The organism is Pseudomonas sp. CP-1, assembly GCF_021213715.1.
Taxonomy (GTDB): domain Bacteria; phylum Pseudomonadota; class Gammaproteobacteria; order Pseudomonadales; family Pseudomonadaceae; genus Pseudomonas; species Pseudomonas aeruginosa.
The window spans coordinates 726,874-782,101 of record NZ_JAJQKY010000001.1; the positions used below are offsets into that span (position 1 = coordinate 726,874).

57 protein-coding genes (2 of these 57 running past the window's edge) are annotated in these 55,228 nt (G+C 67.2%); 47 read left to right on the forward strand and 10 right to left on the reverse strand.

The features are described from left to right. On the forward strand, positions 1-1,853 hold the 3' portion of the coding sequence (locus LT948_RS03455; protein ID WP_025324824.1) for a cation-transporting P-type ATPase. 856 nt of this gene lie to the left of the window's left edge; the window shows 1,853 of its 2,709 coding nt (coding positions 857-2,709); its start codon lies beyond the left edge, outside the window; it ends in the stop codon at positions 1,851-1,853. A gap of 450 nt (positions 1,854-2,303) precedes the next feature. Then, positions 2,304-3,023: a transcriptional regulator LasR gene (gene lasR, locus LT948_RS03460; protein ID WP_003082999.1), complete on the forward strand. Its 720-nt coding sequence runs from the start codon at positions 2,304-2,306 to the stop codon at positions 3,021-3,023. On the opposite strand, the gene rsaL is transcribed toward lasR, so the two are convergent. Further along, positions 3,013-3,255: a quorum-sensing transcriptional regulator RsaL gene (gene rsaL, locus LT948_RS03465; RefSeq protein ID WP_003083010.1), complete on the reverse strand. Its 243-nt coding sequence runs from the start codon at positions 3,253-3,255 to the stop codon at positions 3,013-3,015. The two genes, lasR and rsaL, sit on opposite strands and share 11 nt — an antisense overlap. Before the next feature lie 131 nt (positions 3,256-3,386). On the opposite strand from rsaL, the gene lasI reads away from it, so the two are divergent. Beyond that, on the forward strand, positions 3,387-3,992 hold the full coding sequence (gene lasI / locus LT948_RS03470; protein ID WP_003083017.1) for an acyl-homoserine-lactone synthase LasI: 606 nt from the start codon (positions 3,387-3,389) through the stop codon (positions 3,990-3,992). Positions 3,993-4,098: 106 nt separating this feature from the next. Here the strand turns inward: lasI and lapD are convergent, their stop codons facing one another. Further along, positions 4,099-6,051: a cyclic di-GMP receptor LapD gene (gene lapD, locus LT948_RS03475; RefSeq protein ID WP_023099775.1), complete on the reverse strand. Its 1,953-nt coding sequence runs from the start codon at positions 6,049-6,051 to the stop codon at positions 4,099-4,101. Next, positions 6,052-6,765: a cysteine protease LapG gene (gene lapG / locus LT948_RS03480; RefSeq protein ID WP_016263702.1), complete on the reverse strand. Its 714-nt coding sequence runs from the start codon at positions 6,763-6,765 to the stop codon at positions 6,052-6,054. A 180-nt stretch (positions 6,766-6,945) separates the two neighbouring features. Between lapG and mexM the strand changes: the two genes are divergently transcribed. The 4 genes from mexM to LT948_RS03500 all read left to right on the forward strand — a co-directional run bounded on the left by mexM (position 6,946) and on the right by LT948_RS03500 (position 13,426). Continuing rightward, positions 6,946-8,103, forward strand: a complete 1,158-nt coding sequence (mexM, locus tag LT948_RS03485; RefSeq protein ID WP_003140285.1) for a multidrug efflux RND transporter periplasmic adaptor subunit MexM — start codon at positions 6,946-6,948, stop codon at positions 8,101-8,103. Continuing rightward, positions 8,100-11,210 (forward strand): multidrug efflux RND transporter permease subunit MexN, encoded by a 3,111-nt coding sequence (mexN, locus tag LT948_RS03490; RefSeq protein ID WP_003140284.1) that lies wholly within the window; start codon positions 8,100-8,102, stop codon positions 11,208-11,210. The genes mexM and mexN overlap by 4 nt, the downstream gene beginning before the upstream one ends. 103 nt (positions 11,211-11,313) lie before the next feature. Then, on the forward strand, positions 11,314-12,003 hold the full coding sequence (locus tag LT948_RS03495) for a heavy metal response regulator transcription factor (protein ID WP_003083028.1): 690 nt from the start codon (positions 11,314-11,316) through the stop codon (positions 12,001-12,003). Then, a complete protein-coding gene (locus tag LT948_RS03500) occupies positions 11,981-13,426 on the forward strand; it encodes a sensor histidine kinase (RefSeq protein WP_003083034.1) in 1,446 nt (481 codons plus the stop codon). The genes LT948_RS03495 and LT948_RS03500 overlap by 23 nt, the downstream gene beginning before the upstream one ends. Before the next feature lie 8 nt (positions 13,427-13,434). Here LT948_RS03500 and LT948_RS03505 read toward each other — a convergent pair whose 3' ends face one another. Together LT948_RS03505 and LT948_RS03510 are read right to left on the reverse strand one after the other, a co-directional pair. After that, positions 13,435-13,842: a YbaN family protein gene (locus LT948_RS03505; RefSeq protein ID WP_003087079.1), complete on the reverse strand. Its 408-nt coding sequence runs from the start codon at positions 13,840-13,842 to the stop codon at positions 13,435-13,437. A gap of 11 nt (positions 13,843-13,853) precedes the next feature. Then, positions 13,854-14,441, reverse strand: coding sequence for a UPF0149 family protein (locus LT948_RS03510; RefSeq protein WP_003083037.1), 588 nt, complete (start codon positions 14,439-14,441; stop codon positions 13,854-13,856). Between the two features lie 187 nt (positions 14,442-14,628). On the opposite strand from LT948_RS03510, the gene LT948_RS03515 reads away from it, so the two are divergent. From LT948_RS03515 to LT948_RS03635, 25 genes are all read left to right on the forward strand, one after another. After that, positions 14,629-15,912 carry a flagellar hook-length control protein FliK gene (locus LT948_RS03515; protein ID WP_033939376.1) on the forward strand — a complete coding sequence of 428 codons (1,284 nt, stop codon included), beginning with the start codon at positions 14,629-14,631 and terminating at the stop codon, positions 15,910-15,912. Positions 15,913-16,155: 243 nt separating this feature from the next. Beyond that, a complete protein-coding gene (fliL, locus tag LT948_RS03520) occupies positions 16,156-16,677 on the forward strand; it encodes a flagellar basal body-associated protein FliL (protein ID WP_003083042.1) in 522 nt (173 codons plus the stop codon). 7 nt (positions 16,678-16,684) lie between these two features. Then, positions 16,685-17,656, forward strand: a complete 972-nt coding sequence (gene fliM / locus LT948_RS03525) for a flagellar motor switch protein FliM (RefSeq protein ID WP_003083045.1) — start codon at positions 16,685-16,687, stop codon at positions 17,654-17,656. Between the two features lie 27 nt (positions 17,657-17,683). Beyond that, a complete protein-coding gene (gene fliN / locus LT948_RS03530; protein ID WP_003083049.1) occupies positions 17,684-18,157 on the forward strand; it encodes a flagellar motor switch protein FliN in 474 nt (157 codons plus the stop codon). 1 nt (position 18,158) lies between these two features. After that, entirely contained in the window at positions 18,159-18,611 is a 453-nt protein-coding gene (gene fliO, locus LT948_RS03535) for a flagellar biosynthetic protein FliO (RefSeq protein WP_003083051.1), read from the forward strand. Beyond that, positions 18,608-19,375: a flagellar type III secretion system pore protein FliP gene (gene fliP, locus LT948_RS03540; RefSeq protein ID WP_003083052.1), complete on the forward strand. Its 768-nt coding sequence runs from the start codon at positions 18,608-18,610 to the stop codon at positions 19,373-19,375. The genes fliO and fliP overlap by 4 nt, the downstream gene beginning before the upstream one ends. Positions 19,376-19,419: 44 nt before the next feature. Beyond that, a complete protein-coding gene (gene fliQ, locus LT948_RS03545) occupies positions 19,420-19,689 on the forward strand; it encodes a flagellar biosynthesis protein FliQ (protein WP_003083053.1) in 270 nt (89 codons plus the stop codon). Then, a complete protein-coding gene (gene fliR, locus LT948_RS03550; RefSeq protein WP_003133221.1) occupies positions 19,689-20,465 on the forward strand; it encodes a flagellar biosynthetic protein FliR in 777 nt (258 codons plus the stop codon). The genes fliQ and fliR overlap by 1 nt, the downstream gene beginning before the upstream one ends. A 2-nt stretch (positions 20,466-20,467) precedes the next feature. After that, complete coding sequence (flhB, locus tag LT948_RS03555) at positions 20,468-21,604, forward strand: flagellar biosynthesis protein FlhB (RefSeq protein WP_003083056.1); 1,137 nt, start codon at positions 20,468-20,470, stop codon at positions 21,602-21,604. 72 nt (positions 21,605-21,676) lie between these two features. Then, positions 21,677-22,939, forward strand: coding sequence for a TPM domain-containing protein (locus LT948_RS03560; protein WP_024947708.1), 1,263 nt, complete (start codon positions 21,677-21,679; stop codon positions 22,937-22,939). A gap of 32 nt (positions 22,940-22,971) precedes the next feature. Further along, positions 22,972-24,321 (forward strand): TPM domain-containing protein, encoded by a 1,350-nt coding sequence (locus tag LT948_RS03565; RefSeq protein ID WP_103119338.1) that lies wholly within the window; start codon positions 22,972-22,974, stop codon positions 24,319-24,321. Positions 24,322-24,460: 139 nt separating this feature from the next. Next, a complete protein-coding gene (flhA, locus tag LT948_RS03570) occupies positions 24,461-26,584 on the forward strand; it encodes a flagellar biosynthesis protein FlhA (RefSeq protein ID WP_058133112.1) in 2,124 nt (707 codons plus the stop codon). Between the two features lie 83 nt (positions 26,585-26,667). Further along, the gene (gene flhF / locus LT948_RS03575; protein ID WP_003087102.1) at positions 26,668-27,957 is read left to right on the forward strand and encodes a flagellar biosynthesis protein FlhF; all 1,290 of its coding nucleotides are present in this window, start codon (positions 26,668-26,670) and stop codon (positions 27,955-27,957) included. A 138-nt stretch (positions 27,958-28,095) separates the two neighbouring features. Then, positions 28,096-28,938 carry a flagellar synthesis regulator FleN gene (gene fleN, locus LT948_RS03580; protein WP_003083064.1) on the forward strand — a complete coding sequence of 281 codons (843 nt, stop codon included), beginning with the start codon at positions 28,096-28,098 and terminating at the stop codon, positions 28,936-28,938. After that, complete coding sequence (fliA, locus tag LT948_RS03585; protein ID WP_003083070.1) at positions 28,935-29,678, forward strand: RNA polymerase sigma factor FliA; 744 nt, start codon at positions 28,935-28,937, stop codon at positions 29,676-29,678. The genes fleN and fliA overlap by 4 nt, the downstream gene beginning before the upstream one ends. A gap of 101 nt (positions 29,679-29,779) precedes the next feature. Beyond that, positions 29,780-30,154, forward strand: a complete 375-nt coding sequence (locus LT948_RS03590; RefSeq protein WP_003083073.1) for a chemotaxis response regulator CheY — start codon at positions 29,780-29,782, stop codon at positions 30,152-30,154. A 19-nt stretch (positions 30,155-30,173) separates the two neighbouring features. Further along, positions 30,174-30,962, forward strand: coding sequence for a protein phosphatase CheZ (locus LT948_RS03595; RefSeq protein WP_003083075.1), 789 nt, complete (start codon positions 30,174-30,176; stop codon positions 30,960-30,962). Between the two features lie 200 nt (positions 30,963-31,162). Beyond that, the gene (locus LT948_RS03600) at positions 31,163-33,424 is read left to right on the forward strand and encodes a chemotaxis protein CheA (RefSeq protein ID WP_023081840.1); all 2,262 of its coding nucleotides are present in this window, start codon (positions 31,163-31,165) and stop codon (positions 33,422-33,424) included. A gap of 53 nt (positions 33,425-33,477) precedes the next feature. After that, complete coding sequence (locus tag LT948_RS03605; RefSeq protein WP_003087115.1) at positions 33,478-34,584, forward strand: protein-glutamate methylesterase/protein-glutamine glutaminase; 1,107 nt, start codon at positions 33,478-33,480, stop codon at positions 34,582-34,584. A gap of 88 nt (positions 34,585-34,672) precedes the next feature. Continuing rightward, positions 34,673-35,413 (forward strand): flagellar motor protein, encoded by a 741-nt coding sequence (locus LT948_RS03610; RefSeq protein ID WP_003083089.1) that lies wholly within the window; start codon positions 34,673-34,675, stop codon positions 35,411-35,413. Between the two features lie 12 nt (positions 35,414-35,425). Next, positions 35,426-36,316 (forward strand): flagellar motor protein MotD, encoded by an 891-nt coding sequence (motD, locus tag LT948_RS03615; protein ID WP_003083090.1) that lies wholly within the window; start codon positions 35,426-35,428, stop codon positions 36,314-36,316. Between the two features lie 94 nt (positions 36,317-36,410). Continuing rightward, on the forward strand, positions 36,411-37,199 hold the full coding sequence (locus LT948_RS03620) for a ParA family protein (RefSeq protein WP_003083092.1): 789 nt from the start codon (positions 36,411-36,413) through the stop codon (positions 37,197-37,199). Positions 37,200-37,290: 91 nt separating this feature from the next. Then, entirely contained in the window at positions 37,291-38,181 is an 891-nt protein-coding gene (locus tag LT948_RS03625; protein WP_073657138.1) for a CheW domain-containing protein, read from the forward strand. 45 nt (positions 38,182-38,226) lie between these two features. Continuing rightward, the gene (locus tag LT948_RS03630) at positions 38,227-38,706 is read left to right on the forward strand and encodes a chemotaxis protein CheW (protein WP_003083098.1); all 480 of its coding nucleotides are present in this window, start codon (positions 38,227-38,229) and stop codon (positions 38,704-38,706) included. Between the two features lie 30 nt (positions 38,707-38,736). Next, on the forward strand, positions 38,737-39,144 hold the full coding sequence (locus LT948_RS03635; protein WP_034084340.1) for a DUF2802 domain-containing protein: 408 nt from the start codon (positions 38,737-38,739) through the stop codon (positions 39,142-39,144). A gap of 27 nt (positions 39,145-39,171) precedes the next feature. On the opposite strand, the gene LT948_RS03640 is transcribed toward LT948_RS03635, so the two are convergent. Continuing rightward, a complete protein-coding gene (locus tag LT948_RS03640; RefSeq protein WP_003133197.1) occupies positions 39,172-39,858 on the reverse strand; it encodes a glutathione S-transferase family protein in 687 nt (228 codons plus the stop codon). A 108-nt stretch (positions 39,859-39,966) separates the two neighbouring features. Between LT948_RS03640 and LT948_RS03645 the strand changes: the two genes are divergently transcribed. The 4 genes from LT948_RS03645 (at position 39,967) to LT948_RS03660 (ending at position 43,098) form a co-directional block, all read left to right on the forward strand. Beyond that, positions 39,967-40,938 (forward strand): helix-turn-helix transcriptional regulator, encoded by a 972-nt coding sequence (locus LT948_RS03645; protein ID WP_023095873.1) that lies wholly within the window; start codon positions 39,967-39,969, stop codon positions 40,936-40,938. A 90-nt stretch (positions 40,939-41,028) separates the two neighbouring features. Further along, positions 41,029-41,445, forward strand: a complete 417-nt coding sequence (locus tag LT948_RS03650) for a hypothetical protein (protein WP_003083108.1) — start codon at positions 41,029-41,031, stop codon at positions 41,443-41,445. A gap of 59 nt (positions 41,446-41,504) precedes the next feature. Then, positions 41,505-42,227, forward strand: coding sequence for a polyphenol oxidase family protein (locus LT948_RS03655; RefSeq protein ID WP_003087130.1), 723 nt, complete (start codon positions 41,505-41,507; stop codon positions 42,225-42,227). Between the two features lie 133 nt (positions 42,228-42,360). Then, entirely contained in the window at positions 42,361-43,098 is a 738-nt protein-coding gene (locus LT948_RS03660; protein ID WP_003114285.1) for an SDR family oxidoreductase, read from the forward strand. 40 nt (positions 43,099-43,138) lie between these two features. Here LT948_RS03660 and LT948_RS03665 read toward each other — a convergent pair whose 3' ends face one another. The 3 genes from LT948_RS03665 to fliK form a co-directional block, all read right to left on the reverse strand. Then, entirely contained in the window at positions 43,139-43,528 is a 390-nt protein-coding gene (locus LT948_RS03665; protein ID WP_073657137.1) for a hypothetical protein, read from the reverse strand. Positions 43,529-43,620: 92 nt separating this feature from the next. Beyond that, complete coding sequence (locus tag LT948_RS03670; RefSeq protein WP_003133180.1) at positions 43,621-43,956, reverse strand: EscU/YscU/HrcU family type III secretion system export apparatus switch protein; 336 nt, start codon at positions 43,954-43,956, stop codon at positions 43,621-43,623. Beyond that, the gene (fliK, locus tag LT948_RS03675) at positions 43,953-45,431 is read right to left on the reverse strand and encodes a flagellar hook-length control protein FliK (protein WP_021264539.1); all 1,479 of its coding nucleotides are present in this window, start codon (positions 45,429-45,431) and stop codon (positions 43,953-43,955) included. The genes LT948_RS03670 and fliK overlap by 4 nt, the downstream gene beginning before the upstream one ends. Before the next feature lie 285 nt (positions 45,432-45,716). Here fliK and ccmA point away from each other — a divergent pair, with 285 nt between their 5' ends. The 10 genes from ccmA to LT948_RS03725 all read left to right on the forward strand — a co-directional run bounded on the left by ccmA (position 45,717) and on the right by LT948_RS03725 (position 53,274). Beyond that, positions 45,717-46,418 (forward strand): cytochrome c biogenesis heme-transporting ATPase CcmA, encoded by a 702-nt coding sequence (ccmA, locus tag LT948_RS03680; protein WP_003140265.1) that lies wholly within the window; start codon positions 45,717-45,719, stop codon positions 46,416-46,418. After that, positions 46,415-47,086, forward strand: a complete 672-nt coding sequence (ccmB, locus tag LT948_RS03685; RefSeq protein WP_003083130.1) for a heme exporter protein CcmB — start codon at positions 46,415-46,417, stop codon at positions 47,084-47,086. The genes ccmA and ccmB overlap by 4 nt, the downstream gene beginning before the upstream one ends. A 122-nt stretch (positions 47,087-47,208) precedes the next feature. Beyond that, complete coding sequence (locus LT948_RS03690) at positions 47,209-47,967, forward strand: heme ABC transporter permease (RefSeq protein ID WP_003083135.1); 759 nt, start codon at positions 47,209-47,211, stop codon at positions 47,965-47,967. Further along, positions 47,964-48,140: a heme exporter protein CcmD gene (gene ccmD / locus LT948_RS03695; RefSeq protein ID WP_003083136.1), complete on the forward strand. Its 177-nt coding sequence runs from the start codon at positions 47,964-47,966 to the stop codon at positions 48,138-48,140. The genes LT948_RS03690 and ccmD overlap by 4 nt, the downstream gene beginning before the upstream one ends. Further along, positions 48,137-48,625 carry a cytochrome c maturation protein CcmE gene (gene ccmE, locus LT948_RS03700; RefSeq protein WP_003083137.1) on the forward strand — a complete coding sequence of 163 codons (489 nt, stop codon included), beginning with the start codon at positions 48,137-48,139 and terminating at the stop codon, positions 48,623-48,625. Before ccmD ends, ccmE begins: the two co-directional genes overlap by 4 nt. Next, entirely contained in the window at positions 48,626-50,599 is a 1,974-nt protein-coding gene (locus LT948_RS03705) for a heme lyase CcmF/NrfE family subunit (protein WP_003107324.1), read from the forward strand. It begins immediately after the preceding gene. Positions 50,600-50,602: 3 nt separating this feature from the next. Continuing rightward, complete coding sequence (gene dsbE, locus LT948_RS03710) at positions 50,603-51,145, forward strand: thiol:disulfide interchange protein DsbE (protein ID WP_003083138.1); 543 nt, start codon at positions 50,603-50,605, stop codon at positions 51,143-51,145. Next, positions 51,142-51,609 carry a cytochrome c maturation protein CcmH gene (gene ccmH, locus LT948_RS03715; protein WP_003133169.1) on the forward strand — a complete coding sequence of 156 codons (468 nt, stop codon included), beginning with the start codon at positions 51,142-51,144 and terminating at the stop codon, positions 51,607-51,609. Before dsbE ends, ccmH begins: the two co-directional genes overlap by 4 nt. Beyond that, the gene (ccmI, locus tag LT948_RS03720) at positions 51,606-52,829 is read left to right on the forward strand and encodes a c-type cytochrome biogenesis protein CcmI (protein WP_003083145.1); all 1,224 of its coding nucleotides are present in this window, start codon (positions 51,606-51,608) and stop codon (positions 52,827-52,829) included. Before ccmH ends, ccmI begins: the two co-directional genes overlap by 4 nt. 28 nt (positions 52,830-52,857) lie before the next feature. Beyond that, positions 52,858-53,274, forward strand: coding sequence for a hypothetical protein (locus LT948_RS03725; protein ID WP_003087156.1), 417 nt, complete (start codon positions 52,858-52,860; stop codon positions 53,272-53,274). A 3-nt stretch (positions 53,275-53,277) separates the two neighbouring features. Here the strand turns inward: LT948_RS03725 and LT948_RS03730 are convergent, their stop codons facing one another. Beyond that, entirely contained in the window at positions 53,278-54,084 is an 807-nt protein-coding gene (locus tag LT948_RS03730; protein WP_031685980.1) for a helix-turn-helix transcriptional regulator, read from the reverse strand. 200 nt (positions 54,085-54,284) lie between these two features. On the opposite strand from LT948_RS03730, the gene LT948_RS03735 reads away from it, so the two are divergent. Next, positions 54,285-55,228, forward strand: partial view of an APC family permease gene (locus LT948_RS03735; protein WP_031685979.1) — the 5' portion only. Its footprint extends 424 nt past the window's final position; 944 of the gene's 1,368 nt are visible here — the first part of the coding sequence; its start codon is at positions 54,285-54,287; its stop codon lies beyond the right edge, outside the window.

Genomic DNA, 55,228 nt, shown 5'->3' on the forward strand with positions numbered 1-55,228 from the left:
CCGCCTCGGCGATTCCCGAGGGGCTGCCGGCGATCATGACGGTGATCCTCGCCCTCGGCGTACAGCGCATGGCCCGGCGCAACGCCATCGTCAGCCGCCTGCCGGCGGTGGAGACGCTGGGTTCGGTGACGGTGATCTGCTCGGACAAGACCGGCACCCTGACCCGCAACGAGATGACCGTGCAGCGTATCGTCACCGCCGACCAGGTGATCGAGGTCAGCGGCGCCGGCTACGCTCCGCTGGGTGGTTTCAGCCACAACGGCGAAGGCCTCGATCCCGCCGGACGCGACGATCTGCAGGAGATCGGTCGCGCGGCGCTGTTGTGCAACGAGGCGCGCCTGCACCAGCAGGGCGAGGCATGGCAACTGGAGGGCGACCCCACCGAAGGCGCGCTGCTCAGCCTCGGCCTCAAGCTGGGCCTCGATCCGCAGGCGCTGGCGGCGGAACGGCCACGCAGCGATGCGATTCCGTTCGAGTCCGAGCATCGCTTCATGGCCACCCTGCACCACGACCACGCGGGCCAGGCGATGGTCTACCTGAAGGGCGCGCCGGAGCGCATCCTCGACATGTGCGAGGCTGAACGGGTGGGCGACTCGGTGCGGTCGCTCGACCCGGATTACTGGCGGCGCCTGGCCACCGACACCGCCGCTCGCGGCCTGCGCCTGCTGGCCATCGCCCGACGGGCGATGCCGGCGGAGCAGCGCACGCTGGATTTCGCCGACGTGGAACATGGCTTCACCCTGCTGGCCCTGGTGGGCATCATCGATCCGCCGCGCGAGGAGGCCGTGGCCGCGGTCGCCGAATGCCAGGCGGCGGGTATCGCGGTGAAGATGATCACTGGTGACCACGTCGACACCGCGCGGGCGATCGGAGCCATGCTCGGGATCGGCATCGACCGGCCGGCGCTGACCGGCGCGGAGATCGAACTGCTCGACGACCAGCGCCTGCGCGAAGTGCTGCCGGGCGTCGATGTGTTCGCCCGCGCCAGCCCCGAGCACAAGCTGCGCCTGGTGCAGGCCCTGCAGGCCAGCGGCGAGGTGGTGGCGATGACCGGCGACGGGGTCAACGATGCGCCGGCGCTGAAGCGCGCCGACGTCGGCGTAGCGATGGGCAACAAGGGCACCGAGGCGGCCAAGGAGGCGGCCGAGGTGGTCCTCGCCGACGACAATTTCGCCACCATCGCCAATGCCGTGCGCGAGGGAAGGGCGGTCTACGACAACCTGAAGAAATTCATCCTCTTCATGCTGCCGACCAACGGTGGCGAGGCGCTGATCGTGATCGCCGCGATCCTGTTCCAGTTGACCCTGCCGATGACGCCGGCGCAGATCCTCTGGATCAACATGGTCACCTCCAGCACCCTGGGCCTGGCGCTGGCCTTCGATCCGGCCGAGCGCGGCCTGATGCAGCGTCCGCCGCGCCCGCCGGCGGAGCCCCTGTTGTCGCTGTTCTTCGTCTGGCGGGTGCTGCTGGTCTCGCTGCTGATGATGGCGGGCGCCCTGGGCCTGTTCCTCTGGGAGCTGGAGCATGGCACCGGGCTGGAGCGCGCGCGGACCATGGCGGTGAACAGCGTGGTGGTGTGCGAGATGTTCTACCTGCTCAACAGCCGGCATATCTACGATTCGGTGCTCAGCCGCGAGGGCCTGTTCGGCAATCGCCAGGTCTTGCTGGCGATCGCCGCCTGCGTGGTGCTGCAACTGCTCTATACCTACGCGCCGCCGTTGCAGGCGCTGTTCGGCTCGGTCGGCCTGGCCCCGGGCGAGTGGGCGCGGGTGCTGCTGGCCGGGCTTGGCCTGTTCTGCGTCGCCGAACTGGAAAAGTGGCTATGTCGCCGGGTTCGTGCCCGGCAGGCCTGATGCCGCGAGGTCGCCCCCTTGGCCACGGCGCTGTGCCTTTGCCCGTGCGCCGCGCACCGACGACTGCGCCTCGGATCGCCCGGCCGAGAGCGGTCGCACGCGTGGCGATGGGCCGACAGTGAACCCGGGGACCAGGCGTGACTGGGTATTCAGTTCGCATAAAATGTGATCTAGATCACATTTAAACGTTTGCTTACCCTCTAGGACGGGTATCGTACTAGGTGCATCAAACGCCGCGGTCTATTGTTAAGTGGGACTGAAATGTGCCTTTCCGGCACAACGCCAACTCTATAGAGTGGGCTGACTGGACATCTTCAGGGGTTGTCGGGCACGGGCGCATGCGCCTCGGCAGGAAGCCGGGATTCTCGGACTGCCGTACAACGTGCCGGATATCGGGTGCCGAATCCATATTTGGCTGATTGGTTAATAGTTTAAGAAGAACGTAGCGCTATGGCCTTGGTTGACGGTTTTCTTGAGCTGGAACGCTCAAGTGGAAAATTGGAGTGGAGCGCCATCCTGCAGAAGATGGCGAGCGACCTTGGATTCTCGAAGATCCTCTTCGGCCTGTTGCCTAAGGACAGCCAGGACTACGAGAACGCCTTCATCGTCGGCAACTACCCGGCCGCCTGGCGCGAGCATTACGACCGGGCTGGCTACGCGCGGGTCGACCCAACGGTCAGTCACTGTACCCAGAGCGTACTGCCGATTTTCTGGGAACCGTCCATCTACCAGACGCGAAAGCAGCACGAGTTCTTCGAGGAAGCCTCGGCGGCCGGCCTGGTGTATGGGCTGACCATGCCGCTGCATGGTGCGCGCGGCGAACTCGGCGCGCTGAGCCTCAGCGTGGAAGCGGAAAACCGGGCCGAGGCCAACCGTTTCATGGAGTCGGTCCTGCCGACCCTGTGGATGCTCAAGGACTACGCACTGCAGAGCGGTGCCGGACTGGCCTTCGAACATCCGGTCAGCAAACCGGTGGTTCTGACCAGCCGGGAGAAGGAAGTGTTGCAGTGGTGCGCCATCGGCAAGACCAGTTGGGAGATATCGGTTATCTGCAACTGCTCGGAAGCCAATGTGAACTTCCATATGGGAAATATTCGGCGGAAGTTCGGTGTGACCTCCCGCCGCGTAGCGGCCATTATGGCCGTTAATTTGGGTCTTATTACTCTCTGATCTTGCCTCTCAGGTCGGCGAGCTGGCGATCGGTAATTTGCCCTTCTATATAGAAATGCAAAAGCAGGTATATGGGGAAGGGCAGGTTCTCGCCATTCTCGAAACGACTGCCGCAGGATTGGCTTATCCCGAAGCGGCTCCAGAAAGTTTCCTGGCTTTCCCGTCGGGCGGTGCGGGTGGCCTTTGCCCGGAAGGCCATGTTTTGGGGCTGTGTTCTCTCGTGTGAAGCCATTGCTCTGATCTTTTCGGACGTTTCTTCGAGCCTAGCAAGGGTCCGGGTTCACCGAAATCTATCTCATTTGCTAGTTATAAAATTATGAAATTTGCATAAATTCTTCAGCTTCCTATTTGGAGGAAGTGAAGATGATCGTACAAATTGGTCGGCGCGAAGAGTTCGATAAAAAACTGCTGGGCGAGATGCACAAGTTGCGTGCTCAAGTGTTCAAGGAGCGCAAAGGCTGGGACGTTAGTGTCATCGACGAGATGGAAATCGATGGTTATGACGCACTCAGTCCTTATTACATGTTGATCCAGGAAGATACTCCTGAAGCCCAGGTTTTCGGTTGCTGGCGAATTCTCGATACCACTGGCCCCTACATGCTGAAGAACACCTTCCCGGAGCTTCTGCACGGCAAGGAAGCGCCTTGCTCGCCGCACATCTGGGAACTCAGCCGTTTCGCCATCAACTCTGGACAGAAAGGCTCGCTGGGCTTTTCCGACTGTACGCTGGAGGCGATGCGCGCGCTGGCCCGCTACAGCCTGCAGAACGACATCCAGACGCTGGTGACGGTAACCACCGTAGGGGTGGAGAAGATGATGATCCGTGCCGGCCTGGACGTATCGCGCTTCGGTCCGCACCTGAAGATCGGCATCGAGCGCGCGGTGGCCTTGCGCATCGAACTCAATGCCAAGACCCAGATCGCGCTTTACGGGGGAGTGCTGGTGGAACAGCGACTGGCGGTTTCATGACGGGGACCTGTCGGCTCGCGCCGGCGCGTTCTCTGTCGGAGAGGGAGCGCCTGGCGTCGATGCCGAATCCGCTGTAAAGCGAGTCCGACCCGCTCCGGACTCGCTATCAGGCATCCCCGGACCAGGGCGCCGGGCTGCCGAACAGGCGTCCCATGGCGCCACGCAAGCCCATTTCCCGCAGTACTTCGAGTTCACCGAGGGTTTCCACCTGTTCCGCGATCAACGGTAGATCGATGCTGTGGGTGGTGCGATAGACCGCTTCGATGAACAACCGCTTGTCGCCTTCCCGGTCGACGGCGTGCAGGTAGCAGCCGTCCAGCTTGAGGTAGGCCAGCCCCAGATGGGTAAGGTTGCCGATCAGGCTGAAGCGGCCGCCGAAATGCTGCAGGCCGAGACCGCAGCCCAGTTCGCGCAGGACCTGGCTGAGGCGCTCCAGTTCGGCCGCGGCTGGCAGGTGCCGCTCGTCCAGTTCCAGGGTCAGCTGGCGCGCCTCCTGCGGATGCGCCTTGAGCAGGGCCAGTAGCGGGGCGAACGCCTGCGCATTGCGGACGCTGGCGGCCGACAGGCTCAGCGCCAGCGGCCGTGGATGGCGCCGCAGGTGCTCCAGGCTCTGTTCGAGCATCGCCAGGTCGAGACGCGCGGCCCAGCCGAAACGTTCTATCCAGGGCAGGAAGCGCCCGGCGGCGATGGCCGTGGCCTGCGGGTCGAGCAGGCGCGCGAGGACCTTGTGGTGGAGGACGCGCTGGGTGTCCAGGCAGTCCACCACCGGCTGGAAATAGAGCAGCAGGCGGCGCTCCGTCAGGGCCTGGTCGATCCAGTCGTGCCAGTCCTGGCTGTCGTTGAGCGCCGCGAGCGCGGTGCCGTCCTGGCTCGCCCAGGGCTGGGCGGGCTGGCTTTCGGCCTGGGCCAGGGCCTGGTCGGCACGGGCCAGGAGATCCGCGGGCGAGTCGCCTTCGGCGAACGCGCTGATACCGAGATAGGCGACCGGCGTGAGATCGCTGGCACCGGTGCGGGCAAGGTTCTCCAGGCCTTCGCAGAGTTCCTCGGCCAGGCGTTCGGCCTGCTCGCGGGAGCAACCGGGAGCCAGCACGGCGAACTCGCCGCCGCGGCTGCGGGCCAGCAGCCAGTCGGCGCGCCCTTGCTGGCCGCAGGAGTCGACCAGCAAGCGGGCGACCGCCTGGATCAGTTCATCCGTGCGTTGCCCGCCGAGACGCTGGTTCAGCCCGTTCAGGTCGTTCAGGCGCAGCAGCAGGAGCTGCCCGGCATGCTCGTGCTCGCCGGCACCCAGCTGTTCGTTGAGGCGGGCGTCGAACAGGCGCCGGTTGGGCAGGCCGGTGAGACTGTCCTGGTAGGCCTGGGCGCGTAGCTTGTCGCTACGCGCAGCCTCCTCGGCGAACAGCGTGCGAAGTTTCTCCACCATCTGGTTCATCGCCTGCACCACGCGGCGCAGCTCCGGCGTGCGCGGCAGCCTGGGCAGGCTGAGGAATTCCCGCCGGCTGATGGCATGGGCCTGGCGCACCATCTGGTCGAGCGGGCGCAGTTGGCGGCGCAGCAGCCAGCCGCCAAGCAGCAGGCTCACCGCGCCGCAGGCCAGCAACCAGTAGAGGCTGCCCAGGGCGCTGTCCCACAGGCGCGCCAGGGCGAATTGCGGATGGCTGACCACCTCGACCCGCGCCGCCTGTTCCCAGCCGCGCATGATCAGCGCGTCGCCACCCTGGGGCTGGAGATCCACCAGGCGCGCGAACCAGCCTGGCACCGTGCGCTCGTCATGCGCCTGCACGCGCTCGACCAGCGGCTTGCCGCTCTTGATGTCGATCACCCGGATGCTGGCGAAGTAGCCGCTGTCGAAGATCGAGCTGACCATCAGTTGCACCATCGCCGGGTCGTCCACGTGCGGCGTCAGGGACAGGCCGAGGGCGGTGGCGGCGTCCTGGGCGTGGGAGCGCAACTGGCCGCGCAACTGCTCGCGGGAGTTCTCCACGCTGCTGACGAAGCTGCCGCTGAAGGCGACGACGAGGAACAGGCAGATGGCGAGGAACAATTGCTTGAGCAGTGACATTCAATCCTCCTTGGGGGCGTCGAGGTCGAGGCCTTCGGCGCGCATCTTGGTCAGCAGGTCCTGCCAGCGCGACAGCTTCTTGCTGTCGCCGGTCCGGCGTCCGCCGTCGGGTCCGGGCAGCCAGAGGCCCTCGGCATTGAAGGCGTACACCGGCAACAGGTCGTCGCGTTGCGAAGCGGGGCGGATCTCGCCGATCAGGTTGTCCAGCACCAGTGGGTCGGCGCCCGGGCTGGCGTACCAGGTCAGCACCATGTGCGCCTGGTTCAGGCGCAGGGCCTTGACGTAGGTGATGCGCAGCTTGTCGCTGGCGACGCCGAGGCGACGCAGGGTCACGTACTTGGCGATGGCGTAGTCCTCGCAGTCGGCGGCGCCCTTGACCAGCGCCTCGACCGGAGTCGCCCAGTAGTCTTCCTGTCGCCAGATCTCGATGTCGTCGGTGAAGCGTAGCGATTGGTTGAAGAAGTCGTTGACCGCGCGCAGCTTGGCCGCTTCGTCGAGCGTGCCGCCCTGTTCGAGCAGGCGGCCCCAGTCGCCCAGGCGCGATTTCGCCGCGCCCAGCTCGCCGTAGCGCTGCTCGGCACGGCTCAGTATCGACTCCAGGTCCCACTGCGCCAGCGCCGCGCCGACTGCCAGCAGCAATGTCGCCGCCAGCGACAGCAGCCAGGGGGCGTAGGCCCTGGGGCAGGGCCGGCGGGCGCCGGGGGGTGGGGACATCGAGCGGGCTCCGGAAGGACTCAGCGAAGTCTACGAGAGCGCCGGGCGGCCTGCCAGCGCGGGGTGTCCGGCGAAACTGACAGGATTGTCATTCAGGGGTCAGGGTGGGGTCCCGCTGCGCTGCTTATAAAGAAGAACGAAGTCGGCCGCGCGAGGCCGGCGACTGGGAAAGGTGGACAGATGCAGGCGTTGCGCAGTGGTGGGGGACGGGTCCTGGTGGGCGTGCTGGCGGCGGGCCTGGTCGCCTTCGGCGGTTGGGCATGGCTCGGCGGCGACGCCGGGGCGAAGGCGGCGCCCGCGCCGGCCAGGGTCCCGGTGAACGTGGCGCGGGTGGAGCGGCGCGACGTCGAGCAACAGGTCAGCGGCATCGGCACGGTGACTTCGTTGCACAACGTGGTGATCCGCACCCAGATCGACGGCCAGTTGACCCGCCTGCTGGTGAGCGAAGGGCAGATGGTCGAGGCGGGCGAGTTGCTGGCGACCATCGATGACCGCGCCGTCGTCGCCGCGCTGGAGCAGGCGCAGGCCTCCAGGGCGAGTAACCAGGCCCAGCTGAAATCCGCCGAGCAGGACCTGCAACGCTACCGCAGCCTGTATGCCGAGCGTGCGGTGTCACGCCAACTGCTGGACCAGCAGCAGGCGACGGTCGACCAGTTGCGCGCGACCCTGAAGGCCAACGATGCCACCATCAACGCCGAGCGGGTGCGCCTGTCCTACACCCGGATCACCTCGCCGGTATCCGGCAAGGTCGGTATCCGCAACGTCGATGTCGGCAACCTGGTGCGGGTCGGCGACAGTCTCGGCCTGTTCAGCGTGACCCAGATCGCACCGATCTCCGTAGTCTTCTCCCTGCAACAGGAACAGTTGCCCCAGTTGCAGGCGCTGCTCGGCGGCGAGGCGGCGGTGCGCGCCTACAGCCGCGACGGCGGGAGCGCGCTGGGCGAGGGCCGGTTGCTGACCATCGACAACCAGATCGACAGTTCCACCGGCACCATCCGCGTGCGCGCCTCCTTCGATAACCGCCAGGCCCGGCTCTGGCCCGGGCAGTTCGTCGCGGTGAGCCTGCACACCGGGGTCCGGCGCGACCAGTTGGTGCTGTCGAGCAAGGCGGTGCGCCGCGGCCTGGAGGGCAATTTCGTCTACCGGGTCGCCGCCGACCGGGTCGAGGCGGTGCCGGTGCGGGTGCTCCAGGACATCGACGGCCTCAGTGTGGTGGAAGGCCTGGCCAGCGGTGACCAGGTGGTGGTGGACGGCCACTCGCGGCTGATGCCCGGCGCCCTGGTCGATATCCAGGAGCCGCGCCCGAGCCTGGCCCAGGCCACGGAGCGGCGGCCGTGACGCCGCGCGCCGGGATTTCCGGCTGGTGCGTACGGCACCCGATCGCCACCGCGCTGCTGACCCTGGCCTCGCTGCTGCTGGGGCTGCTGGCGTTCCTCCGGCTCGGCGTGGCGCCGTTGCCGGAGGCGGACTTCCCGACCATCCAGATCAACGCCTTGCTGCCCGGCGGTAGCCCGGAAACCATGGCCTCGTCGGTGGCCACCCCCTTGGAAGTGCAGTTCAGCGCGATTCCCGGGATCACCGAGATGACCTCCAGCAGCGCCCTGGGCACTACCACCCTGACCCTGCAGTTCAGCCTCGACAAGAGCATCGACGTCGCCGCCCAGGAAGTCCAGGCGGCGATCAACGCCGCGGCCGGGCGGCTGCCGGTGGACATGCCGAACCTGCCGACCTGGCGCAAGGTCAACCCGGCGGACAGCCCGATCATGATCCTGCGGGTCAACTCGGAGATGATGCCGCTGATCGAACTCAGCGATTACGCCGAGACCATCCTCGCCCGCCAGCTCAGCCAGGTGAACGGCGTGGGGCAGATCTTCGTGGTCGGCCAGCAGCGCCCGGCGATCCGCATCCAGGCCCAGCCGGAAAAGCTCGCCGCCTACCAGCTGACCCTGGCCGACCTGCGCCAGTCGTTGCAGTCGGCCAGCGTCAACCTGGCCAAGGGCGCGCTCTACGGCGAGGGGCGGGTGTCGACCCTCGCGGCCAACGACCAGTTGTTCAACGCCAGCGACTATGACGACCTGGTGGTCGCCTACCGCCAGGGCGCGCCGGTGTTCCTCAAGGACGTGGCGCGGATCGTCTCGGCGCCCGAGGACGACTACGTGCAGGCCTGGCCGAACGGCGTGCCCGGGGTGGCGCTGGTGATCCTGCGCCAGCCTGGGGCGAACATCGTCGATACCGCCGACGCGATCCAGGCCGCGCTGCCACGCCTGCGCGAGATGCTCCCGGCGACCATCGAGGTAGACGTGCTCAACGACCGCACCCGGACCATCCGCTCGTCGTTGCACGAGGTCGAACTGACCCTGCTGCTGACCATTGGCCTGGTGGTGCTGGTGATGGGCCTGTTCCTCCGCCAGCTGTCGGCGACCCTGATCGTCGCCACGGTGCTGGCGGTGTCCCTGAGCGCCAGCTTCGCGGCGATGTACGTGCTCGGCTTCACCCTCAACAACCTGACCCTGGTGGCGCTGATCATCGCCGTCGGCTTCATCGTCGACGACGCCATCGTGGTCGTGGAGAACATCCACCGACACCTGGAAGCGGGCGCCTCGAAGGTCGAGGCGGCGCTCAAGGGCGCGGCGGAGATCGGCTTTACCGTGATTTCCATCAGCTTCTCGCTGATCGCCGCGTTCATTCCCCTGCTGTTCATGGGCGGGATCGTCGGCCGGCTGTTTCGCGAATTCGCGGTCAGCGTGACGGTGGCGATCCTGATCTCGGTGGTCGCTTCGCTGACCCTGGCGCCGATGCTGGCTTCGCGCTTCATGCCGGCATTGCGGCATGCCGAAGCGCCGAGAAAGGGCTTCGCCGAATGGCTGACCGGCGGCTACGAACGCGGCCTGCGCTGGGCGCTCGGGCACCAGCGGCTGATGCTGGTCGGCTTCGCCTTTACCGTGCTGGTGGCGGTGGCCGGCTACGTCGGGATTCCCAAGGGTTTCTTCCCCTTGCAGGACACCGCCTTCGTCTTCGGCACGAGCCAGGCTGCCGAGGATATCTCCTACGACGACATGGTCGCCAAGCACCGGCAACTGGCCGAGATCATCGCCAGCGACCCGGCGGTGCAGAGCTACAACCATGCGGTGGGCGTCACCGGCGGTAGCCAGAGCCTGGCCAACGGGCGTTTCTGGATCGTCCTCAAGGACCGTGGCGAGCGCGATGTCTCGGTCGGCGAGTTCATCGACCGGCTGCGCCCGCAACTGGCCAAGGTGCCGGGAATCATGCTCTACCTGCGCGCGGCGCAGGACATCAACCTCAGTTCCGGACCCTCGCGGACCCAGTACCAGTACGCCCTGCGCAGCAGCGACAGCACCCAGCTGGCGCTCTGGGCGCAACGCCTCACCGAGCGCCTGAAGCAGGTGCCGGGGCTGATGGATGTGTCCAACGACCTGCAGGTCGGCGCCAGCGTCACCGCGCTGGACATCGACCGGGTGGCCGCGGCGCGTTTCGGCCTCAGCGCCGAGGATGTCAGCCAGACCCTCTACGACGCCTTCGGCCAGCGCCAGGTCGGCGAGTACCAGACCGAGGTCAACCAGTACAAGGTGGTCCTCGAACTCGATGCGCGCCAGCGCGGCCGCGCGGAAAGCCTGGACTGGTTCTACCTGCGCTCGCCGCTGAGCGGCGAGATGGTCCCGCTGTCGGCCATCGCCAAGGTCGCGGCGCCGCGCTCCGGGCCGCTGCAGATCAACCACAACGGCATGTTCCCGGCGGTCAACCTGTCCTTCAACCTGGCTGCCGGGGTGTCCCTCGGCGAGGCGGTGCAGGCGGTGCAGCGCGCCCAGGAGGAGATCGGCATGCCCTCGACCATTATCGGCGTGTTCCAGGGCGCGGCGCAGGCCTTCCAGAGTTCGCTGGCCTCGCAACCGCTGCTGATCCTCGCCGCGCTGATTGCGGTGTACATCATCCTCGGCGTGCTCTACGAGAGTTTCGTGCATCCGCTGACGATCCTTTCGACCCTGCCCTCGGCGGGGATCGGCGCGGTGTTCCTGCTCTGGGCCTGGGGCCAGGACTTCTCGATCATGGCGCTGATCGGCATCGTGCTGCTAATCGGCATCGTCAAGAAGAACGGCATCCTCATGGTCGACTTCGCCATCGTCGCCCAGCGCGAGCAGGGCATGAGCGCGGAGCAGGCGATCTACCAGGCCTGCCTGACCCGTTTCCGGCCGATCATGATGACCACCCTGGCCGCGCTGCTGGGCGCGATACCCCTGATGATCGGCTTCGGCACCGGTTCCGAGCTGCGCCAGCCTCTGGGCATCGCGGTGGTCGGCGGGCTGCTGGTGAGCCAGGTGCTGACCCTGTTCAGCACGCCGGTGGTATACCTGGCCCTGGAGCGGCTGTTCCACCGGCGCGGGGCGACGACCTCGGACGGCGGAACCGCTGGGGCGACGGCGACATGAGGCGTAACGGACACGGCTTTCCTGGACGGCGGCGCGTGGCTAGGATGCAGGCAGGCATGCGTCCCGCCCGGGATGCGAAGGCGAACAGAGGATCGGGCGATAGATGCGGGTACTGATTGTCGAGGACGAGGCGAAGACGGCGGACTACCTGAACCGTGGCCTCAGTGAACAGGGGTTCACCGTGGACCTGGCGGACAACGGCATCGACGGTCGCCACCTGGCGCTCCATGGCGAGTACGACGTGATCGTGCTCGACGTGATGCTGCCGGGCGTCGACGGCTACGGCGTTCTGCGGGCGTTGCGCGAGCGGCGGCAGACCCCGGTGATCATGCTCACCGCGCGCGAGCGCGTGGAAGACCGGGTGCGCGGGCTGCGCGAGGGCGCCGACGACTACCTGATCAAGCCGTTCTCCTTCCTCGAACTGGTCGCCCGCCTGCAGGCCCTGACCCGGCGCGGCGGCAACCACGAAAGCCATTCGCAGATGCGCATCGCTGACCTGTCCATCGACCTGCTCAGCCGCAAGGTCTTCCGCGGCAACACTCGCCTGGAGCTGACTGCCAAGGAGTACGCGCTGCTCTGCGTGCTGGCCCAGCGCAGCGGCGAGATCCTGTCGAAGACGGCGATCGCCGAACTGGTCTGGGACATCAACTTCGATACCGACACCAATGTCGTGGAGGTGGCGATCAAGCGCCTGCGCGCCAAGCTCGACGGTCCGTTCGAGAACAAGCTGCTGCATACCATCCGGGGCATGGGCTACGTCCTGGAGAACCGTGCGCTGGCGGAGTCGGGCTGAGGTGGGCATGTCCTTGTCGACCCGCCTGGCGGGAATGTTCGCCGGCGCCGCGGTGGTGATCTTCGCCCTCATCGGCACCATGCTCTATTGCATCCTCGACCGCCAGACCGAGCGCCTGCAGCAGGGCGAGGTGGACGTGCGCTTCAACATGGTCTCGCGGATGCTCGACCATCCCGACCTGGCCGAGCGCTGGCCGCACCTGCAGGGCAAGCTGGACAACCTGAGCCAGGAGTACGAGCTGATTCGTTTCTGGATCGACAGCGACGACCCGCGCTATCACTACGGGCGCTTCAGCGAACCGGTGCAGCGGCTGATCGCCGATGGCGCCGGCCGCTACGAACTGGAGTTGCCGGAGCACCGGTACGCGCTGACCGCGCGGGTCGGCGTGTTGCCGGCGCGCGAGGGGCGGCCGCGGCTGACCTACGTCACCGCCATCGACAGCGCGGCGTTCCATGAGGCGCGGACCTCCACCCTGAAATGGCTGCTCGGCCTGTCCGCCCTCGGTGTGCTGCTGGCCTCGTTGCTGGGCCACTGGATCGCCCGCCTGGGCCTGTGGCCGGTGCATCGGCTCTCCGAGGAGGCCCGGCGGATCAGCCCGCGGCAGTTGTCGCAGCGCTTGCAGCTCTCGCCGCTGCCGGCCGAGCTGCGCGAACTGGTGGGAGCGTTCAACGGCGCCCTGGACCGCCTGGAGCAGGCCTACGTGCGCCTGGAGTCGTTCAATGCCGACGTCGCCCACGAGCTGCGCACGCCATTGACCAACCTGATCGGCCAGACCCAAGTGGCGTTGTCCCGCGAACGCAGCGGCGAACATTACGAAGAGGTCCTGCAATCCAACCTGGAGGAGCTGGAGCGGCTGCGGGCGATCGTCAACGACATGTTGTTCCTCGCCCGCGCCGACCAGGGACGCTTGGCCTGCGAGCGCGAGGAAACCTCGCTGGCCGGCGAGATCGCCACCACGGTAGATTTCCTCGAGGTGATCTTCGACGAGGCCGGGGTCGGTATCGAGGTGCGCGGCGAGGCCCGCGCGCTGGTCGAGCGCGCCCTGTTCCAGCGGGCGGTGACCAACCTGCTGTACAACGCTGCCCAGCACACCGCCGCCGGCGGCACGCTGCGGGTCGGCGTCGAGCGGCGTGGCGACGAAGTGCGGGTGGCGGTGAGCAACCCCGGCGTGCCGATCGCCGACGAGCACCGCAGGCACCTGTTCGAGCGCTTCTATCGGGTCGACGCGGCGCGCAGCAACAGCGAGGCCAACCACGGCCTCGGCCTGTCCATCGTCAAGGCGGTGGCGAGCATGCACGGCGGTTCGGTGTTCGTCGACAGCGCGGACGGCTGGAACACCTTCGGCTTCACCGTGCTGAGCCCCGAGCGGCGCGGGCCCGGCGACCGCTTGCCGCTGGGCGAGGGCGATCCGGCGCTGTCCTGAGCGGGCCCTCAGGCGTCGTGCGGCGGGCGGGTCTTCTGGCGGAGGATATAGATGCTGACCAGTACCGCGCTGGTCAGCATGAAGCCCTGGGCCCAGGGGCGTCGGACCAGGTAGCAGGAAAGGGCGATGCTGGCCCACATCAGGCCGATGGCGTAGACCTTGCCCTTGAGCGGGATGCCTTCGCCGTCGAGATAGTCGCGGATCCACGGGCCGAGCCGTGGATGGCCGACCAGCCAGTGGTAGAAGCGCGGCGAGCTGCGCATGAAACAGGCCGCCGCGAGGAGCAGGAAAGGCGTGGTCGGCAGCACCGGCAGGAAGATGCCGATCACGCCCAGGGCTACGCTTAGGAAACCCACGGCCTGGAGGCTATAGCGCACCCAGGCACGAGCGCTCGGGCGAATTTCCCGCTGCGCCACCGCGGCGCTCCTTAGTGCGTGCGCGGCTTGAGCAGGGCGGGCTTTTCTTCCGGCGCCTGGCAGAGCAGGAACAGGTTGGTCAGCAGGTCGGGAATCTGCGCGACCATGTCGTCCACCAGGTGGCGGTCGCGGGCGATCTCGTCGAACTCGGGCTGCTCGTCGAACAGGCCGGAGCCGACCATGATCGGCAGCAGCAACTCGCTGACTTCCTCCTCGGCCTGCTCGAACCAGACTTCCTCGCGAAGGAACACGCCTTCCATGAAGCCGATGCACCAGCCGCGCAGGTCGGAGTCGTCCGGCTCGTCGCCGAGGTCGAGGTCGCAGGGCAGCTCGAGGTCTTCGTCGCTGGCCAGCACGCGGGTGATGTGCGCCTTGAGCTGCTCGAGGGAAGTCTCGATCTCCTGGCGCTCCTCATCGCTGCGGTAGTGCGGCGGTTCGGCGAACAGGGCGTCGATCCACTCCCGCTCCGGCACCTGCTCCGGGCAGATGGAGAGGGCGGTCAGGTAGCCGTGGGTCGCCACGTAGTCCAGCGCTTCTTCGTGCAGGTCATCGGCATCGAGGAAGGCTTGCAGACGGGACAGTTTTTCGGCGAAGGACATCAGGGTACTACCTCGGGAGGGATGCGGCTCTGGATTGTAGTCCAGACGGGACCTGCGGGCAAAGCGAGCGTGCCTGCTGCGGCGCCCTGGCGAGCGTTTCACGGAGGCTCTCGGCGAAGTTGGCCCGGACCTTGCTCCATCCCTTGCGCAAGCCACGACGCAATCCCTTCGCAAATGGAGAATTCCCATGGCCGTCGCCCCTGGTGTGTTGTTGCCGCCGACGCCTGATGTAAAGCCCAAGGCCGCTGCGCCGAAGAGCCAGCAGAAAACGCCTGAGCCCAGTAACGACAAGACTTCCAGCTTCTCCGACATGTATGCCAAGGAGACCGCGAAGAAGCCCGCCGAGCGCGCCGACGGTCCCTCCAAGGGTTCGCGGGACAAGCCGCGGGACGCCGGCAAGGAGGCTGCCGAGGCGCAGCCGACGGATGCCGCCGGGCAACCGGCCGTTGCCGAAGACGGCAAGCCTTTGCCGGCCGACGGCCAGGCCAAGGCCGACGGCGAAGATAAAGTCGAAACGCCGGTCGATCCGCTGCAACTGCTCGGCCTCGGCGGCGCCGTGCCGATGCTCGACGAGAATACCCAGGCGACTTTGCTGCCGCCGGCCGTGCCGACGGCTAGCAGTGCTCCGGCCAGCCTGACCGAAGCCAGCAGCGACCCGACCCTGGTCAAGCTCAACGGCGTTCCGGCAGTGAACATGGCCTTGGAGCAGGGTGCCCAGGACGCCGCGCAGGCGGCGAAAGGCGGGCCGGCGAAGAGCGCCGATCCGCGCCAGGCGAACCTCGGCGATGCCCTTGCCAGCCTGACTTCCGACTCCTTGCCCAAGGCCGTCGACGGCAAGGCGCTCGAGGCCCAGTTGCAGCAGACCGCCGAGCCGGCCATCGCCAGCGCCGCCTCCGAGAGCCTGCTGGAGAGCAAGGCGGAGCCGCGCGGCGAGCCTTTCGCGGCCAAGCTCAACGGGCTGACCCAGGCCATGGCGCAGCAGGCCCTGACCAACCGTCCGGTGAACGGTACGGTGCCCGGCCAGCCGGTGGCGATACAGCAGAACGGCTGGAGCGAGGCGGTGGTGGACCGGGTGATGTGGATGTCCAGCCAGAACCTGAAGTCGGCGGAGATCCAGCTCGACCCGGCCGAGCTGGGACGCCTGGACGTGCGCATCCACATGACCGCCGACCAGACCCAGGTGACCTTCGCCAGCCCCAACGCCGGCGTTCGCGACGCCCTGGAAAGCCAGATGCACCGGCTGCGCGACATGTTCAGCCAGCAGGGCATGAACCAGCTCGACGTGAACGTCTCCGACCAGTCGCTGGCGCGGGGCTGGCAGGGCCAGCAGCAGGGCGAGGGCGGATCGGCGCGCGGACGCGGCTTTGCCGGCGAGGCCTCGGGCGATGAGGAAACCCTTGCCGGAGTCAGCGAGATCCGCAGCCGGCCGGGTTCCTCGGCGGCGCGCGGTCTGGTCGACTACTACGCCTGAGGCGAACGACTGCATTTCCCCTTTGGGCCTCCTGCGGGAGGCCTTTCTTTTTCCGGAGCGGGCGATTTCGCAAAAGACGGGGATGATTTCCTGTGGCCAGGCTGTAATATCCGCGCCGTCTATCATCTCGGACAGCATTCCGGGGCTGGCCCCAGGGGGCGGGGCGGCGTTGCAGAAATGGCACAACCCTTGCTCTGCCCCTGTGAAACCCTTCATTTGACGCTATAGCGACGGATTTTTGGCATGGCTAAGAAAGAGGCGACACCCGCCGACGCGGGGGCTCCGAGCGGCGGCAAGAGCAAGCTGAAGCTGATCCTGCTGATCGTGGTCGGCCTGCTGCTGGCGATCGGCCTGTCGGTGGGCGGCACCTGGTTCTTCCTCAGCAAGTCGCTGAAGGCCGAGAAGACCGAGGAAGTCGCCAGCGAGGCGGCGAAGCCGGGCAAGCAGCCGGCGCTCTACGAGATCCTGGCGCCGGCCTTCGTCGTCAACTTCAACCAGAACGGCCGGCAGCGCTACATGCAGGTCGGCGTCGCGTTGATGGGGCGCGACAAGGCGCAGATGGACGCATTGCGCGAGCACATGCCGCTGGTTCGCAATAAACTGGTGATGCTGTTCTCGAGTCAGAGTTTCGACTCGCTGGTGACGCCGGTGGGCAAGGAAATGCTCCGCCAGCAGGCGACCGCCGGATTGCAGGAACTGGCCAAGAAGGAAACCGGCCAACTGGCTATCGAACAAGTGTTGTTCACCAATTTCGTGCTGCAGTAGGTATCCCATGGCCGTGCAAGATCTGCTTTCCCAGGATGAAATCGACGCGCTGTTGCACGGCGTCGACGATGGCCTGGTGGAAACCGAAGTCGAGGCGACGCCGGGATCGGTCAAGTCCTATGACCTGACCAGCCAGGACCGCATCGTCCGGGGCCGCATGCCGACCCTGGAGATGATCAACGAGCGTTTCGCCCGCTACACCCGCATCAGCATGTTCAACCTGCTGCGCCGTTCGGCCGACGTCGCGGTCGGCGGCGTGCAGGTGATGAAGTTCGGCGAGTACGTGCACTCGCTGTACGTTCCCACCAGCCTCAACCTGGTGAAGATGAAGCCGCTGCGCGGCACCGCGCTGTTCATCCTCGACGCCAAGCTGGTGTTCAAGCTGGTGGACAACTTCTTCGGCGGCGACGGCCGCCACGCCAAGATCGAGGGCCGCGAGTTCACCCCGACCGAACTGCGGGTGGTGCGGATGGTGCTGGAGCAGGCCTTCGTCGATCTGAAGGAAGCCTGGCAGGCGGTGCTGGAGATGAACTTCGAGTACGTCAACTCGGAGGTCAACCCAGCCATGGCCAACATCGTCAGTCCCAGCGAGGTGGTGGTGGTCTCCACCTTCCACATCGAACTGGACGGCGGTGGCGGCGACCTGCACATCACCATGCCCTATTCGATGATCGAGCCGATCCGCGAGATGCTCGACGCCGGTTTCCAGTCCGACCACGACGACCAGGACGAGCGCTGGATCAAGGCCCTGCGCGAGGACGTGCTGGACGTCCAGGTACCGCTCGGCGCCACCGTGGTCCGCCGCCAGCTCAAGCTGCGCGACATCCTGCACATGCAGCCGGGCGACGTGATCCCGGTGGAGATGCCGGAACACATGGTGATGCGCGCCAACGGCGTGCCCGCCTTCAAGGTCAAGCTGGGCGCCCACAAGGGCAACCTGGCGCTACAGATTCTCGAAGCGGTCGAGCGCTCGCGCTGACCGCTTCCCCCGGAGGAAAGACGAACCATGGCAGACGAAGAAAAAGTGACCACCGAGGAACAGGCACTGGCCGACGAGTGGGCGGCGGCGCTGGCCGAGGCGGGCGACGCCAGCCAGGACGACATCGATGCGCTGATGGCCCAGGGCGGCGCGACTCCCGTGGCGGAGCCGAGTACCCCGCGGGCGCCGATGGAAGAGTTCGGCGCTTCGCCGAAGGCACCGACCATTTCCGGCCTGGAGGGGCCCAACCTGGATGTGATTCTGGACATCCCGGTGACCATTTCCATGGAGGTCGGGCATACCGACATCAGCATCCGCAACCTGCTGCAGCTCAACCAGGGGTCGGTGATCGAACTCGATCGCCTGGCCGGCGAGCCGCTGGACGTACTGGTCAACGGCACCCTGATCGCCCACGGCGAGGTGGTGGTGGTGAACGAGAAGTTCGGCATCCGCCTGACCGACGTGATCAGTCCCAGCGAACGCATCAAGAAGCTGCGCTGACATGCGTCGCTACCTGTTCGCCGGCTTCCTGCCGGCACTCGCCTCGCTGAGCGCGCCGCTGTGCGCCGCGGAGGGGACGACGGGTGCCGCCGCGCCGACGGTGGGCGCCGCTTCCGGCGCCGCCGCGCAACTGGCCCAACTGGTGCTCGGCCTGGGCCTGGTGATCGGCCTGATCTTCCTGCTCGCCTGGCTGGTGCGCCGGGTGCAACAGGCCGGTCCGCGCGGCAACCGCTTGATCCGCACCCTTGCCAGTCAGCCGCTGGGTCCGCGCGACCGGCTGGTGCTGGTGCAGGTCGGCGAGGAGCAGATCCTGCTCGGCCTGACGCCCGGCCGGATCACGCCGCTGCACGTGCTCAAGGAGCCGGTACACCTGCCGGACGGCGAGCCGGCCACGCCGGAATTCGCCCAGCGCCTGCTGGAGCTGCTGAACAAGGACCCCAAGGGTAAGCCATGACTCCGCGCATCTCCCTGGCCGGCGCGCTCGCCGCGCTCTGCCTCCTGCTGCTGGCGCCGTGGCCGGCGCTGGCCGCCGACCCGACATCGATCTCGGCGATCACCGTGACCACCAACGGCCAGGGCCAGCAGGAGTATTCGGTCAGCCTGCAGATCCTGCTGATCATGACCGCGCTGAGCTTCATCCCGGCGTTCGTCATGCTGATGACCAGCTTCACCCGGATCATCATCGTCTTCTCCATCCTGCGCCAGGCGCTGGGCCTGCAATCGACGCCGTCGAACCAGGTGCTGGTGGGGCTGGCGCTGTTCCTGACCATGTTCGTCATGGCCCCGGTGTTCGACAAGATCAACAGCCAGGCCCTGCAGCCCTACCTGAACGAGCAGATTCCCGCCCAGGAAGCCCTGCAAAAGGCCGAGGTACCGCTGAAGGCGTTCATGCTGGCGCAGACTCGCACCTCCGACCTGGAGCTGTTCGTGCGCCTGTCCAAGCGCACCGACATCGGCAGCCCGGAGGCGACGCCGCTGACCATCCTGGTCCCGGCCTTCGTCACGTCCGAGCTGAAGACCGCGTTCCAGATCGGCTTCATGATCTTCATCCCGTTCCTGATCATCGACCTGGTGGTGTCCAGCGTGCTGATGGCGATGGGCATGATGATGCTGTCGCCGCTGATCATTTCCCTGCCGTTCAAGATCATGCTGTTCGTCCTGGTGGATGGCTGGGCGCTGATCATCGGGACGCTGGCGGGCAGTTTCGGCACCGTCTAGCGGTGCCGCCGGCTTGACGCGCCGCTGGCGCGCTGGAGAGAGACATGACCCCTGAGGTGGCACTCGACCTGTTCCGCGAGGCGTTGTGGCTGACGGCGATGATCGTCGGCGTGCTGGTGGTTCCGAGCCTGCTGGTCGGTCTCGTGGTGGCGATGTTCCAGGCCGCCACCCAGATCAACGAACAGACCCTGAGCTTCCTGCCGCGCCTGATGGTGATCCTGCTCACCCTGATCGTGCTGGGCCCCTGGCTGCTGCGGCAGCTGATGGAATACACCCAGACGCTGATCGGCAACATCCCGCTGCTGATCGGCTGATGCTGGAGCTGACCAACGCACAGATCGGCGGCTGGATCGCCAGCTTCGTGCTGCCGCTGTTCCGGGTCGCGGCGCTGCTGATGACCATGCCGGTGATCGGCACCCAGCTGGTGCCGGTGCGGGTGCGCCTCTACCTGGCGCTGGGCGTCTGCGTGGTGCTGGTGCCGAACCTGCCGCCGATGCCGCAGGTGGACGCGCTGAGCATGAAGGCCATGCTGCTGATCGGCGAGCAGATCCTGGTCGGCGCCTTGCTCGGCTTTTCCCTGCAGTTGCTGTTCCACGCCTTCGTGATCGCCGGGCAGATCATCTCGATGCAGATGGGCCTGGGCTTCGCTTCCATGGTCGACCCGGCCAACGGCGTCTCGGTGCCGGTGCTCGGCCAGTTCTTCACCATGCTGGTGACGCTGCTGTTCCTGGCGATGAACGGCCACCTGGTAGTGTTCGAGGTGATCGCCGAGAGCTTCGTCACCCTGCCGGTGGGCGAGGGCCTGAGCGGCAACCATTTCTGGATCATCGCCGGCAAGCTCGGCTGGGTGATGGGCGCGGCACTGCTGCTGGCGCTGCCGGCGATCACCGCGCTGCTGGTGGTGAACCTCGCCTTCGGCGCCATGACCCGCGCGGCGCCGCAGCTGAACATCTTCTCCATCGGCTTTCCGTTGACCCTGGTGCTGGGCCTGGTGATCCTCTGGATCGGCACCGCCGACCTGCTCAGCCAGTACCAGGTGCTGGCCGGCGAGGCCCTGCAATTCCTCCGTGAACTGGTGCGGGCGAGGTAGCCATGGCCGAGAGCGAGAGCGGGCAGGACAAGACAGAGGAACCCACGGAGAAACGCCGCCGCGAGGCGCGCGAGAAAGGGCAGTTGCCGCGTTCGCGGGAGCTGAACACCCTGGCCATCCTCATGGCCGGCGCCGGCGGCCTGCTGATCTACGGCGCCGACCTGGCGGGCGCCCTGTTGCGCCTGATGCGCAGCAATTTCGAGCTGTCCCGGGAAACCGCGATGAATACCGAGAGCATGCTGCAATTGCTCGGCGCTTCGGCCTACCTGGCGGCCCAGGGGCTCTGGCCGATCCTGCTGATGCTGCTGGTGGCGGCGATCGTCGGGCCGATCGCCCTCGGCGGCTGGCTGTTCTCGATGGACGCCCTGCAACCCAAGTTCAGCCGGCTCAACCCGCTGTCGGGACTGAAACGGATGTTTTCCGCCAAGTCGCTGCTCGAACTGAGCAAGGCGCTGATCAAGTTCCTGGTGGTGCTGGCGGTGGCCCTGCTGGTGCTCTCCGCCGACCGCGACGCCCTCCTGGCGCTGGCGCACCAGCCGCTCGAGCAGGCGATCCTGCACAGCGTGCGGGTGGTCGGCTGGAGCGCCTTCTGGATGGCCTGCAGCCTGCTGCTGATCGCCGCGGTGGACGTGCCCTACCAGATCTGGGACAACCGCCAGAAGCTGCTGATGACCAAGCAGGAAGTCCGCGACGAATACAAGGACTCCGAGGGCAAGCCCGAGGTCAAGTCGAAGATCCGCCAGATGCAGCGCGAGATGGCGCAGAGACGGATGATGGCGGCGGTGCCGGAGGCCGACGTGGTGATCACCAACCCGACCCACTTCGCCGTAGCCCTGAAGTACGACCCGGCGGGCGGCGGGGCGCCGCTGCTGCTGGCCAAGGGCAACGATTTCCTGGCCCTGAAGATCCGCGAGGTGGCCCAGGAGCACAAGGTGATGGTCATGGAGTCGCCGGCGCTGGCGCGAGCGGTGTACTACTCCACCGAGCTGGACCAGGAGATTCCCGCCGGGCTCTATCTCGCCGTGGCCCAGGTACTGGCCTATGTCTACCAGCTCAAGCAGTACCAGGCCGGCAAGGGCAAGCGGCCGAGCCCGTTGAAGGACCTGCCGATCCCGCCGGACCTGCGTCGCGACGAGTGACCGGGCTGGAGCTGCGCGCCGCGCTGTGGCAGCCTTGGCCGGTACCCGCTCGGGATGAGAGCTTTGCCGTTCATGGATCGAACCCTGTCTGATCGTATTTTCCCGCCTGTCCTCCTGTTGCTCGCCCTGGCCTGGCTGCTGCCCTGGATGCCTGTGCACGCCGAAGCGCCGGCGGAATGGGTCGCCTTGCCCCTGTCGGAGCGGGTGGTGGATGCCACCCACACGCTGGACGAGGCGACGCGCCAACGCTTGGTGGAGAAGCTCGAGGCGCTGGAGCGGCGACGCGGTGCGCAGATCGCGGTGGTGATGCTGCCGACTACCGGTACCCTCGATATCGAAGCCTTCTCCGACAAGTTGTTCCAGGCCTGGAAGCTCGGCCGCAAGGCGGTCGACGACGGTCTGCTGCTGGTGGTGGCCAAGGATGACCGGCGCATGCGCATCGAGGTCGGCTACGGCCTGGAGGGTGCGGTGCCCGATGTGGTCGCCGGACGGATCATTCGCGAGCGGATGGCTCCGGCGTTCCGCGAGGGCGACTATGCCGGCGGGATCGAGGCCGCGGTGGACGAGCTGATCCGCCTGGTCGACGGCGAAACGCTGCCGGCGGCTGCGTCGTCGTCGGGTACGCCGGAGGTCTCGCTGGGGCCATTGCCGGCGGAAGCCTGGGCGCTGCTGGTCGCTTTCATCTACGGAGCGCTGGCCGGAGTGCTGTTGAGTGCCCGGGCGCTGCGCTGGCCCTGGCTGCTCGGCGGAGCGCTGCTCTGCTGGCTGCTGGGCACGCTGGCCGGCGCTTCCGGCGAGTGGATGAGCGTTCTGTTGGTGGCTCCGCTGTGCATGCTGGTCGGCGGCGCGACCTTCGGCGCGCTGTGGACGGTGCGCCCGGCCTTCTACCTGGTGATCGGCGTACTGGTCTATGTAGCCCTGCTCGGGCTGGCGGCGCATTGGTTCAGCGCGGTGTCCTTCATCTACGGCCTGCTGTGGCCGGCCGGGGTGCTGATGCTGGCGCTTCTCTGCTGGTCGAACTACCGCCTGATGCGCTCGCTATGGCGCGAGCGGCGGAAAAGTTTCCACCGCCGACTGTGGGCGTTGCTGGCGGCCTACCTGCTGCTCGGATTGCTGTCCGGTGGTCTGGACGCACCGCTGGTCTGGCTGGCCCTGCTACCGTTCCAGCTCATGCTCGGGCTGCTGGTGTTCGGCCAGGTACGCCTGAGTGGGGGTGGTGGAGGCTCGTCGGGAAGCTCCGGCGGCGGTTCCTCCTCCTCTTCCTCCTCGTCGTCCGGCGGCTTTTCCGGGGGCGGTGGTTCCAGCGGCGGAGGCGGTGCCTCGGGCAGTTGGTAATGGGTTCCCGTTCATTTCATTCGGAGACAAGGATGTCTGCAATCACGCGTTATCTCGCCATGCTTCGGCTGTTCGGCATGCTGCTCTGCGCCGCCGCGATTCCCTCCGTTGCCACCGCGACGGTGCCGGTCACCGTCGCGGTGGCAGCGTCCGATGTCGAGGAGGAGGCCGTGGAGGCATCGGCGGTCGGCGCCGAGGCCGAGGCAGCGCGCGATGCGGGCTACGAGTCCGCGGAGGTTCCAGCGCTGGCGCGGCGGGTGACCGACCTTACCGCGACCCTCGACGCCGCCGAGCGTGCCCGCCTGGAAGCTTCGCTGGCCGCGCTGGAGGCCCGGAAGGGTGCCCAGGTAGCGATCCTGATGGTGCCCAGCACCTATCCGGACAGCATCGAGGCCTATGCGACGCGGGTCTTCGAGGCGTGGAAGCTGGGGCGCAAGGGGATCGATGACGGCGTCCTGGTGCTGGTGGCGAAGGACGATCGGCGCATGCGCATCGAAGTCGGTTATGGCCTGGAAGGAACGATCACCGACATCGATGCCGGGCGGATCATCCGCGAATACATGACCCCTGCGTTCCGTCAGCAAGACTACGCCGGCGGCCTGGAAGCGGCGGCGCAGCGCCTGGTACGACTGATCGACGGCGAGGCGTTGCCGCCGCCGCGCGACCCGCTGGAGCCCGGCGCGGTACGGCAGACCCTGGCTATCGCATTCCTGCTCGGCGCTCTCGGCGGGGTGGCGCTGCTGGTACGCCCGCGCGCCTGGTACTGGACCCTGGGGGCGGTAGTGGCGCTCGCTGCGGCGTTGGCACTGGGGCGGCACTGGCCGGTAGGGGCGATGGTGGCGCTGGCGGAGATGGTGGCGGTCCTGGGCGTCGGCTTCGGCGCGTTGCTCAAGTATTCGCGCGGCGCCCGCTGGTTCTTCGCCATTCTTGTGCTCTATGCGCTGGGGCTGTTCTGGGCCTACGGCCGTTATGGCCTGCCGGTGCTTCATTACGGATTGGCCGTGCCGCTTTCGCTGGGGCTGACCCTGCTGATGCTGGCCGGTGCCTGGCAGGGGCTGCGCAGAGGACGGCGCTGGGCCTACCTGCCGGGCCTGCTCGGCCTGCTGCTGACCCTGGCCCTGGAGTGCCTGCTGTTGCTGGTGGACGACCCGCTGAACAGCATCGAGGCGTTGATCATCCTGCCCGCCGCTTGCCTGCCGCTGCTCATCGGTTGCAATTTCAGCGCCGGCGGCTCGGGGGGAGGGCGTCGGCGCGGCGGCGATTACGCTAGCTCATCGGGTTCCTCGTCTTCCTCGTCGTCGAGTTCGTCCAGTTCGTCTTCGGACTCGTTCTCCGGCGGCGGAGGCTCGAGTGGCGGTGGTGGCGCCTCCGGCAGTTGGTGATTGGCGAAAACCCTTTTTCAATCAATGAATTGAAAAGTTGGAACAGTTCCTGCAGTGACCCGCCCGACGCGCATTCCGGCGTCAAAAGTTTGTTCGGCGCCCACCTACGGGCGCCATACGCAGGGCAGGGGAGTCGAGAGTGGATCGCACGCAACTGATCAGCAATGTGCGCAGCAACCTGGCGGGACTGGGGCGCGGCAGCCTCGGCGTGCCGGTCCTGCTGCTGGCCATGCTGGCGATGATGACCCTGCCGATCCCGCCATTCCTGCTGGACGTGCTGTTCACCTTCAACATCGCCCTGTCCATCGTCGTCCTGCTGGTCTGCGTGTACGCCCTGCGGCCGCTGGACTTCGCCGTGTTCCCGACCATCCTGCTGGTGGCGACCCTGTTGCGCTTGGCGCTGAACGTTGCCTCGACCCGCGTGGTGCTGCTCCACGGCCACGACGGCCATGGCGCCGCGGGCAAGGTGATCCAGGCCTTCGGCGAAGTGGTGATCGGCGGCAACTACGTGGTCGGGGTGGTGGTGTTCGCGATCCTCATGATCATCAACTTCGTGGTGGTGACCAAGGGCGCCGGGCGGATTTCCGAAGTCAGCGCGCGCTTCACCCTGGATGCCATGCCCGGCAAGCAGATGGCCATCGACGCTGACCTCAACGCCGGCCTGATCGAGCAGGAGGAAGCCAAGAAGCGCCGCAACGAGGTGGCCCAGGAGGCCGACTTCTACGGTTCGATGGACGGTGCCAGCAAGTTCGTCCGCGGTGACGCCATCGCCGGCCTGCTGATTCTCTTCATCAACCTGATCGGCGGCGTCGCCATCGGCATGATCCAGCATTCGATGTCCTTCGGCGACGCCGGCAAGGTCTACGCCCTGCTGACCATCGGTGACGGCCTGGTGGCACAACTGCCGTCGCTGCTGCTGTCGACCGCGGCGGCGATCATGGTGACGCGGGTCTCCAGTTCCGAGGACATGGGCCAGCAGGTCAACCGGCAGATGTTCGCCTCGCCCAAGGCGCTGGCGATTTCCGCGGCGATCCTGATCGCCATGGGCGCCGTGCCGGGCATGCCGCACGTTTCCTTCATCGGCCTCGGCGCCCTGGCCGGTGCTGCCGCCTACTGGATCTGGCACCGGCAGAACAAGGCCAAGCAGGTCGCCGAGCAGGAGGTGCAGCGCCAGCAGGAGCTGCTGCCGGCGCAGCGCGCCCAGGAGGTCAAGGAACTGGGCTGGGATGATGTCACCCCGGTGGACATGGTCGGCCTGGAAGTCGGCTACCGGCTGATCCCGCTGGTCGACCGCAACCAGGGCGGGCAACTGCTGGCGCGAATCAAGGGCGTACGCAAGAAGCTGTCCCAGGAGCTGGGCTTCCTGATGCCCTCGGTGCACATCCGCGACAACCTCGACCTGCTGCCCAACGCCTACCGCCTGACCCTGATGGGGGTCAGCGTGGCCGAAGCGGAGATCTATCCCGATCGCGAGCTGGCGATCAACCCCGGCCAGGTATTCGGCAGCCTCAACGGCATCGCCGGCAAGGACCCGGCCTTCGGCCTGGAGGCGGTATGGATCGAGCCCGGCCAGCGCGACCAGGCGCAGTCGCTGGGCTACACCGTGGTGGATGCGAGCACCGTGGTCGCCACTCACCTGAACCAGGTGCTGCACAAGCACGCCCACGAGCTGCTGGGCCATGAAGAAGTGCAGCAGCTCCTGCAATTGCTCGCGCGCAGCTCGCCGAAGCTGGCGGAAGAGCTAGTGCCGGGGCTGATTTCCCTGTCCACCCTGCTCAAGGTCCTGCAGGCGCTGCTCCAGGAGCAGGTGCCGGTGCGCGACATCCGTACCATCGCCGAGGCCATCGCCAACGTCGCTCCACGGAGTCAAGATCCCGGCGCGATGGTCGCCGCGGTTCGCGTCGCGTTGTCCCGCGCAATCGTGCAAAGCATTGTCGGGCTTGAGCCGGAGCTGCCTGTGATCACGCTCGAGCCGAGGTTGGAACAGATTTTGCTGAACAGCATGCAGAAGGCCGGACAAGGCTCCGAGGACGGCATGTTGCTGGAGCCGGGGATGGCCGAGAAGCTGCAACGCTCGCTGATCGAGAGCGCGCAACGCCAGGAGATGCTCGGTAAGCCGGCGATCCTGCTGGTTGCCGGACCGATCCGCTCGATGATGTCGCGCTTCGCGCGGATGGCGGTGCCCAGCATGCATGTGCTGGCCTACCAGGAAATCCCGGACAACAAGCAAGTCACCATCGTCGCGACGGTGGGGCAGAACTGAACGAGGGCTGCGCCGGCTCCAGGGCCGGCACACCGGGCAACCTGAGGTTGCCGGCAAGACTACTGAACTGAGGGGTTCGGGCAATGCAAGTCAAACGCTTCTTCGCCGCCGATATGCGCCAGGCCATGAAACTGGTCCGCGACGAACTGGGTCCGGACGCCGCGATTCTCGGCAACCGCCGGGTCGCCGGCGGCATCGAGCTGACCGCGGCGCTGGATTACCAGGCCCCGCCGGCGCCGAGCAAGCCCAACCCGGCGCTGGAAGTGGAGCTGCGCAAGACCCAGGCGCGGATCGCCGAGGCGCGCGCCGAGTTGACGGCGCGTCCGGCGGAAAACCAGCGCAAGGACCGTCAATTGTTCGCCGAGGAGAAGCCGGCGCGTCCGTCCCTGGCCGAGTCCATGACGGCGGCGCAGGCCAAGCCCCAGGCGGGCGGCCAGACCCTCGAGGCAATGCGTTTCGAACTGAACGGCCTGCGCGAGCTGATCGAGGTACAACTGGGTTCCATCGCCTGGGGCCAGTTGCAGCACCAGCGTCCGCAGCAGGCCAATCTCTGGCGGCGCCTGCAGCGCATGGGCTTGCCGGCGGAGCTGAGCAAGCCGTTGCTGGAGCGGGTCGCCGCGGTGGGCGATACGCGCCAGGCCTGGCGCATGCTGTTGGCGCACCTGTCGCGTGCCGTGCAGACCCCCGAGCAGGACCCGCTCGACGCGGGCGGCGTACTGGCCCTGGTCGGCCCGGCAGGCGCCGGCAAGACCACCACCCTGGCGAAGATGGCCGCGCGCTACGTCCTCAAGTACGGCGCCCAGAGCCTGGCGCTGGTGAGCATGGACAGCTACCGGATCGGCGCCCAGGAGCAGATCAAGACCCTCGGTCGGATCCTCAACGTACCGGTGACCCTGGTCGATCCCGGCCAGTCGCTGATCCAGGCCCTGGCGCCGCTGGCGCGCAAACGCATGGTGCTGATCGATACCGCCGGCCTGCCGGCCAGCGACCCGGCATTGCGCATGCAGCTCGAGGCACTGGCGTCGCCGAGCCTGAACGTGAAGAATTACCTGGTGATGGCCACCACCAGCCAGAGCCAGGTGCTCAAGTCGGCCTACCAGACCTATCGGCACTGCGGGCTGGCGGGTTGCATCCTGACTAAGCTGGACGAGGCGGGCAGCCTCGGTGAATCGATGGCGCTGGCTATCGCCCAGCGTCTCCCGGTAGCCTATCTGGCGGATGGGCCGCGGATTCCGGACGACCTGCAGGTGGCGCGCAGTCACCAACTGGTCAGCCGGGCGGTGAGCCTGCAGGCACCGGAAGAGCCCAGCGAGGACGCCATGGCCGAGATGTTCGCCGGGCTCTACCAGCAACCGGCGCGGCGTGCCGGCTGAGGACGTGGGAAGAACCGCGCGTGGCGCGGGTGACGGAAGCGAAGGTGGCTTCCGCCGGGCCGGGAGCGATGGCGCATCGTTCCCGCCAATACCGGAGAGCGCTGGAAGGGGCGTTCCGGGAAGACGACAACACAAGGTATGAAGCAGATGGGTAGCATGCATCCCGTACAGGTGATCGCAGTAACTGGCGGCAAGGGCGGCGTCGGCAAGACCAATGTGTCGGTGAACCTGGCACTGGCTCTGGCCGATCTCGGCCGTCGCGTCATGCTGCTGGATGCCGACCTCGGCCTGGCCAACGTCGACGTCCTGCTGGGACTCACGCCCAAGCGCACCCTGGCCGACGTGATCGAGGGACGCTGCGAACTGCGCGATGTCCTCCTCCTCGGTCCCGGTGGCGTGCGCATCGTTCCCGCGGCCTCCGGCACGCAGAGCATGGTGCACCTCTCGCCGATGCAGCATGCGGGGCTGATCCAGGCGTTCAGCGATATCAGCGACAACCTCGATGTCCTGGTCGTCGACACTGCCGCCGGAATCGGCGATTCGGTGGTCAGTTTCGTCCGCGCCGCGCAGGAGGTGCTGCTGGTCGTCTGCGACGAGCCGACCTCGATCACCGATGCCTACGCCCTGATCAAGCTGCTCAACCGCGACCACGGCATGACCCGCTTCCGGGTCCTGGCCAACATGGCCCACAGCCCGCAGGAAGGACGCAACCTGTTCGCCAAACTGACCAAGGTCACTGACCGTTTCCTCGACGTCGCACTACAGTATGTAGGTGTCATCCCTTACGACGAGTCGGTACGCAAGGCCGTGCAGAAACAGCGAGCCGTATACGAGGCATTCCCCCGCTCGAAGGCGTCCCTGGCCTTCAAGGCGGTCGCGCAGAAGGTCGACAGCTGGCCGCTGCCGGCCAACCCGCGCGGGCACCTGGAGTTCTTCGTCGAACGACTGGTCCAACACCCCGCGACAGGTTCGGCCGTATGACAGCGGCCTCTGGAGTGCGTATGTATAGCAAGGCGCAAGCGCAGAACTCCCAGGAGCAACTGATCCAGCGTTACGCACCACTGGTCAAGCGCATCGCCTATCACCTGCTCGGCCGCCTGCCGGCCAGCGTGCAGGTGGAGGACCTGATGCAGGCCGGCATGATCGGCCTGCTCGAGGCCGCGAAGAAATACGACGCCGGCAAGGGCGCCAGCTTCGAGACCTATGCCGGCATCCGCATCCGCGGGGCCATGCTCGACGAGGTCCGCAAGGGCGACTGGGCGCCGCGTTCGGTGCACCGCAACACGCGCATGGTGACCGACGCGATCCGCGCGATCGAGGCGAGAACCGGACGCGACGCTAAAGATCACGAAGTTGCTGCCGAACTCCAATTGAGCCTCGAAGATTACTACGGCATCCTCAGCGACACGCAGGGCAGCCGCCTGTACAGCTTCGACGACCTGTTGCAGGACGGCGAACATGGATTGCCGGAAGACACCAGCCTCAGTCACAACGAACCGATCCACGGCCTGCTCGACGAACGTTTTCAGGCGGCCCTGGCGGATGCCATCGCCAAGTTGCCGGAGCGCGAGCGCCTGGTGCTGGCGTTGTATTACGACGAGGAACTCAACCTCAAGGAGATCGGCGAGGTACTGGGCGTCAGCGAATCGCGGGTCAGCCAGTTGCACAGCCAGTGCGCCGCGCGTTTGCGTGCGCGCCTGGCCGATTGGCGGTCGGCCTGAACCGGCCTCGACCGCAGCTTGTAACCGTTAACGCAAAAGAATGTGTGGCGCGTCCCCTGGGGCGCGCTCTGGTCTGTACGGAGGTTTACTTGGACAAGAACATGAAAATTCTCATCGTGGACGACTTTTCCACGATGAGACGCATCATCAAGAACCTCTTGCGGGACTTGGGCTTCACCAATACCGCCGAGGCCGACGACGGCACCACGGCGCTGCCGATGCTGCACAGCGGCAATTTCGACTTTCTCGTCACCGACTGGAACATGCCGGGCATGACCGGCATCGATCTGCTGCGCGCGGTTCGCGCCGACGAGCGCCTCAAGCACCTGCCGGTGCTGATGGTCACCGCCGAGGCCAAGCGCGACCAGATCATCGAAGCGGCCCAGGCCGGGGTCAACGGCTATGTGGTCAAACCCTTCACCGCTCAGGTCCTGAAGGAAAAGATCGAGAAGATTTTCGAGCGGGTCAACGGCTGAAGCCGGCCAAGAGGGTGTCATGGTGCTTGGTAACGATTCCACGGGCGACGAATTCGAATCGACCCTGAAAAAACACGCGCGCGAACTGGTGGACTGTCTCGAACGGGGGCACTTCCAGCAGGCGGTGCAATTGATCCAGGAGCTCAGCCAGGCCAGGGACCGTGGCCTCTACCAGGAAGTGGGCAAGCTGACCCGCGAACTGCACAACGCCATCGTCGATTTCCAGATCGACCCGCATTCCCCCCACGCGCAGGAAATGTCGCAGATCGCCGATGCCACCGATCGTCTTTCCTACGTGGTGGAAATGACCGAGAAGGCCGCCAACCGGACCATGGACCTGGTGGAGCAGAGCGCCCCGCTGGTCAACCAACTGGGCGACGATTCGCGGGAGCTGCACCAGGAGTGGCAACGCTTCATGCGCCGGGAAATCGACGCCGACGGCTTCCGCGAGCTGGCCAAGCGCATCGAACAGTTCCTCGTGCGCAGCGGCGAGAACGCCGGCCAGTTGTCCTCGCAGCTCAATGACATCCTGCTGGCGCAGGATTACCAGGACCTGACCGGCCAGGTGATCAAGCGTGTCACCAAGCTGGTCACCGAGGTCGAGAGCAACCTCGTGAAGCTGGTCTGGATGGCCGGCCAGGTGGACCGTTACGCCGGAATCGAGCACGACCACGTGAGCATGCGCCACCAGGCCGCGCTGGAGCGTTCGGCCAAGGGCGAGGGGCCGCAGGTCGCCGCGGAAAAACGAGAGGATGTGGTGTCCGGGCAGGATGACGTGGACGATCTGCTGTCCAGCCTGGGTTTCTGACCCGCCCGGCTCAAGACTGCGGCATCGCTGCCGTTAAGTAAGCATTGAACGCTGGCATCCGCGGGCTGCCGGCACAGCCTTCGTCATGCCGGTGATCCCGGCGGGCGGGCTGAAGTCGGTCCGGAAAGCCGGGCCGGTATTTCCGGCAGGACAGCGGTCCTGCCGATCCTTTCGAGTAACACGTCTCTGGGAGCAGCCGAATGAGCTTCGACGCCGATGAAGAAATCCTCCAGGACTTCCTGGTTGAGGCCGGCGAGATTCTCGAGCAATTGTCCGAGCAACTGGTCGAGCTGGAGAGCCGGCCGGACGACATGGACCTGCTCAATGCCATTTTCCGTGGGTTCCATACGGTCAAGGGCGGTGCCGGCTTCCTCCAGCTGAACGCGCTGGTGGAATGCTGCCACATTGCGGAAAACGTCTTCGATATCCTGCGCAAGGGCGAGCGGCGCGTCAGCTCCGAACTGATGGATGTGGTGCTGCAGGCGCTGGATACGGTCAACGCGATGTTCGACCAGGTGCGCGAGCAGTCCGAACCGACCCCGGCGACGCCCGAACTGCTGGCGGCCCTTGCCCGCCTGGCCGAACCCGAGGGCGCCGCGCCCGCGGAACCTGTGCAAGCGCCGCCGGCGGCCGTTCCGCCAGCCGAGCCTGCGGCGCCGCCGGAAGCGCCCGCGCAGAGTGCCTCCAGCGATATCACCGACGACGAGTTCGAGCAGTTGCTGGATGCTCTCCAGGGCGACGAAGCGCCGGCCTCCGCCGTTGCAGAAGCGCCCGCGGCTCCTGCTGGCGACGAGATCAGCGACGCCGAGTTCGAGGCGTTGCTCGACCAGTTGCACGGCAAGGGCAAGTTCGTCCCGCCGGCGGTCTCGGCCGAGCCTGCGCAAGTCCCCGCCGAGGCGGTCGAGCCGGCCGCGGCTGCCGCTGGTGACGATATCAGCGACGACGAGTTCGAGGCGCTGCTCGACGAACTGCACGGCAAGGGCAAGTTCGGCGATGTCCCGGAAGCCGCCGGCACACCCGCCACACCGGCTGCCGCGGCTCCAGCGGCTGCGCCGGCGGAGCCGGGCAAGGCGCCGGCCGCCGCGGGCGGCGATGAGATCAGCGACGACGAGTTCGAGTCGCTGCTCGACGAACTGCACGGCAAGGGCAAGTTCAACGGCGCCTCCGAAGCCGTGGCGGCCGCCGCGGCGGTAGCCAAGAACATCGCGGCGAAGAGTCCCGCGGCGAAACCGGTCGCTCCGGCCAAGGCCGCCGCCGCGCGTCCGGCGGCGCCCGACAGGCCGGCGGCGAGCGAGGCGGAGACCACCGTGCGGGTGGATACGGCGCGTCTCGACGAGATCATGAACATGGTCGGCGAGCTGGTGCTGGTGCGTAACCGCCTGGTGCGCCTGGGCCTGAACAGTGGCGACGAGGCCATGGCCAAGGCCGTGGCCAACCTCGACGTGGTCACCGGCGACCTGCAGATGTCGGTGATGAAGACCCGCATGCAGCCGATCAAGAAGGTCTTCGGCCGCTTCCCGCGCCTGGTTCGCGACCTGGCGCGGAACATGAAGAAAGAGATCAACCTGGAGCTGGTGGGCGAAGAGACCGACCTCGACAAGAACCTGGTCGAGGCCCTCGCCGATCCGCTGGTGCACCTGGTGCGCAACGCCGTCGACCACGGCATCGAGAGTCCGGAGGAGCGCGAGGCCGCCGGCAAGCCGCGGGTCGGCCAGGTGGTGCTGTCAGCGGAGCAGGAGGGTGACCACATCCTCCTGATGATCACCGACGACGGCAAGGGCATGGACGCCGAGGTGCTGCGCAACAAGGCGGTGGAGAAGGGCCTGCTGGAGCGCGATGCGGCGGACCGCCTGACCGACCTGGAGTGCTACAACCTGATCTTCGCCCCGGGTTTCTCGACCAAGACCGAGATTTCCGACGTGTCCGGCCGCGGCGTCGGCATGGACGTGGTGAAGACCAAGATTTCCCAGCTCAACGGCACGGTCAACGTGTTCTCGCAGAAGGGGTCCGGCTCGAAGATCGTCATCAAGGTGCCGCTGACCCTGGCGATCATGCCTACCCTTATGGTGATGCTGGGCAGCCAGGCGTTCGCCTTCCCGCTGGTCAACGTCAACGAAATCTTCCATCTTGACCTGTCGCGCACCAATGTCGTGGATGGCCAGGAAGTGGTGATCGTCCGCGACAAGGCCTTGCCGCTGTTCTACCTCAAGCGCTGGCTGGTGCCGAGCGCGGCCCACGAGGAGCAGGGCGAGGGGCACGTGGTGATCCTGTCGGTCGGCACCCAGCGCATCGGTTTCGTCGTCGACCAGTTGGTGGGACAAGAAGAAGTGGTGATCAAGCCACTCGGCAAGATGTTGCAGGGCACCCCCGGCATGGCGGGCGCCACCATCACCGGGGACGGGCGCATCGCCCTGATCCTCGATGTGCCGAGCATGCTCAAGCGTTACGCACGGCGCATCTGACGCCGCGTATGGGTTTCCGGCGGCGCAGGAGCGTCGCCCTCTGAGGAGTAGCTATGGCAGTCAAAGTCCTGGTGGTGGACGATTCGGGGTTCTTCCGCCGCCGTGTCTCGGAGATTCTCTCCGCCGATGGACAGATCCAGGTGGTCGGCACCGCCACCAATGGCCGCGAGGCCATCGAGCAGGCGCTGGCCCTGAGACCCGATGTGATCACCATGGATTACGAGATGCCGCTGATGGACGGCATCACCGCGGTACGCAACATCATGCAGCGTTGCCCGACCCCGGTCCTGATGTTCTCCTCGCTGACCCACGAGGGCGCGCGGGTGACCCTGGATGCGCTGGACGCCGGAGCGGTCGACTACCTGCCGAAGAATTTCGAGGACATCTCGCGCAACCCGGACAAGGTCCGCCAGTTGCTTTGCGAGAAGGTCCTGACCATCGCCCGTAGCAATCGTCGCTCGATCAGCCTGCCGCCGCTGCCTTCGGCCACCTCGTCCAGCCATGCGCCGGCGTCGTCCTCCAGCCTCGGCGCGAGCGCGCGTGCCAGTGCCGGCGCGTCGCCGGCCCCGGCGTCGACCTCGGCGGCGCCGAAGCGCAAGGCCTACCGGCTGGTCGCGATCGGTACCTCCACCGGTGGACCGGTTGCCTTGCAGCGGGTGCTGACCCAGTTGCCGGCCAACTTCCCGGCGCCGCTGGTACTGATCCAGCACATGCCGGCGGCCTTCACCAAGGCTTTCGCCGAGCGCCTCGACAAGCTGTGCCGGATCAGCGTCAAGGAAGCAGAGGACGGCGACATCCTGCGTCCCGGCCTGGCGCTGCTGGCGCCGGGCGGCAAGCAGATGATGGTCGACGGCCGCGGCACGGTGCGCATCCTCCCCGGCGACGAACGCCTGAACTACAAGCCCTGCGTCGACGTGACCTTCGGCTCGGCGGCCAAGGCCTACAACGACAAGGTCCTGGCGGTGGTCCTCACCGGCATGGGCGCCGACGGACGCGAGGGTGCGCGCCTGCTCAAGCAGGGCGGCAGCCAGGTGTGGGCGCAGGACGAGGCCAGTTGCGTGATCTACGGGATGCCGATGGCCGTGGTCAAGGCCAACCTGGCGGACGCGGTGTACGGGCTCGACGACATCGGCCGGCACCTGGTCGAGGCGTGCCAGTAAGCGTGCGTGCAGGAATGAGGAGACTGCCTTCGATGGCCACCCACGTGACGACCTGCGCGCGCCTTCGCCGAGCCGAGGGGACGCGCTGATGGATGTGCTCAGCCTGGTCGGGATCATCCTGGCGTTCGTCGCCATCGTCGGCGGCAACTTTCTCGAGGGCGGCCACGCGGGGGCCCTGCTCAACGGTCCGGCGGCGCTGATCGTGATCGGCGGCACCCTGGCCGCGGCGCTGTTGCAGACCCCGGTGAACGTGCTCAAGCGCGGCCTGGGCATGCTCGGCTGGGTGTTCTTCCCGCCGCGCGAGGATCTTTCCGGGGGAATCGACCGGATCGTCTCCTGGAGCATGACCGCGCGCAAGGAAGGCCTGCTCGGCCTGGAGAGCATCGCCGACGCGGAGCCCGATCCCTATGCGCGCAAGGGCCTGCAACTGCTGGTGGACGGCGCCGAGCCGGAAGTCATCCGCAGCATCCTCGAGGTCGACCTGTTCACCCAGGAAAGCCGCGACTTGCAGGCCGCCAAGGTGTTCGAGAGCATGGGCGGCTATGCGCCGACCATCGGCATCATCGGCGCGGTAATGGGCCTGATCCATGTGATGGGCAACCTGGCCAACCCGGCGCAGCTCGGTAGCGGCATCGCCGTGGCCTTCGTCGCCACCATCTATGGGGTCGGCTTCGCCAACCTGCTCCTGCTGCCGATCGGCAACAAGCTGAAAACCCTGGTACTGCGCCAGTCGCGCTACCGCGAGATGCTCCTGGAGGGCCTGCTGTCCATCGCCGAGGGCGAGAACCCGCGTTCCATCGAGTTGAAGCTGCAAGGCTTCATGGACTGACCGGAGCCGAGCATGCAGCGTCGCCGTCGCCACCAGGAGGAACACGAGAACCACGAACGCTGGCTGGTTTCCTATGCCGACTTCATCACCCTGTTGTTCGCCTTCTTCGTGGTGATGTATTCGATTTCCTCGATCAACGAGGGCAAGTACAAGATCCTCTCGGAGACCCTCACCGGCGTGTTCAACCAGCCCGACCGCTCGTTGAAGCCGATTCCCATCGGCGACGAGCGGCCGCGCACCACCGAGCCGGAGCGCACCAGCGTCGAGGAGCAGCCCAGCGACAACGCGGCCAGCGCCGACTCGCTGGAGCGGATCGCCGACAGTGTGCGCGATGCCTTCGGCGACTTGATCGCCTCCGACCAGTTGAGCGTGCGCGGCAACGAGCTGTGGATCGAGATCACTCTCAATTCCAGCCTGCTGTTTCCCAGCGGCGATGCGCTGCCCAACGATGCCGCCTTCGATATCGTCGAGAAGGTCGCCAAGATCCTGGCGCCCTACAAGAACCCGATCCATGTCGAGGGCTTCACCGACGACGTGCCGATCCATAGCCCGCGCTATCCCACCAACTGGGAACTGTCGGCGGCGCGGGCGGCGAGCATCGTCCGCCTGCTCGGCAACGATGGGGTCGAGCCGTCGCGGATGGCTGCGGTGGGCTATGGTGAATTTCAACCGGTGGCAGACAATGCCAGCGCCGAAGGGCGGGCGAAGAACCGCCGGGTGGTGCTGGTGATCTCGCGCAACCTGGAGGTACGGCGCAGCGTCAGCGGGGTCGGCAGCGGCAAGGCGCAGCCGGATTCGGCACTCCGCCACGCAGGCTCGGCAGCTGGCACGCAAGCTGCAGATACTGGCGGTACGCCGGCGCCCGCGCCGGCAACCGTCAATTCCCCGTCGCCTTCGCCATGAGCGCGCGAACCATGGTTTGCGTACGGGCGCCGGGGCCGAACTGGCCATTAGCGCGGCCCCAACCGGGTAGACCCATGCCAGGAAGAGTAGAGCAATGAAAGTCTGGGCAGTCGCCAATCAGAAAGGAGGGGTCGGCAAGACCACCTCGTCCATCGCCCTGGCCGGCCTGCTGGCGGATGCCGGCAAGCGCGTGGTCGTGGTCGACCTGGACCCCCACGGCTCGATGACCAGCTATTTCGGCTATGACCCGGACACCCTCGAGCACAGCGCCTTCGACCTGTTCCTGCACCAGGGCAACGTCCCCGAGGGGCTGCCGGCCTCGCTGCTGCGCAGCACCAGCAACGAACGCATCTCCCTGCTGCCGTCGAGTACCGCGCTGGCCACCCTGGAGCGCCAGTCGCCGGGCAAGAGCGGTCTCGGCCTGGTGGTCTCGAAAAGCCTGGCGCAGCTCTGGCAGGATTTCGACCATGCGATCATCGACAGCCCGCCGCTGCTCGGCGTGCTGATGGTCAATGCCCTGGCCGCCAGCCAGCACCTGGTGATTCCGGTGCAGACCGAGTTCCTCGCGGTGAAAGGGCTGGAGCGGATGGTCAACACCCTGGCGATGATCAACCGGTCGCGCAAACAGGCGTTGCCCTATACCATCGTACCTACGCTGTTCGATCGGCGGACCCAGGCTTCGCTGAGCACGCTGCGGATTCTCAACGAGAACTACCCGGACAACCTGTGGCAGGCGTTCATTCCCATCGATACCCGCCTGCGCGATGCCAGCCGGGCCGGGGTCACGCCGTCGCAACACGACGGCAAGAGTCGCGGGGTGATCGCCTACCGCGCCTTGCTCAAGCATCTGCTGGCGCAGCAGCCGGCCACCCGGGTGGCCTGATGGCGCGCCGGTCGCCGCGCCGACAGGCGCATTCAAGCCGCACCGGAGTGCGGCCGATAACCGTTGTAGACCCCTGTCGCGGAATACCCACATGAGCGCCGCCACCGCCACCCGTTCGCAACTGGCCTTGCAGTCCTACCTGGATGCGTTGCTCCAGGAGGCCACTTTCGAGGACCTGGAACCTCCCGTCGAGACGCCGCCAGCGCCTGCGCCCTCGCCGTTGAAGCCTGTCGCGCTGGCGGTCGCCGAAGTGGCGACACCGGCCCCGGCGCTGGAAACGCTGCCGGTCGACCACGGGTTCGACGAGTTCGAGGCCGCGGTGCTCGAGGAGCAGGTCCGCGATGCGCGCCTGGTTCCGCCGGCGCCGGCGGCCCTGCTCGACGAACCGACGACGTTGCGCGAGCTGCCGGTCGAGCCACGGCCCCACGAGGTCATCGAACTGCGCGTGCCGAGCGCCCCGGCGAGCGCCAGCGAGCCGGCGCTGCTCGACCTGCCGCTGCTCGACGACGGTCGTCCGGCCTGGGCGGCGGAGCCCTTCGAGTGCCTGCTGTTCGACGTCGCCGGGCTGACCCTGGCGGTGCCGCTGGTGTGCCTCGGCTCGATCTATCCGCTGGAGAACCAGGAACTGACCCCGTTGTTCGGCCAGCCCGACTGGTTCCTCGGCATCCTGCCGTCGCAGGCGGGCAACCTGAAGGTGCTGGACACCGCACGCTGGGTGATGCCCGAACGCTACCGCGACGACTATCGCGACGGCCTCAAGTACGTGATCTCGGTCCAGGGCTACGAGTGGGGGCTGGCGGTGCACCAGGTGAGCCGCTCGATCCGCCTCGACCCGGCCGAGGTGAAATGGCGCAGCCAGCGTAGCCAGCGGCCCTGGTTGGCCGGCACGGTCATCGAACACATGTGTGCGCTGCTGGATGTGGCGGCGCTCGCCGAACTGATCGCCAGCGGCGCCGTCAAGCGCCTGCACGGCGACCATTGATAGACAGCTTCCGCCGCTTGCGGCGGTTTTCGAGAGGTTAGGGGAATGAGCAAAGCCACCGCGCAAAGCGCCGAAGATCCGATCCTGCAGTGGGTCACCTTCCGCCTGGACAACGAGAGCTACGGCATCAACGTGATGCAGGTCCAGGAGGTGCTGCGCTACACCGAGATCGCCCCGGTGCCGGGCGCGCCGAGCTACGTGCTGGGCATCATCAACCTGCGCGGCAACGTGGTCACGGTGATCGACACCCGGCAGCGCTTCGGCCTGGACCCTGCGCCGGTCAGCGACAACACGCGGATCGTCATCATCGAGGCGGACAAGCAGGTGGTCGGCATCCTGGTCGACAGCGTCGCCGAGGTGGTCTACCTGAAGCAGTCGGAAATCGAGACCGCGCCGAACGTCGGTAACGAAGAATCGGCCAAGTTCATCCAGGGCGTCTGCAACAAGAACGGCGAGCTGCTGATCCTGGTCGAGCTGGACAAGATGATGACCGAGGAAGAATGGTCGGAGCTGGGCAGCATCTGATGCGTTCGACCGACACGAGGGCCTGCTGAGATGGAGGTCGTCGCGCTGGCACTGGCGCTCGCCGCCTGCCTCGGCCTGGCGGCGGCGTGCCTGTGGCTGCGCCGTGAATTGCGCCACCTGCAAGCTGCGCTGGCGCAGCAGGCGGAGGAGGGCGCCGCGCGCGAGCGCCGGCTCAAGGAGCTGAGCAAGCGCATCGAGTCCTACCAGCAGGTCAACGTGCGCATGGGCGAGGCCTTGCAGGACCTCGGCAAGCAACTCGCGCCGCTTCCCGACCGGGTCGCGCGCCTGGAGCAGCGCGATCCGACCACGCTGTCGTTCAGCCAGGCCGCACGCCTGGTCGGGCTCGGCGCCAGCGCCGAAGACCTGACCCAGGCCTGCGGTCTGTCGCAGGCCGAAGCCGAGCTGGTGGCGCGCCTGCACGAAGCCAAGGGCAAGTGACGGTCGCCGGCCCGGCGCTGGCGCTTTTCAGGCGAGCAGGCGGCTCGCCACTTCTGCCAGTGTCACCTCTCCCCTGAACTCCCCGCAGCTCTGCGCCGGCAGGCGATCCTCGATGGCATGGGCGAAGCGCACCGCCGGGTCCTGCTCCAGCTTCTCCAGGTGTCGATGCAGGCGCGGAAAGTCGTGTTGCAGGTCGAAGTAGCCCAGCTCCCGTCCCCAACGAGCGGTACCCGCGAGGTAGGCGTCGGCCACGCTCGGCCCTTCGCCGGCCAGCCACTTGCGGTCGCCGAGCAGCTTGTCGATCCGGCCATAGGCTCGCGCCGCGCGCGCCAGCGCCCTTGCCGTCGTGGTTGCGTCGGCGTCCTCCAGATAGAACAGGGCCCCCCAGGCCGAATGGCATTCGGTATGCAGGAGAGCGAGGGCGAAGTTCAGTTCGTCGAACTCGGCGCTGCCCTGCGGATAGCCGAGCTTCCTGCACAGGTCGCGCGCCGCCAGGTGCTGGAGAATAGCCAGGCTTTCGCTGAGCGCGCGGCCGTCCTCCAGGAGCAGGGTGGGCGTCTGGCGAGCCGGGTTCAGGCGCACGTAGGTGCGCTCGCCGGTCTCCAGCGGCATCTCGATCCGACACAGGCGATAGGGGCGGCCAAGCCACTCGAGGGCCACGATCGAGCCGAAGGAACAGCCGTGGGGTACGCCATAAAACAGTACAGGTTCCATTTTCCATCTCCGTTCAGGTAACGCACGTTGCGCATCGCAACTGGGCTGAACGCAGGGTAGGGGTGATATAGGCTATATTCGGTCCTGATTTTTCCGGTGGATCGAAAAATGTCCAAGCCCACGGTGCGCGTGCTCGCCCTGCTCGAACTGCTGCAGAGCCACGGCCAGCTCAGCGGTAGCGAGCTGGCCAGGCGCCTGGAGGTGGATGGACGGACGCTGCGTCGCTATATCGTCGCCCTCGAGGAGCTGGGCATTCCCATCTCGGCGGAGCGCGGACGCCATGGCGGTTACCGCCTGGTGGCCGGTTTCAAGCTCCCGCCGCTGATGTTCAGCGCGGAGGAAACCCTGGCCGTGTCCCTCGGCCTGCTGGCGGTGCGCAGTCTCGGCCTGGGCGAAAGCGAGCTGGCCCTGGAAAGTGCGCAGGCCAAGCTGAGCAGGGTGATGCCCGTTGCGCTGCGGCGGCGCCTCGTGGCGCTCCGCGAGACCGCCAGCCTGGACCTGGCCCGCGCCCGGGCGGGAACCAGTGTGGCGGCGCTGGCGACCCTCGCCGAAGCCGCCCAGGTCCGTGCGCGGGTCGAGTTCCGCTATCGCGACCCGCAGGGCGCCGAAACCCTCCGCCAACTCGATCCCTACGGCCTGGTCTATCGCAACGGCTGCTGGTACGTCAGCGGTTTCTGCCACCTGCGCCAGGCGTTGCGCTCGTTCCGTCTCGATCGCCTGGACGCGCCGCGCATGCTGGCAGAGCGCTTCGAGCGACCGGCGGATTTCGATACCCTCCGCCACCTGCGGGAGAGCTTCGCCCGGATGCCGCGCGCCTACCCGGTGGAAATCCTGATGCGGGCTGCGAGGGAGCAGGTGGTCGCGGTGCTCGGCGAGCCCCTCGGTCTGCTCGCCGAGGTCGATGGCGGTACGCTGTTGCGCGCCAGCACCGACGACCTGGACTGGTTCGCCCGGCGCCTGTGCGGCCTGCCGTTCGACTTCGAGGTCAGGCAGCCGCTGGAGTTGCGCGAGCCGTTGAGGCGCCAGGCCGAGCGTGTCCTGCGTAACCTGGGCCAGGAGGAAGCTTCGGATCACAGGTAGGCATTTAGAGGAAAAGTCCTATTAATTGCGCGGCTGCCGCTTTCTAGAATCAGTCCTGGTCAACCCGCACGTTTCCAGGAGGCCACAAGGATGCCTGCAATACCCCTGCGCGCCATGGTGCTGTGCGCCAACCCCGGCCGTCTGCTCAGGTACGGAGCGCTGTTCAACCGCTGCGGCTACTTCCACCTGAGCCTGTGCCTGGACCGACGGGAGCTGCGGCGCTCCCTGGACCAGGGTTACCCGTACGACTATTGCCTCTACGACGGATTCCGCCTGGACCAGGGCTGCAAGGGCACGCTGGCGATGCTGGGACGCAGCGGCAGCATCCGGCGCTTCCTGCTGGTGGGCGAACTCGATTGCCGCGAGAAGCGCCTGTTGTTCGAGTGGAGCAGAGGCCATGGCCTGAGCATCGGCGCGGTGTCCGACCGGCCTTTGGGCCAGGTCGCCCTGGCCGCGTTGATCAAGCGTGATCGCGGCTGCCCCGACCTCCTGCGCGGCATCGCCTGAGGCGGTTCCCGGGAAGATGAGGTAAGGTCGTTTTCCAACCTTCCATGGCGAGACAGCGCATGACCGTCCAGGCCGACATCCTCAAGGCGATCGAAGGCATCGAGCATGGCTTCCAGCAAGCCGGCCAGGCACTCTCCGAGCGGATATTCCATTGCCGGCAGGTGCATGGCGCCGAGATCGTCGACGCGCGCTCGCTGTCGGAATCGGGACGGCATGCCGCCGACGGCGTCTTCAGCGAAGGGCCGTTGGCGGTCGCGGTGGTCACCGCGGACTGCCTGCCGATTCTCATGAGCAGTCGCGACGGTCGGGTGGTGGCCGCCCTGCATGGCGGCTGGCAGGGGCTCGTCGCCGGTATCGTCGGCGCGGCGGTGGCGCGCTTCAATGCGCGCGGCGTCGCCAGCGCGGACATCCGGGTCGCCATCGGTCCCGGGATCAAAGCCTGCTGCTACGAGGTGAGTGCCGGGTTCATCGAGGCGTTGCAGGTCGGCCACGGCCGCCTCTGGGAAGGCGCGGCGCCTCCCTGGAGCCAGCGTCGTCCGCTCCCCGAGCGGCCGCCCCGGTTCGCTCCGCCCGAGCCAAGGCAGGCGGAGCAGGGCGCCTGGCTGGACCTGGTGGCCTTCTGTCGCCAGTTGTTCCAGGCCGCCGGCGTCGGGCCGGCGCAGATCGAAGCCAGCGCCGTCTGCACCTACTGTTCCGGCGATGCGTTCGCCAGTCATCGCCGACGCCAGCGCCTGGGCGAGGAGAAGCGTCAGCAGTACGCCTGGATCGCGCGCAAGCCGTGACCGCGTATCGGTATTGTCCGGAAATCCTGGATAGTCATGACGGTTGTCGGCTGTTTATCCGCCAATAGCCGGCTTCTAGACTTTTCTTGTCGATGCGTGGCTGTCGCCACGCTCATTCCAGGAGAGTCCCAGCATGCCTGACATCACCCAAGCCGCCATCGTCACCGGCGCCTCCCGCGGCATCGGTCGCGCCATTGCCCGGCGGCTGGCCGCCGACGGTTTCGCGGTCGCGGTCAACTATGCCAGCAACCAGGCCATGGCCGACGAGGTCGTGGCCGAAATCGTCGCCGCCGGCGGCGCGGCCATCGCCGTGCAGGGCGACGTGGCCAGCGCGGAGGACATGGACAAGCTGTTCGAAGCCACCAGGGGCGCCTTCGGCCGCATCGACGTGGTGGTCAACAGCGCCGGCACGATGCCCTACCTGAAGATCGCCGATGGCGACCTGGAGGGCTTCGACCGGGTGATCCGCACCAACCTGCGCGGCGCCTTCATCGTGCTCGGCCTGGCTGCCCGGCATGTCGAGCGCGGCGGACGGATCATCGCCCTGTCCACCAGCGTGATCGCCCGGGCGCTGCCCAGCTACGGTCCGTACATCGCGTCCAAGTCCGGGGTCGAGGGGCTGGTGCACGTGCTGGCCAACGAGTTGCGCGGCCAGGACATCAGGGTCAACGCGGTGGCGCCCGGCCCGGTGGCCACCGAGCTGTTCTTCAACGGCAAGAGCGCCGAGCAGATCGACCAGATCGCCAGGCTGGCGCCGCTGGAGCGTCTCGGCGAGCCGGACGAGATCGCCGCGGCGGTGTCCTTCCTCGCCGGGCCGGACGGGGCCTGGGTCAACTCCCAGGTGTTGCGGGTCAACGGCGGTTTTGCCTAAGCCGCTGTACCGGGACGACGCGTCGAAGGTTTCGGCTGCGCTATCTATCGGTTCCTTTCCCGCTGTCGGCCCGTTGCGAGTCGGCGTCGCGTCTACGCCAATAGTCGTCCTCATCGGTCTGGCGTTCGCTCAGCCGTTTCCCGCTGCGTGCGTCGAACTCCAGGATCCAGAAGGTGGCAGGCTCCTTCTGGTCGTCGCGAAGGTAGCTTCGGTAGGTGAAGCGGTCCCTATCCTGAAGCAGGACCACGCGGTCGATGGTTCCTTCGTGATGGCGTACCTTGGCTTGCCGATTGATGCGGAACTCCGGAGTCAGCCGGTGCCGATCGATGATTGCATCCTTTTCCTCGTCGCCGAGGATGGCCGGGGCGGCCTGGACATGGCTGGCGATAAGCAGCAGGGCGGCGAGGAGGAGGGGGCTTGGCGAGGGCATGGGCGGCCTGGGAAGTGGCAGGTGGACTGTGCTGGGACCGCTCTCGCGGATTCCGGTTCCGGCGCTTCGGTTTCGACGTGTGGCGGGTTCGCTCAGTCTCCGGGACCGCCGAGCAGCAGCATCTCGTCGCCATCCGCGGCGTCCGGCGCGAATCCCTCGGGACACTTGCCTTTCAGGTGCCAGGCGAAGGCGATGATCTCGGCGATGGTGCGATACAGCGCTTCCGGAATGGCGTCGCCGAGTTCCAGGCGGGCGAGCAGGCGGACCAGCTCGGCGTTCTCGTAGATCGGTACCTCGTAGTCGCGGGCGATGGCCAGGATCGCCTCGGCCAGTTCGGCGTCGCCCTTGGCGGAAAGGGTCGGCGCGGCCTGGCCGTCGTAGCTCAGGGCGATGGCCTGGCGCGGGGCGGGTGACTGCTTTCTGTTCATGCGGTTTCGTCTACCCAGCGTTGTTCGATGGTCGCTCGCGGGCCCTGGGGCGGGCGGCCGCGCTGGCAGGTGATCTCGCCAACGGTCAGGCCGGCGTCGCGCAGGCGTTGGCGCAGGTGGCCGAGTTCATGCTCGACCAGCCGCGCGGTCGCGTCGCGCTCGGCCCAAAGCTGGCTGGACAGGCTGCCGCGCAGCAGGGTCGCCTGGGCGTGCAGCGGTCCCAGCGGCTCCAGGTCGAAGGCCAGTTCGACGCGCCAGAGGCTTTCGCGGGCCTCTTCGCCGGTCTTGCGCTGTTCTTCCTGGAACTTCACCTGCAACGGTACCACCGAGTGCTGATGGCGCATGGGCACCTCCATCTGCCAGGTCGCCAGTTGGGTGCCATCCGGCAGGGTACTGGTCTGCGCCAGGCTCGACAGCTGATGGGTCTGCAGGCGGGAGATCGCCGCGGCGGCAAGGCGCAGCAGCGACTCCAGTTCCATGTCCTCGTCGAACAGTTGGAGAACCTTGCTCGGCAGGGGAAAGTTCAGTGCCTGGGTCTTGTTGGCGCTCTGTCCCAGGTTGCCCAGGGCGTTGCGGACAAAGGCCGGCAGCGCCTGGGCCAGGTTCGCCATGTTGCCGGCGAACATGCCCGGCGCCTGGGCGCCGGTCGGCGGCAGCGGCGACAGCTGGGCGAACAGGCGCAACAGGTTGGCCTTCAGGTCCTGGCCGAGATGATCGGTGGCGCCCTGCATCAGGCGCGCCTCGAGGAACAGGCCGCTCTGCTGCAGGGCCTGGCCGAGCAGCTTGGAATCGCCCATCTTCTGCGCCTCTGGCAGGCCGGCGAAGAGGCGCTCCACGGCCTGGCGCAGGCTGTCCGGCAGGTCGTTGCGGCCGTTCAGCCCCTGCAGGGCGGCGAACAGGCCTTCCAGGGAAGCCTGGCGGGCGCTCTGCCCGGCCAGTTGCTGGCCCAGCGCAAGCTGGTCGAGGCGTCCGCTGAGCGGCAGGAAGTCGATCTGCTGGCTGTTTTTCACCAGCGCCGTGAGCAGGCTGCCGACCGGCAGCGCCTGGGGCGAGTCGAGGCTCAGCTTGCTGCCGGCGAGCGGCGTGTTGAGCAGGTTCAGCAGGACCCGGTAGACCACCTGCTGGGCCTTGTCCGCCGGCAGCGCGGTGCTGGACAGGACCTTGCCCTGGAGCAGGGTGCCGGGCGGCAGTTGCTCCAGGTCGAGGCTGCTCAGCGGGCCAGCGCCGGCCATGCTGTCGAGCAGGGTGGCAACCACGCTGGCGCTGCTGGTGGCGCTGACGTTGAGCAGGTTGCCCGGCACCAGCGGCCGGTTGCTCTGCACTTCCACCAGGCTCTGCCCGCTGTTCGCCAGGGTCAGCTTGAGCAGGACCTGGAAATTGTTCGCCAGGCCCTCCTTGACCGCCAGCACCTCGGCCTTGCCCGACTCGCCTTCGCCCAGCAGGCCGGCCAGAGTCTGCACCAGCTTCAGGGTCATCTCGGCGTCGGCCTGGGCGTTGCCCTGCGATTGCGCCGGCGGCAGCGGGCGCGGGGCGGAAACCGGGGGTAGTGATGGGGAAGCGCCTATCTCGGCTGGCATGGGTAACAACCTGTCTTAAACGACCCTGCGGAGGCTGGGGAAGGGCGTGTATAATGCCGCGCCTGTCAAACAGGCTGGCCGCGTCGTCACCAGTATAGCGGCCGTGTTTATCCCGACTTTAGGGTCTGTTCCGTGAAGGCCTCCGGCGCCGCGACGAGGAGAGACGCTTGGCGATGTTGTTCGATGTCCGATCCTGCTGAAGTCCCCACAGCCAGCCCCTTGCTGGAAACCGTCGGGCTCGCCTGCGAGCGCGACTGGCGCATGCTGTTCGAGCGCCTCGACCTGCGCCTGGCCGCCGGCGAGATGTTGCAGGTGGTGGGTCCCAACGGCAGCGGCAAGACCAGCCTGCTGCGCCTGCTGTCCGGACTGATGCAGCCGACCGCCGGGGAAGTCCGCCTGAACGGCCGGCCGCTCGCCGAACAGCGCGGCGAACTGGCCCGCAGCCTGCTGTGGATCGGCCACGCCGCGGGAATCAAGGGCCTGCTCAGCGCCGAGGAGAACCTCACCTGGCTCTGCGCGCTGCACCAGCCGGCCAGCCGCGAGGCGATCTGGCAGGCCCTGGCCGACGTCGGCCTGCGTGGCTTCGAGGACGTTCCCTGCCACACCCTTTCCGCCGGCCAGCAACGCCGCGTGGCGCTGGCCCGCCTGTACCTGGACGCACCGCCCTTGTGGATCCTCGATGAACCCTTCACCGCCCTCGACAAACAGGGGGTGGCGCAACTGGAAGCGCACCTGGCCGGGCATTGCCAGCGCGGCGGGATGGTAGTGCTGACCACCCACCACAGCCTGCAGCAGGTGCCCGCCGGCTACCGCGAGCTGGACCTCGGTGCGCTCAAGGCGGCCAGCGGCGCGACGGTCGAGCCGGCGCTGGGCGATCCGGCATGAGCAACGTCTTCAGCCTGCTTCTGGCGCGCGAGGCGCGCCTGCTGTTCCGCCGACCGGCGGAGCTGGCCAACCCGCTGGTGTTCTTCGCCATCGTCATCGCCCTGTTCCCCCTGGCGGTCGGGCCGGAAAGCCAATTGCTACAAACCTTGTCGCCCGGCCTGGTCTGGGTGGCGGCGCTATTGGCCGTGCTGCTCTCGCTGGAAGGGCTGTTCCGCAGCGATTTCGAGGACGGTTCTCTGGAGCAGTGGGTCCTTTCGCCGCACCCCCTGGCTCTTCTGGTGCTGGCCAAGGTGCTGGCACACTGGCTGTTTTCCGGGCTGGCCCTGGTCCTGATGTCGCCGCTGTTCGCGCTGATGCTGGGCCTGCCGGCCCGTTGCATACCGGTGCTGCTGCTTTCCCTGTTGCTCGGTACGCCGGTGCTGAGCCTGCTCGGCGCCGTCGGCGCGGCCTTGACCGTGGGCCTCAAGCGCGGCGGCCTGTTGCTGGCGCTGCTGATCCTGCCGCTGTACATCCCGGTGCTGATTCTCGGTAGCGGGGCGCTGCAGGCTTCGTTGCAGGGACTGCCCAGCAGCGGACATTTATTGTGGCTGGCGAGCCTGACGGCGCTAGCATTGACACTCACGCCATTCGCCATCGCTGCCGGCCTGAAGATCAGCGTAGGCGAGTGAGTCCGCCCGCCGAAGGCATCGGCGGGCGTGCGGTACCGGGCGGCTGCGCCGCCCACGCTTGACCCGGGCTGGCAGCGGAAGGCCTGCCCGGTATTTCCAAAGAGCCCTGTAAACAGAGCCTGATGATGAATTGGACATGGTTTCACAAGCTTGGGTCGCCCAAGTGGTTCTACGAGATCAGCGGCCGCTGGCTGCCCTGGTTCGCCGTGGCGGCGGCGCTGCTGATCGTCACCGGCTGCGTCTGGGGGCTGGCCTTCGCGCCGCCGGACTACCAGCAGGGCAATAGCTTCCGCATCATCTATATCCATGTGCCGGCGGCCTTCCTCGCCCAGTCCTGCTACGTCATGCTGGCCGTGGCCGGTGCCGTCGGGCTGATCTGGAAGATGAAGATCGCCGACGTGGCGGTGCAGTGCGCCGCCCCCATCGGCGCCTGGATGACCTTCGTCGCGCTGCTTACCGGGGCCGTCTGGGGCAAGCCGACCTGGGGCGCCTGGTGGGTCTGGGACGCGCGCCTGACGGCGATGCTGATCCTGCTTTTCCTCTATTTCGGCATCATCGCCCTCGGCCAGGCGATCAGTAACCGCGACAGCGCGGCCAAGGCCTGTGCCGTACTGGCCATCGTCGGCGTGGTGAACATCCCGATCATCAAGTACTCGGTGGAGTGGTGGAACACCCTGCACCAGCCGGCCACCTTCACCATCACCGAGAAACCGGCGATGCCGGTGGAGATGTGGTTGCCGTTGCTGATCATGGTCCTCGGCTTCTATTGCTTCTTCGCGGCCATGCTGCTGGTGCGCATGCGCCTGGAAGTGCTCAAGCGCGAGTCCCGCACCGCCTGGGCGAAAGCCGAGGTGAAGGCCCTGGTGGAGAAGGCACGATGAGCTTCGAATCGTTCGGCGACTTCCTCGCCATGGGCCATCACGGCCCCTACGTCTGGTCGGCCTACGGCATCAGCCTGCTGGTGCTGGCGATCAATGTCGCCGAGCCGCTGCTGGCCCGGCGCCGCTACCTGCAAGAAGAGGCGCGTCGTCTGCGCCGGGAGGCCCAGCAGTGAATCCGGTCCGCAAGAAACGTCTGATCATCGTCCTCGCCATCGTGGTGGGCGTCGGCGCCGCGGTGGGCCTGGCGCTATCGGCCCTGCAACAGAACATCAACCTGTTCTACACCCCGACCCAGATCGCCAACGGCGAAGCGCCGACCGACACCCGCATACGCGCCGGCGGCCTGGTGGAAAAGGGTTCTCTGCAACGCAGCGAGGATTCGCTGAATGTGCGTTTCGTGGTCACCGACGGCGCCAAGGAAGTGACCATCGCCTACCATGGCATCCTTCCCGACCTGTTCCGCGAGGGGCAGGGCATCGTCGCCCTCGGCAAGCTGGGCGGCGACGGCGTGCTGGTGGCCGATGAAGTGCTGGCCAAGCACGACGAGAACTACATGCCGCCGGAAGTCACCAAGGCGCTCAAGGACAGCGGCCAACTGAAGCACTACGAGAACGGCAAGGCCGCCGGCGAGACCTCGTACAACCAGGAGGGCAAGTAGATGATCCCCGAACTCGGCCACCTGGCCCTGATCCTCGCCCTTTGCCTGGCCCTGGTGCAGTCGAGCCTGCCGCTGGTCGGCGCCTGGCGCGGCGACCGCCAGTGGATGAGCCTGGCGCGCCCGGCGGCCTGGGGGCAGTTCGCCTTCCTCGCCTTCGCCTTCGGCTGCCTGACCTGGGCCTTCCTGCGCGACGACTTCTCGGTGGCCTACGTGGCCGGCAACTCCAACAGCGCGCTGCCCTGGTACTACAAGTTCAGCGCCGTCTGGGGCGCCCACGAAGGTTCGCTGCTGCTCTGGGCGCTGATCCTCGGTGGCTGGACCTTCGCCGTGTCGATCTTCTCCCGGCAACTGCCGGAGGTCATGCTGGCCCGCGTGCTGGCGGTGATGGGCATGATCAGCACCGGCTTCCTGCTGTTCCTGATCATCACCTCCAACCCGTTCAGCCGCCTGCTGCCGCAGACCCCGATGGACGGCAACGACCTCAACCCGCTGTTGCAGGACGTCGGCCTGATCGTCCACCCGCCGATGCTCTACATGGGTTACGTCGGATTCTCGGTGGCCTTCGCCTTCGCCATCGCCGCACTGCTCGGCGGCCGCCTGGACGCCGCCTGGGCGCGCTGGTCGCGGCCCTGGACCCTGGTGGCCTGGGCCTTCCTCGGTATCGGCATCGTGCTCGGCTCCTGGTGGGCCTACTACGAGTTGGGCTGGGGGGGCTGGTGGTTCTGGGATCCGGTGGAAAACGCCTCCTTCATGCCCTGGCTGGTCGGCACTGCACTGATCCACTCGCTGGCGGTGACCGAGAAGCGCGGCGTGTTCAAGAGCTGGACCGTGCTGCTGGCGATCGCCGCTTTCTCCCTGAGCCTGCTGGGCACCTTCCTGGTCCGCTCCGGCGTGCTCACCTCGGTGCACGCCTTCGCCTCCGACCCGGAGCGCGGGGTGTTCATCCTCGCCTTCCTGTTGCTGGTGGTCGGCGGCTCGCTGACCCTGTTCGCCCTGCGCGCGCCGGTGGTCAAGAGCCAGGTCGGCTTCGCCCTGTGGTCGCGCGAGACCCTGCTGCTGCTGAACAACCTGGTGCTGGTGGTGGCGGCCTCGATGATCCTCCTCGGGACTCTCTACCCGCTGCTGCTCGATGCCCTCAGCGGCGCCAAGCTGTCGGTCGGCCCGCCGTACTTCAACGCCATGTTCCTGCCGCTGATGGCGGCGCTGATGGCGGCCCTGGCGGTCGGCGTGCTGGTGCGCTGGAAGGACACCCCGAGCCGCTGGCTGCTCGGCATGCTGACCCCGGTGCTGGTGGCCAGCGCGGTCCTGGCGGCGGCCGGTTCGATGTACTTCGGCGATTTCAACTGGGCGGTGCTGGCGGTGTTCCTGCTGTCCGCCTGGGTGGTCCTGGCCGGTTTCCGCGACTTCCTCGACAAGACCCGGCACAAAGGCGTGCTGGCCGGCGCCCGCAGCCTGACCCGCAGCTACTGGGGCATGCAACTGGCGCACCTGGGCATCGCCGTGTGCGCCATCGGCATCGTCCTCAGCAGCCAGTACAGCGCCCAGCGTGACCTGCGCATGTCGCCCGGCGACACCGTCGAACTGGGCGGCTACCACTTCCTCTTCGACGGCGCGAAGCACCACGAAGGGCCGAACTACACCTCGGACAAGGGCAGCATCCACGTCAGCCGCGACGGCAAGGAGATCGCCACCCTGCATCCGGAGAAGCGCCTGTACACCGTGCAGAGTTCGATGATGACCGAGGCCGGGATCGATGCCGGCTTTACTCGCGACCTCTACGTGGCGCTCGGCGAGCCGCTGGAGAACGGTGCCTGGGCGGTGCGCGTGCACGTCAAGCCGTTCGTCCGCTGGATCTGGTTCGGTGGCCTGCTGATGGGCCTCGGCGGCGCCCTGGCGGCGCTCGACCGGCGCTACCGGGTGAAGGTGAAAACACGTGTGCGCGAGGCCCTGGGCCTCGCCGGTCAGGGAGCCTGAGTCTTGAAACGAGCGATTCTGCTGCTGCCGCTGGGGATCTTCCTGATCGTCGCGGTGTTCCTCTTCCGCGGCCTCTGGTTGGACCCCAGCGAGCTGCCCTCGGCGCTGATCGGCAAGCCGTTCCCGGCCTTCGACCTGCCCAGCGTGCAGGACCCGGCCCGGCGCCTGACCGAGGCCGACCTCAAGGGCAAGCCGGCGCTGGTCAACGTCTGGGGCACCTGGTGCCCGTCGTGCCGGGTCGAGCACCCGGAACTGACCCGACTGGCCGAGCAGGGCGTGGTGATCTACGGGATCAACTACAAGGACGACAACGCCGCCGCCATCAAGTGGCTGAACGAGCTGCACAATCCCTACCTGCTGAGCATCAGCGACGCCGACGGCACCCTGGGCCTGGACCTGGGCGTGTACGGTGCGCCGGAAACCTACCTGATCGACAAGCAGGGCATCATCCGCCACAAGATCGTCGGGGTGGTCGACCAGAAAGTCTGGCGCGAGCAACTGGCGCCGCTGTACCAGCAACTGCTGGACGAGCCGGAGGCCCGATGAAGCGTTTCCTCGCCACCGCGCTGCTCGGTCTCGCCCTCTGCGGCGTGGCCCGGGCCGCCATCGACACCTACGAGTTCGCCAGCGACGCCGAGCGCGAGCGCTTCCGCAACCTGACCCAGGAACTGCGCTGCCCGAAGTGCCAGAACCAGGACATCGCCGACTCCAACGCACCGATCGCCGCCGATCTGCGCAAGCAGATCTACGGCCAGTTGCAGCAGGGCAAGAGCGACGGCGAGATCGTCGACTACATGGTTGCCCGCTACGGTGACTTCGTTCGCTACAAGCCGCCGGTCAACGAGCGTACCTGGCTGCTCTGGTTCGGTCCGGGCGCCTTGCTGCTGTTCGGCGTGCTGGTGATCGGCGTGATCGTCCTGCGCCGCCGGCGCACCGCCGCCAAGGCGCAAACCACCCTGTCCGCCGAGGAGCAAGCGCGCCTCGCCAACCTGTTGAAGAACGACAAATGATCGATTTCTGGCTCGCTGCCGGCCTGCTGCTGCTGGCGGCCCTGGCATTCCTGCTGATTCCGCTGCTGCGTGGCCGTCGCGCCCAGGCCGAGGAAGACCGTACCGCCCTGAACGTCGCGCTTTATCAGGAGCGGATCGCCGAGCTGGCCGGCCAGCAGGCCGCCGGCACGCTGACCGCCGAGCAACTGGAGAATGGCCGCGCCGAGGCTGCCCGCGAACTGCTCGCCGACACCGAGGGCAGCGGCGAAGAGCGTAGCTCGCGCCTGGGCCGGGCGGTCCCGCTGGTCGCGGCGCTGCTGGTGCCGTTGGTCGCGCTCGGCCTGTACCTGCATTGGGGCGCCAGCGACAAGGTCGAGCTGGCCCGCGAATTCGCCCAGGCACCGCACTCCATGGAAGAGATGACCGCGCGCCTGGAGCGCGCGGTACAGGCCCAGCCGGATTCCGCCCAGGGCTGGTACTTCCTCGGTCGCACCTACATGACCCAGGAACGCGGCGCCGATGCGGCGCGGGCCTTCGAACGCGCCGCCGAACTCAGCGGGCGGCAGCCGGAAGTGCTCGGCCAGTGGGCGCAGGCACTGTATTTCTCCGGTGGCAAGAAAATGACCGCGCAGATCAAGGCCCTGGCCGACGAGGCGCTGAAGGGCGACCCGGCCGAAGTGACTACCCTTGGCCTGCTCGGCATCGCCGCCTTCGAAGAGCAGCGCTACGCCGACGCCATCGGCTTCTGGGAGCGCCTGGTGTCGGTGTTGCCGAACGAGGACCCGGCACGCTCGGCGATCCAGGGCGGCATCCAGCGCGCCCGCGAGCGCATGACCGAGGCCGGGCAGACCCCGCCGGCGCCGGCCGCGCCCGCTGCCGCCGGGGTGACCCTGACGGTGAAGGTGGATATCAGCGACGCGGTGAAGGGCCAGGTCAAGGCCGACGACAGCGTGTTCGTCTTCGCCCGCGCCGTCGGCGGCCCGCCGATGCCGTTGGCAGTGAAGCGCCTGACCGTCGCCGACCTGCCGGCCGAGGTCAGCCTGAGCGATGCCGACGCCATGATGCCGCAGCTCAAGCTCAGCGGATTCCCGCAGGTCGAGCTGGTCGCGCGGGTATCCCGCGCCGGCAACGCCATCTCCGGCGAATGGATCGGACGCGGCAAACCGTTGTCTACCGCCCAGTCGTCGGCGCAAGCGCTGACCATCGACGGCCCGGACCAGCCCCAGGCGGCCCGGCCATAACGACAACGGGTTGGCGGGAGGTGCGGCGGTGAAGGCGAAGTATCTGGGTCTGGCGATTCTCCTGGGCGGTCTCGGCGGGTGCGTGGTGCATCCGCCGCAGACCAGCGAACCGCCGGCCTCGCTGCCGCCGCAAAGCCAGCCGCAGCCCGGTCCGTCCAGCGCGCCCGGCGCCACCCCGCCGCGCATCACCCCGCAACCGCAGACTCCGGCGCAGCCCAGCCGCTCGCGTCCGCAGTTCGCCCCGCCGCCAGGCGGCAAGGGCGTCTGGGACGGCAGCCTGGGGGTCTATGTGATCCGCGGCGAGCGCGATCTCTACTACCGCCAGCGTACCTACTACCGCTGGGACGGCGGCTGGTTCTGGTCCACCAGCCCGCAGGGGCCCTGGACCGAGACCGACGCCCGCGGCATCCCGCCCGGTCTCAGCCGGCGCTACGCCAATCCATGACCCCTAGGGGTTCTCCGGGTCGTGCCCGAGCGACTGGATGAACAGCGAGAACAGTTCCGGTTGCGAGGAAATGTCCAGCTTGGCGTACAGGTGGCGCCGATGGACCTTGATCGTCTCCGGCGAGATCGCCAGGCGCTCGGCCATGGCCTTCGACGAGTAGCCGCGAAGGATCAGGCGGGCGATCTCCAGTTCCCGTTCCGATAGCACGCTGGCGCCGAAGTGGCTGAGGGCGTCGCGTATCTGCGTGGCCATCTCTTCCTGCGGTGCGGCCGGCAACAGGCGCTGGCTGCGCTGCTGCCAGTGCTGCTGCATCAGCGCCAGGACCCAGCTCGAGAGCAAGCAGAGCATCCCGCATTCCTCGTCGGCGAACATCCTCTGCATGCCCAACGACAGCGACAGCGCGCCCTGGCCGGGCACCTGTAGGATGAACTGCACCTCGTCCTCCAGAACGTTGTCGTGGAAGTAGCTGAGGTAGTACTCGCTCTGCCGGAAATGGTCCGGGGCGATCTCCTCGAGGCGGTACAGGCCGCTGGCCAGGCCTTCCCGGCAAGCCTGGTAGAAGGGGTCGAGCAGGTACAGCCCGTTCAGGTAGGCGAGCATCGAGGCCGGCCCGGCGTGCGGTTCGGCGTCGTATTCCTCCAGGGCCACCGGCACGCCGTTGGCGGGGTAGAAGATCGCCAGGGCGTTGTCGAACGGCAGGTGCTGGCGCAGCAGCAGGATCAATTGCTTCCAGAAGCGGTTGCCGCCGATCTGTTCGATGGCGCGGCCCAGGCTGGCGTGCATGCCGATGTCCCGGAACAGGGTGTGCATCCGTATTCGCTCCACGGTGGGTTTTCGCAGGCTCCGGTTTGCGGCTTTTCCACCCGCCGCGTCAAGGGGCGTAACCCCAAAGGGTGATTGGCCCGCCGGTTCCGCGCTCCTAGAGTCGGCGCATAACCAGCGCCCCGGCAAGGGGCCGCCGCGAGTCTCCGTTACTGCCTCAACTTCAATAACAATCAGAGGACAACGACATGAGCTCTTCCCCCGCGCCCGAAAGTGCGCTGAAACCCACCCTGGGCGTGTTCGACGTGGTCGCCATCACCGTTTCCGCGGTCACTCCCGCCAGTTCCGTCTTCGTCATCGCCCCTTTCGCCATCCAGCAGGCCGGCACCGGCGCTTTCTGGGCCTTCGCCCTGGCCGGGGTGCTGGCGCTGATGTTCGCCTGGTGCTATGCCGAGCTGGGCAGGGCGCACAGCACCGCCGGCGGCGAGTATGTCTACGCCAAGCGGGTGTTCGGCGGCTTGGCCGGCTACGCCACCTTCCTCACGGTGCTGGCGATGCTGCTGTTCATCCCGCCGGTGCTCGCCACCGGCGCGGCGACTTACCTGAACGCTGCCCTCGGCGCCCACTTCGATGCGCAGACCGTGGCCCTGGCGATCGTTGCCTTCAGCTACCTGCTGGGCATCCTCAACATCCGCGTCAACGCCTGGGTCACGGGTACCTGCCTGCTGCTGGAAGTGGCGGCGCTGCTGGTGATCGTCGGCCTCGGTTTCGGCCATGCACAGCAACCGGCGAGCGTCCTGCTGCAGCCGCAGGTAGTCGGCGACGGCGGGCTGCTGGCGATCGCACCCTGGGCATTGGTGATCGGAGCGGTCGGTACCGCGCTGTTCTCCTACAACGGTTTCGGCGGCGCGGTGCTGCTCGCCGAGGACATGAAGGACGGCGGCCACAGCGTGCATCGCGCGGTGCTCTGGTCGCTGGCGCTGGTGGTGCTGATCGAGATCGTCCCGCTCGCCGCGCTGCTGATCGGCGCGCCGTCGCTTCCGGCGATGCTCGCCAGCCCCGATCCGATCGGCTATCTGTTGAACAGCCATGGCAACGAGACGCTGTCGCGCCTGGTCAGCGCGGGAATCTTCCTCTCGGTGTTCAACGCCATCGTCGCCATCGTCATCCAGAGCGCCCGGGTGATCTTCAG

Excerpts from the sequence above, each read along its gene's own strand:
- lasR (WP_003082999.1), top strand. The coding sequence starts at position 2,304 with ATGGCCTTGGTTGACGGTTTTCTTGAGCTGGAACGCTCAAGTGGAAAA.
- rsaL (WP_003083010.1), bottom strand. The coding sequence starts at position 3,255 with ATGGCTTCACACGAGAGAACACAGCCCCAAAACATGGCCTTCCGGGCA.
- lasI (WP_003083017.1), top strand. The coding sequence starts at position 3,387 with ATGATCGTACAAATTGGTCGGCGCGAAGAGTTCGATAAAAAACTGCTG.
- lapD (WP_023099775.1), bottom strand. The coding sequence starts at position 6,051 with ATGTCACTGCTCAAGCAATTGTTCCTCGCCATCTGCCTGTTCCTCGTC.
- lapG (WP_016263702.1), bottom strand. The coding sequence starts at position 6,765 with ATGTCCCCACCCCCCGGCGCCCGCCGGCCCTGCCCCAGGGCCTACGCC.
- mexM (WP_003140285.1), top strand. The coding sequence starts at position 6,946 with ATGCAGGCGTTGCGCAGTGGTGGGGGACGGGTCCTGGTGGGCGTGCTG.
- LT948_RS03495 (WP_003083028.1), top strand. The coding sequence starts at position 11,314 with ATGCGGGTACTGATTGTCGAGGACGAGGCGAAGACGGCGGACTACCTG.
- LT948_RS03510 (WP_003083037.1), bottom strand. The coding sequence starts at position 14,441 with ATGTCCTTCGCCGAAAAACTGTCCCGTCTGCAAGCCTTCCTCGATGCC.
- LT948_RS03515 (WP_033939376.1), top strand. The coding sequence starts at position 14,629 with ATGGCCGTCGCCCCTGGTGTGTTGTTGCCGCCGACGCCTGATGTAAAG.
- fliL (WP_003083042.1), top strand. The coding sequence starts at position 16,156 with ATGGCTAAGAAAGAGGCGACACCCGCCGACGCGGGGGCTCCGAGCGGC.
- fliM (WP_003083045.1), top strand. The coding sequence starts at position 16,685 with ATGGCCGTGCAAGATCTGCTTTCCCAGGATGAAATCGACGCGCTGTTG.
- fliN (WP_003083049.1), top strand. The coding sequence starts at position 17,684 with ATGGCAGACGAAGAAAAAGTGACCACCGAGGAACAGGCACTGGCCGAC.
- fliO (WP_003083051.1), top strand. The coding sequence starts at position 18,159 with ATGCGTCGCTACCTGTTCGCCGGCTTCCTGCCGGCACTCGCCTCGCTG.
- fliP (WP_003083052.1), top strand. The coding sequence starts at position 18,608 with ATGACTCCGCGCATCTCCCTGGCCGGCGCGCTCGCCGCGCTCTGCCTC.
- fliQ (WP_003083053.1), top strand. The coding sequence starts at position 19,420 with ATGACCCCTGAGGTGGCACTCGACCTGTTCCGCGAGGCGTTGTGGCTG.
- fliR (WP_003133221.1), top strand. The coding sequence starts at position 19,689 with ATGCTGGAGCTGACCAACGCACAGATCGGCGGCTGGATCGCCAGCTTC.
- flhB (WP_003083056.1), top strand. The coding sequence starts at position 20,468 with ATGGCCGAGAGCGAGAGCGGGCAGGACAAGACAGAGGAACCCACGGAG.
- LT948_RS03560 (WP_024947708.1), top strand. The coding sequence starts at position 21,677 with ATGGATCGAACCCTGTCTGATCGTATTTTCCCGCCTGTCCTCCTGTTG.
- LT948_RS03565 (WP_103119338.1), top strand. The coding sequence starts at position 22,972 with ATGTCTGCAATCACGCGTTATCTCGCCATGCTTCGGCTGTTCGGCATG.
- flhF (WP_003087102.1), top strand. The coding sequence starts at position 26,668 with ATGCAAGTCAAACGCTTCTTCGCCGCCGATATGCGCCAGGCCATGAAA.
- fleN (WP_003083064.1), top strand. The coding sequence starts at position 28,096 with ATGAAGCAGATGGGTAGCATGCATCCCGTACAGGTGATCGCAGTAACT.
- fliA (WP_003083070.1), top strand. The coding sequence starts at position 28,935 with ATGACAGCGGCCTCTGGAGTGCGTATGTATAGCAAGGCGCAAGCGCAG.
- LT948_RS03590 (WP_003083073.1), top strand. The coding sequence starts at position 29,780 with ATGAAAATTCTCATCGTGGACGACTTTTCCACGATGAGACGCATCATC.
- LT948_RS03595 (WP_003083075.1), top strand. The coding sequence starts at position 30,174 with ATGGTGCTTGGTAACGATTCCACGGGCGACGAATTCGAATCGACCCTG.
- LT948_RS03600 (WP_023081840.1), top strand. The coding sequence starts at position 31,163 with ATGAGCTTCGACGCCGATGAAGAAATCCTCCAGGACTTCCTGGTTGAG.
- LT948_RS03605 (WP_003087115.1), top strand. The coding sequence starts at position 33,478 with ATGGCAGTCAAAGTCCTGGTGGTGGACGATTCGGGGTTCTTCCGCCGC.
- LT948_RS03610 (WP_003083089.1), top strand. The coding sequence starts at position 34,673 with ATGGATGTGCTCAGCCTGGTCGGGATCATCCTGGCGTTCGTCGCCATC.
- motD (WP_003083090.1), top strand. The coding sequence starts at position 35,426 with ATGCAGCGTCGCCGTCGCCACCAGGAGGAACACGAGAACCACGAACGC.
- LT948_RS03620 (WP_003083092.1), top strand. The coding sequence starts at position 36,411 with ATGAAAGTCTGGGCAGTCGCCAATCAGAAAGGAGGGGTCGGCAAGACC.
- LT948_RS03625 (WP_073657138.1), top strand. The coding sequence starts at position 37,291 with ATGAGCGCCGCCACCGCCACCCGTTCGCAACTGGCCTTGCAGTCCTAC.
- LT948_RS03630 (WP_003083098.1), top strand. The coding sequence starts at position 38,227 with ATGAGCAAAGCCACCGCGCAAAGCGCCGAAGATCCGATCCTGCAGTGG.
- LT948_RS03635 (WP_034084340.1), top strand. The coding sequence starts at position 38,737 with ATGGAGGTCGTCGCGCTGGCACTGGCGCTCGCCGCCTGCCTCGGCCTG.
- LT948_RS03640 (WP_003133197.1), bottom strand. The coding sequence starts at position 39,858 with ATGGAACCTGTACTGTTTTATGGCGTACCCCACGGCTGTTCCTTCGGC.
- LT948_RS03645 (WP_023095873.1), top strand. The coding sequence starts at position 39,967 with ATGTCCAAGCCCACGGTGCGCGTGCTCGCCCTGCTCGAACTGCTGCAG.
- LT948_RS03650 (WP_003083108.1), top strand. The coding sequence starts at position 41,029 with ATGCCTGCAATACCCCTGCGCGCCATGGTGCTGTGCGCCAACCCCGGC.
- LT948_RS03655 (WP_003087130.1), top strand. The coding sequence starts at position 41,505 with ATGACCGTCCAGGCCGACATCCTCAAGGCGATCGAAGGCATCGAGCAT.
- LT948_RS03660 (WP_003114285.1), top strand. The coding sequence starts at position 42,361 with ATGCCTGACATCACCCAAGCCGCCATCGTCACCGGCGCCTCCCGCGGC.
- LT948_RS03665 (WP_073657137.1), bottom strand. The coding sequence starts at position 43,528 with ATGCCCTCGCCAAGCCCCCTCCTCCTCGCCGCCCTGCTGCTTATCGCC.
- LT948_RS03670 (WP_003133180.1), bottom strand. The coding sequence starts at position 43,956 with ATGAACAGAAAGCAGTCACCCGCCCCGCGCCAGGCCATCGCCCTGAGC.
- fliK (WP_021264539.1), bottom strand. The coding sequence starts at position 45,431 with ATGACCCTGAAGCTGGTGCAGACTCTGGCCGGCCTGCTGGGCGAAGGC.
- ccmA (WP_003140265.1), top strand. The coding sequence starts at position 45,717 with ATGTCCGATCCTGCTGAAGTCCCCACAGCCAGCCCCTTGCTGGAAACC.
- ccmB (WP_003083130.1), top strand. The coding sequence starts at position 46,415 with ATGAGCAACGTCTTCAGCCTGCTTCTGGCGCGCGAGGCGCGCCTGCTG.
- LT948_RS03690 (WP_003083135.1), top strand. The coding sequence starts at position 47,209 with ATGATGAATTGGACATGGTTTCACAAGCTTGGGTCGCCCAAGTGGTTC.
- ccmD (WP_003083136.1), top strand. The coding sequence starts at position 47,964 with ATGAGCTTCGAATCGTTCGGCGACTTCCTCGCCATGGGCCATCACGGC.
- LT948_RS03705 (WP_003107324.1), top strand. The coding sequence starts at position 48,626 with ATGATCCCCGAACTCGGCCACCTGGCCCTGATCCTCGCCCTTTGCCTG.
- ccmH (WP_003133169.1), top strand. The coding sequence starts at position 51,142 with ATGAAGCGTTTCCTCGCCACCGCGCTGCTCGGTCTCGCCCTCTGCGGC.
- ccmI (WP_003083145.1), top strand. The coding sequence starts at position 51,606 with ATGATCGATTTCTGGCTCGCTGCCGGCCTGCTGCTGCTGGCGGCCCTG.
- LT948_RS03730 (WP_031685980.1), bottom strand. The coding sequence starts at position 54,084 with ATGCACACCCTGTTCCGGGACATCGGCATGCACGCCAGCCTGGGCCGC.